Origin of the sequence: Anaerovorax odorimutans DSM 5092, from assembly GCF_000426305.1 — a bacterium.
Taxonomy (GTDB): Bacteria; Bacillota; Clostridia; order Peptostreptococcales; family Anaerovoracaceae; genus Anaerovorax; species Anaerovorax odorimutans.
This window is the reverse complement of record NZ_AUFC01000016.1, coordinates 1-57,671: the sequence shown is the minus strand read 5'-3', so window position 1 is coordinate 57,671 and position 57,671 is coordinate 1. Positions and strand designations below refer to the sequence as shown.

Sequence of the window (57,671 nt, the reverse complement as noted above, 5' to 3'; positions counted from 1 at the left end):
TTTATTCACCCCTTCTTTATTATATCGGAAAATATTTTTATTTTTTAATACTATGTTGAAGTATTTTTCATACGTATATATGTCAATACAAGATAATTTAATCTTTTTTACTAATGGCGTTTCTGTTTTTTTATGGTAAATATTATTTGAGTAGTGGCAAGGTCACTTTTTTATTGTTATAATTAATAAGAAACCGATGATACTAAAATTTAATGAAATATAAAAAATCTATTGATATTTATCAGTATTAGATTCTTAAATTTTTATTTTAAGTAACTACGCAAAGGAGAAGCTATGGAAAATATTAACTGGTACCCGGGACATATGAAAAAGACAAGAGAGTTAATACAGGAAAGTCTTAAAATGGTAGATGCGGTAATTGAAGTTATCGATGCACGTATTCCTATTTCCAGTCGTAATCCTATTATTGATGAACTTGTGAAAAATAAAAAGAGAATTATAATTTTAAATAAAAATGATCTAGCTGATATTAAAACAAATAATTTATGGATAGAGCATTTTAAAGAGTTAGGTTATTATGTACTATCTATGAATTGCATGTCCGGAAGCGGAGTACAGCAGTTACTTAAGCTTCTTACATCAATACAAAACAAAAAAAATGAAGGAAATATTCGTAAAAAGCCTCTTAGAATGATGATTGTTGGAGTACCCAATGTTGGAAAATCTTCTTTGATTAACAGACTAACAAAAAAGAAAAGTACAAAGACAGGGAATAAACCGGGAGTTACTAAAGGTAAACAGTGGATAAATTTAGGCAATGATATGCAGCTTTTAGACACACCGGGAATTTTATGGCCTAAATTTGAAGACCCTAAAGCAGGTTTAAACTTGGCTTTTTGTGGATCTATAAAAGATGAGGTTTTAGATATAGCTACTTTGGCGCTGGAGTTAATTACTGTTTTGCAAAAAGAATATCCTAATCTTTTAATGGAAAGATATAAACTGGAAGAATTAGGAGAACTTCCTTTAGATACTATGGAAAAAATAGCAAAAAAACGTGGCTTTATTCAATCAGGCAATAAAATTGATTATGAGAGAACAGGGAGAACAGTAATGGATGAATTCAGAGCCGGTATGATAGGTAGCATTTCCTTGGAAAGACCTAAGGTAAAAGAATGACAAAAGAAGAAAAATTATATAAGAAATTGGTAGATATGAAAGTCTTTGAAGAAGAATTATATTCAAAAGGAATTAATTATATTGCTGGGGTTGATGAAGTGGGAAGAGGACCGTTAGCAGGCCCTGTTGTGGCAGCGGCAGTTATTTTACCTAAAGATTTTCATGTATTGGGTATTGATGATTCAAAAAAGCTTTCAGAAAAAAAGAGAGAGTTGTTATATGACCAAATAATAGATAATTCTATTTGTTATGGCATTGGAATTATTGATAATTTGATAATAGATGAAATTAATATACTTGAAGCAACAAAAATAGCAATGAAAGACGCTATAGAGCAGGTAAACTCAAAAATAAATAAAATATATACTTTAAGTATAGAACATATTTTAATAGATGCGCTTACTTTAAAAGATATGAGTATTGCTCAGACGGGTATTATAAAAGGAGATACAAAGAGTGTTTCAATTGCAGCTGCCTCAATTCTAGCTAAAGTGACAAGGGATAGAATGATGCAGGAATATCATAAAGAATTTCCTTATTATGCCTTTGATAAAAACAAAGGTTATGGAACAAAAGCCCATTATAAAGGATTAGATGAATTTGGCATATGCAAGTTACATAGAATGACATTTTTAAAAAAATACTTAAGAAAATCATTATAGTTTAAGGATAAGAAGTATGGACAAACTAAAAAAATTAGAAGAGATAATAAAAAAATATAAGAAGTTTGCAATAGCTTTTTCAGGTGGTGTAGACAGTACCTTTTTACTTTATTTTGCCCATGAAATACTAAAAGATAATGTAACAGCCATAACAGTAAATTCCCCGGCTTTTTCAAAGGAAGAGATAAAAGAGGCAGATGAATTTTGTAAAAAACAAGGTATTTATCATATAAAGGTTGACATATCATTGGAAGAACTTGATGGATTTAGTGAAAATACAGTAAATCGGTGCTATAATTGTAAAAAGAGTATATTTACAATACTGCAAAAGACTGCTTGTAGGAATGGCATAAGTATTGTAGCCGACGGAACTAATGCAGATGATACATATGATTACAGACCCGGAATAAAGGCTTTGGAAGAAATGGGCATTGTAAGTCCATTAAGAGAAGCTTACTTAACAAAGGAAGAAATCAGAAAAGCATTGAAGGACAGGGGCCTCTCAGTCTGGAATAAACCTGCATACGCTTGTCTTGCAACAAGGATACCTTATGGAGAAGAAATTACTTTAGAAAGATTAGAAAGAATAGGAATTATAGAAGAAGAACTTCATAGATTAGGGTTTTTACAAGTAAGAGTAAGGGATCACGGGAATGTTGCCAGAATTGAGGTTTTACCTGAGGATAGAGAGAAATTTTTTAGTATTGATTTAATGAATAAAGTTAATAAAATTGCTTTGGATAACGGTTTTAAATACGCAGCATTAGATTTAGCTGGATATAAAATGGGAAATTTGAATATAGATATAAAAAATTATAATATTGTTACACATAGATAAAATTAATGGAGATTAAAGATGGACAATGCTTATTTAGAGAAAATTTTGAATCAAGTAGCGACAGGAGAAACATTACCGAAAGAGGCCATGGAAAAATTAAAAGATTTACCCTTTCAGGATTTAGAATTTGTAAAAATTGATCAGCATAGAAATTTAAGAACAGGATATCCGGAGGTTATTTTTTGTCAAGGTAAGACTAAAGAGCAAGTAACCCAAATTATAGAGAAAATGATGAGGAATAATTCAAATATTATAGCAACAAGAGCTTCAAAAGAAATCTTTGATAAAGTAAAAGAGGTAGCAGAAGATGCTTTTTATTATGAAATCCCCAAAGTGATAGTCGTAAAAAAGCAGGAAATAAAGACTAATAACAAGGTTATTGCAGTGGTAACTGCGGGAACTGCGGATATACCTGTAGCAGAAGAGGCAGCTGTTACTGCTGAAATTATAGGAAATAAAGTTGAAAGAATATATGATGTGGGCGTAGCAGGAATTCATAGACTGTTTGCTAGGATTGATAAAATCAGAAGTGCAAATGTAGTAATTGTTGTTGCAGGAATGGAAGGTGCTTTAGCCAGCGTTGTTGGAGGACTTGTGGATAAACCGGTTATTGCAGTTCCTACTAGTATAGGGTATGGAGCTTCTTTTGGTGGAATTTCTGCATTACTTACAATGCTTAACAGCTGTGCTGCAGGAGTTGGAGTTGTAAATATTGATAATGGATTCGGAGCAGGATATCTGGCATCTAATATTAATAGATTGTAATAAAAGAGGGGATAATTATGGAAAAAATTTTGTACTTTGATTGCTTTGCAGGAATAAGCGGCGATATGACTATTGCTGCATTAGTAGATTTAGGATTGGATGAAAAAAAGGTAATAGAAGAAATAAAAAAGCTGGGAGTAAGAGGATATGAGATTGAAATTAAAAAAGTAAATAGATTTTCAATTTCAGGAACAGATGTAAAAGTTGTTTTAAATGGCGACATAAATTGCGAACATTATCATCATGACCATAGTAACGATGAACAAAATAATAATCACCACCACCATCATCATAATAACAGGGAACGAAGTTTAACAGATATAAGTCATATTATAAACAGCAGTGATATTTCTGAGAATTCAAAAAAAATAGCAATTGAAATTTTTACAGAAATTGCCAAGGCAGAAGCAGTGGTTCATGGCAAAAGCTTAGGTGAAGTACATTTTCATGAAGTGGGCGCAGTTGATTCTATTGTTGATATTGTAGGGACTGCCATTTGTATTGACATGCTTGGAGTTGATGAAATAGTCTGCTCGCCTGTACATGATGGTCAGGGTTTTGTTGATTGTCAGCATGGTAGATTACCCATTCCTGTACCTGCAGTAGTTCAAATGATGAAAGACAGTGGAATAACAGTAATTACGGAAGATGTTCAGGCAGAACTTGTTACCCCTACAGGCTTTGGTATATTAAAAACATTAAAAGAGAGTTGCGGAAAAATGCCTCCAATGCAGGTGGAAAAAGTCGGATATGGTTTCGGGAAAACAGAAACAGGTAGATTAAATGCACTTAGGGTAGTTCTTGGATATGGAGATAAAGATATAATAAGTAATTACGGAGATGTTAAAGATGATAAAGTCTTAATAATGGAAACAAATATAGATGACTGTTCGTCTGAGGTTCTCGGCTATGTCTTTGATAAACTTATGGATGCAGGTGCATTAGACGTTTATTTTATACCAATTCACATGAAGAAAAATAGACCGGGAGTGATACTTAGTGTAATATGCAAAAAAGAAGATTCAGAAAAGTTATCAGCTATAATTTTTTCCGAAACGGGAACTCTAGGAATTAGGGTTAATGAAACAAACAGAATGGTATTAGACAGAGATATTAGAATAATATCAACATCCTTTGGCCCTATAAGAGCAAAAGTTTCTAAGATGAATGGCAAAGATAAATTCAAACCGGAGCTTGATGATTGTGTAAAAATTGCAAAAGAATTAGGATTACCTTTAAAAGAAGTTATTTCAATTATTAACAGTCGTTAATTAGCTTTAAGGTAAGATAATATAAATATCTGAATGTTATCTGTAAATATATTATAATTAACAGTATTATAAACCAGGTAAAACTGATATCTTAATTACTATATATTCGTTGCTCTAATTAACAGCAATGTAATATATTTTATCTTATTTCAGTTTAATCATTAATAGTACCATTTATTAGAAAGGTATTTAATATGTTTAGATCTATTCAAACAAGAACCATGTTTTTTCTTGTTGCATTAGCAGTAAGTTTACTGATAGTAATAAGCTATATACTTGTAGCAGGGGTCGAAAATGTTGGAAAAAATATGAAAGAAGCAGCACTTGAAGAGCGAACTATCTTACTTTCACAACTTATTAAATCCAACTTTGATTCTGGTGAAAAAGTATCTCCAGAAGAATGTTATGCTTATATTTCAACTAACAGTGGTTTATCTGAAGACGCATTAGATTTAACATTTTTGATTAATAAATCAGGAGATACCATAGGTTATAATGATGAAGAGAAACCCTATAATTTAAACTACAGAGGACAGAGTCAACAACAATATATATATAAAAACGGGCAAGATTATATCGTTGGATTATGTTCATTAAGCAAGATCTCCGGACTTGAGGATTGGTTTGTATGCTCAGAAGAAAACTTCCCAATGGCTTTTGGCAATATTAATAATATTAAAACTATTGTAATAACTTTAATTACTTTGTTTTTATTCATATTATGGCAGATATCAAAGAAACTTACCTATTCCATTACAAACCCTATTAAAGCTTTATCTATTGCGGCTGCACAAATTGCAGAGGGTGATATAAGTCATGAAATTGTAACTAAAAATAAAGATGAACTTTCTGATATTGCTCAGTCCTTTAATACTATGCTGAATAATTTAAAATCTACTATGCGGCAGGTTCTTGCAAAATCTGGTGAGGCAGCTTCTATGCAGGAAATTATGGAATATGTGGAACAGGCTTATGATAATTTGCCAGGTGGAATTATCAGTATTAACAATATTGGTGAGATTACCACATTTAATGAAGTGGCAGAAGAGCTAATGGGACTTAAGGCGGAGGAAGTCCTTGGTTTAGATATTAAAAACCCTATACCAAAGGAAATCAAGCCTATAATTGAGGCATTAAGAAGATGTTTGGCAAAAGGAAGCTTACAGTTAAAAACCCTTGCAGAAATTTATAATATTGAAGGAGTAAAAATTCCTATTTTATATAGCATTAATATTCAGTTTGGTTTAAAAAATGAAGTTATCGGTGCAGTATGCGTTTTTAGAAGAATTCAAGATATAGAACGTTTTGAGGAAAGTACAAATCGTGCCAAGAATCTTGAATCCTTGGGAGAAATGTCAGCAAGTCTTGCACATGAAATAAAGAATCCTCTTACCAGTATAAGAGGATATGCTCAGCTTGTAGATCTTGAATTATCTGAAAAAGGTATGGATCTTGATGAACTTGATATCATCATGCATGAAACAGATAGACTGACACTTATGTTAGATAGATTTTTAAACTTTGCAAGACCAAAAATGCCTGAACTTAAAGAGGTTGATTTAAGAGAGCTTGTAACATATGTAATTAATTTAACTAAGACAGATTTACCTAAAAATATTAGAATAAATACTACTTTTAAGGATATTCCCCATGTAATGTTAGATGCAGAATTGTTTGAACCGGTTATTTTAAATTTAATTCTTAATGCCACTCAAGCTATGCCAGATGGGGGAACTATTGATATAAGAACAGGTTACAGTTATCAGAGAAAAATGGTTTATCTTGAAATCAGAGATAATGGCATAGGAATTCCTATTGAAATGTCAGAAAAAATATTTCAGCCATTCTTTACCACAAAAGATACGGGAGTTGGAATGGGATTAGCTATTTCGTCCAGAATGGTAGAAGCTCATAAGGGTATTTTAGAGGTGGAAAGTGTTGTGGGTGAAATGACGAAATTCACCATATTGCTGCAAGCTGTTGAATCAACCCATCCAAAGGAAGCGCAGGAGGAATAATTAATGGAACAAACAAATATACTGGTTGTTGATGATGAGTTAAATGTACGACAGCTGTTAAGTAAAATCCTTTCTAAGGAAGGGTATCGCGTATATACTGCCTGTGATGGTATGGAAGGTTTAGAATTATTTCAGACAACTAACATTGACATTATTATAAGTGATATAAAAATGCCGAAAATGAATGGTATTGAATTTTTACATAAGGTTAAAGAAATTGAACCTGATGTTGGTTTTATACTCATAACAGCCTTTGCTACCACTGAAACAGCAATTGATGCCTTAAAAAGTGGTGCTCAGGATTATGTCACAAAACCCTTTGACTTTTCAGAAATCCTTACAGCTGTTAAAAAGCTTACTATTTCAGGTCATCATGGATATAATTACTTATCAAACCAAAACAATTCTCGTGAAGGATTCAAAGAAAAAAGTAAAAGTCCTAAAATGCAGAAAATTTTAAAAATGGCTAAGCAGGTTGCAGGTACCAGTGCAACAGTTCTTCTTACAGGTGAAACAGGAACGGGTAAAGAGGTTATTTCCTCTGCTATTCATCGTTGGAGTTCTCGATGTGATAATCCCCTTATAAAGGTAAATTGCGGTGCAATACCGGATAATTTATTGGAAAGTGAGCTTTTTGGATATGAAAAGGGTGCTTTTACCGGAGCAGTATCCTCAAAGCCTGGCCGATTTGAATTTGCCGATACAGGCACTATTTTTCTTGACGAAATTGGAGATATATCTCCTTCACTGCAAGTTAAATTATTAAGAGTACTTCAGGAAAAATCCTTTGAAAGGCTTGGAGGTTTAAAAAGTATTGTAACGGATGTACGCATTATAGCTGCAACAAATAAAAATCTGTTAAAAGAAGTAAAAAAGGGGAATTTTAGAGAAGATTTATATTATAGACTTAATGTTGTTCCTATTCATCTTCCTCCTTTAAGGGAACGTCATGAAGATATTGAAGATTTAATCAATTATTTTCTTGAAAGTTCAGCAAATATTTCAGGTATTAATAAACCTAAGATAATGGATAATGATGCATTGGAATGTTTAAAGAGATATAATTGGCCGGGCAATATTAGGGAATTAGAAAATATAATAGAACGCTGTGTAGTTATATCTTCAGGATCAAGGATTAATATTGATTGCTTACCTGTTGAAATACGCGAAAGTGACAAAAACTATGTTGATTTTGATGATGGGGAACCATTATTAAATACAGCAATTGATACAAAGGAGAAAGAAGTAATACAAAAAGCGCTGCAAGAATGTAACGGAAATAAAACAAAGGCAGCCTTGGCATTAGGCATAAGCAGAAGATCTCTTCACAGAAAGCTTCAAAAATATGAAATGATTGATTAATTATAAAATCTAAGGTATAACACGAAATGTATAACATTTTTAAGAGAAATAAAAAACAGTGCTAATTGAAATCAGCACTGTTTTTTGTTAGTTTGTTGAGGAGGTAATTATTTAAATTCTATACAGATTCAGCTAATTCTTTTTCGTAAGAATCATTATTGTCTTCATCCATAAGACTTGTATCTTCCATGGTCATTGCTTCAACTTCTCCAGACCAAAGGTGTCCAAAAGTTGTATCTCCCTTAAAGAAATCTTTACCATAGCAAAGAAGACAAGCAAAGATACCTACTGCAAGACCCCATGCTGAGCCTTTTGATAAAAGTACACCTGCTATAACGCCTGCTATACCTAAATCTTTAAAGCTTGTAGCTTGTTGAACTCCTATTCTTACGCTTACAAATCCTTGAACAATCATTGTTAATGCAAGAGCGACAGACAAAATCGGTGTTACTAAAGTTACAATTGGAAGCATCCAATATCCGGCAAATGTTCCGAATCTGAAAGAAGCTGCACCACCAAATAAAGATTGCATACTTTTTCTACCTTTTTTGTAACGTTCACATACAACAACCTGCATCGCAGCCCATAATGGACCGCACATTGTAACATCGGGACCTATAATACCCATGATAGTGTTTCTGATACCGAAAATAATGTGAGCACGGTTTGGATTATAGTCAATCTTTTCATCATCTCTTGTTACATCAGCATCGTGAACAAGAGCTTTACTTTGTACAACATCACCAAACAATACAATATAAATAGCAAGAACTGTTGGTATAGCTTGTAGGAACATAAGAGGTGAAGGCCAGCCTACCGCACCCCATGGTACCCAGTCAGTCCAAAGACCAACAAAATCAGGATGAGAAAAGCCAAATTCAATATTTGGAAGTCCGCTTTCTCCTACTATTGGAGCAACTATTACAGCAATAAGTACAGCAGGGAGTATACCAAGATTAGCAATTATTTCAAAAAATTTGTTTTTAGTACTTAATCTTTTAAAGCCATTAGAGAAGAGCAGATAAAATGCAACTATTAAACAAATTGCAGTAGTGTAAGGCATTACTTCAAATTTTCCGCCTTTTGTAAATATCATATAAATAGCTGATACACCGGCTCCAAGAATAATTCCTGATTTTATTGCAGGAGGAACTAAGCTGATAATCTTTCCTGCAATTCCTGTCAATCCTAAAATAATAGCGAATATTCCCAGAGTAATTTCAAATGCCACCAATCCCTGCATTCTTGCATGACCCTCTGGAAATGTTAAACAATATGCAACAAGAAGCGGTATAGCAGGAGTAATCCATCCCGGAATTACCGGATCTCCAAGGAAGGTATGCCAAGTATAAAGGAATCCATTTAGAATAACGATTGAAAGTGCAATTTCAAAAGGCATATTCAATGTATCTTGTAACAGCGGTATTGCACCAAGACAGACTGCACACATTAAAAGCCCTTGAATAAAGTCTGCTATTTCAAAACGGTAGTGAATAAATGGCAGACGAATCTTAAATGGTCCCGCTTTAAAAAAAGGGGTTTCTTCGCCATAAGGCATATACTCTTTCATAATTAATCCTTCTTTCTTTTTTCTTAATAATAAATTAAATGATTCAATTTTCACCTATATATAAAGCAATTGCCGTGCCAAATTTGTTAAAAAATAAACAAAAATGAAATATTAATAAGACGATAACGTCTTATCTTGTTGATTTTACAATGTTTAATTTTTTATATTATTCAGAAAAAATATTTAAACACTATTACAGTGACATGATAATTTCTTTAATTTAATTGATAAAAACGGGCGTTTACGTCACAACTGGGCGCTCATGGCACACAAAAGTGTGCGCATTTTACTCATAGATATAAAGTAAAATAAAATTTTCTGCATAAAAATAATAGATTAAAAATGAAATATACGGAGGAATATTACATTTATAAAAGAGAAATAATAATGGTATAAATAATTTATAAGGAGGATTAAAATATGGCAAAAGACAGTCAGCCTGATAATAAACAAGCACGTATTGAAAAAGCAAATGGTCAAACACCACTTACTCGTGAAAATCAAAACCAAAATAAAAATGCGAAGAAACATTCAATAAAGAATAATGATGTATAGGAGATAATATTATGGCAAAAGCAGGTATGAGAAGGCCGGATCCGAAAGATCCACATGGAACGGAGAGTAATCATAAAACACATATACCTAAAAACGATGAAAATCCCGTTCCTGAAATACAAGGAAAAGCTAAAAATGGACATGAAAAGGCAAAACCTATGGATAGATAATAAAATCCTTGACAAAATTACAGAATGTTGTAAAATTAATGAAGTAGGCGAAAGAATCCACTTAGAAGGATCAATTTATTTTATAGCCTAAATTTTTTTAATTAAATAGAGACAAGCGTTGACGAAGAGGAGTATCAGGACGGTCCTTAAAAGAGAATGGAATTCTTGGCTGTAAAATTCCAAAGGGTAGCATCTTGAGAATGTTGCTTATGAGCTTTTATAAAATAAGTGCTCATAATTTTAATAAAAGTTTTAAAATACTTTATAAAATTATGGGAAAAAAGGTGGTACCACGGATCAATTCCGTCCTTTTAGGATAAAACTTAATAGGGCGGTTTTTTATTACCAGGAATACCAAAAAATTAATAGAATTCAGGGCTGAATTCTTAATTTTTTCAATTTAAGTTCTTACATTATAATATAACAAAAAAATAAGAAATATATAAAATATAGATATGAAAGACAAAAGTAATATAAATAATTACATATATAATTAAAGCAGCTAAAGGGATATAGTCCATAATAATTTAGATAGGAGAAATGTAATGGAGAAGAATTTAGCAAAAACATATAATCCAAAAGAATTTGAAGATAGAATATATAAAGATTGGGAAGAAAGCGGCGCATTTAAGGCTGTTCGTGATGAAAATAAAAAACCATTTACTATTGTAATGCCGCCTCCTAATATAACTGGTCAGCTTCATATGGGACATGCACTTGATCAAACACTTCAGGATGTACTAACAAGATGGAAGAGGATGCAGGGTTACTGTGCATTATGGTTACCTGGAAGTGATCATGCTAGTATTGCAACAGAAGTAAAGGTTGCTGACAAAATAAGAGAAGAAGAAGGAAAGACAAAAGAAGAATTAGGCAGAGATGAATTCTTAAAGAGAGCCTGGGAGTGGAAAAATGTTTATGGCAGTAAAATAACTAAGCAAGTAAGAAAACTTGGAAATTCCTGTGACTGGGACAGAGAACGTTTCACTATGGACGAAGGCTGTAACAAAGCAGTTAAAGAGCTGTTTGTCAAATTATATGAAAAAGGATTAATATATAGAGGAAACAGATTAATTAATTGGTGTCCAAGCTGCGGAACTTCATTATCTGATGCAGAAGTTGAACATGAAGATAAGAATGGGCAATATTGGTATTTCAGATATCCCGGTGCTGACGGAAGTGAAGGAATAGTAGTTGCAACATCAAGACCGGAAACAATGTTTGCTGATACGGCGATTGCTGTTCATCCGGAAGATGAAAGATATAAAGATTTAGTAGGAAAGACTGTAATTTTACCGCTTGTAGGAAGAGAAATACCTGTAATAGCAGATTTATATCCTGATCCTGAAAAGGGTACTGGTGCTGTAAAAATTACTCCTGCCCATGATCCTAATGACTTTGAAGTGGGAGAAAGGCACAATTTAGAAAAGCCATCTTGTATTAATGACGATGCAACTATGAATTCTATGGCAGGAAAATATGAAGGAATGGATCGTTATCAGTGCAGAAAAGAATGGGTTAAGGATCTTGATGAAGCAGGATATCTTATTAAAACTGAAGAAAAAGTAATTCCTGTGGGAGGGTGTTATCGCTGCAATACTGTAATTGAACCGATGCTTTCAGATCAGTGGTTTGTTAAAATGGATGAGTTAGCTGCTCCTGCTATTGAAGCAGTAAAATCAGGGGATTTATCTCATGTACCAAAGAGATTTGAAAAAATCTATCTTCATTGGCTTGAAAATATTAGAGATTGGTGTATCTCCAGACAGCTTTGGTGGGGACATAGAATACCTGCATATTATTGTCAAGACTGTGGTGAAATTATTGTATCTGCTAAGGAACCTGCTAAATGTACAAAATGCGGCAGTACAAACCTTAAACAAGATGAAGATGTACTGGATACTTGGTTTAGCTCTGCGTTATGGCCTTTTTCCACACTGGGATGGCCGGAAGAAACAGAAGATTTAAAGTATTTTTATCCTACAGATGTACTTGTTACAGGATATGATATTATTTTCTTCTGGGTTGTAAGAATGGTATTTTCGGGACTTGAAGTAATGGGAGAAGTTCCGTTTAAATATGTATACGTTCATGGCCTTGTAAGAGATGCAGAAGGCCGAAAAATGAGTAAATCTTTGGGAAATGGCATAGATCCTCTTGAAGTAATAGATCAATTTGGAGCTGATGCATTAAGATTTATGTTAATGACTGGTATTACACCGGGAAATGATATGAGATTCAAAACTGATAAGTTAGAATCCAGCAGAAATTTTGCCAATAAGCTTTGGAATGCTTCAAGATTTGTTATTATGAATCTTCAAGATGAAGAAGGCAATTTCAAAAGTATGGCAAATGATGATAAAGAAATAGAAAATATCGCTTTAAAAGATGAAGATAAATGGATTATTTCCAAAGTAAATGAAGCAGTAAAATATGTAACTTCAAATATGGAAAAATTTGAACTCTCTTTAGCAGCCCAAAAGGTTTATGAACTGATCTGGAATGAGTATTGTGATTGGTATATTGAACTTGTTAAGGGACGCCTTTACGGTGATGATGAAGAAGATAAGAAAGTTGCAAGATATGTTCTTGTAAGATGTCTAAAAGACATGCTAAAATTATTGCATCCGTTTATGCCTTTTATTACAGAAGAAATATGGAGCTTTTTACCAAAGGCTAATAAAAATACTTCAGAAAATCCAAAAGGCTTTTTAATAAAAGAAAGCTGGCCTTTATATGATGAGAAGCTGGAATTTCCACTGGAAGTAAAGAAGCTGGAAATGGCAATGGAAGCAATAAGAAATATACGTAATATAAGGTCAGAAGCTGAAGCTGCTCCTTCTAAAAAATTAAGTGCAGTAATCCTTTCACAGGGAAGTGATTTAGAAAATATAAAAGCCGGCGAAAGGTACATTAAGGGACTGGCTAATATTACCGAGATTAAATTTACTTCGAATAAAAGTGAAATACCTGAAGAGGTTATGTCCGCAGTTATGGGTGGTATAGAAATATTTATTCCATTAGATGAGTTACTGGATTACAAGGCGGAATACGAAAGACTAAAGAAAGAAAAGAAAAGATTAGATGGAGAAGTAGCAAGAGTTAAAGGAAAACTTTCAAATGAAGGATTTGTTAAAAAAGCGCCTGAAAAAGTAATTGCGGAAGAAAGAGAAAAACAAGCGAAATATGAAGATATGCTTAATAAAGTTATCGACAGATTAGCTTTAGTTGAGAAAAAAATATGACATATGAACAGTTATTGGAAAAAATTCATAATATAAGCCGCTTTGGAAGCAAGCTTGGGCTTGAGAGAATGAGTAAACTTATGGAATTGCTTTCAAATCCGCAAAATGAAATGAAAGTTATTCATATAGCAGGAACAAACGGTAAAGGTTCAGTAAGCAGATTTCTATATACAGTATTATGTGAAAATGGCTATAATGTAGGATTATATACGTCTCCGTTTTTAGAAAAGTTTACAGAAAGAATTGAGTTTAATGGAAAAGAAATATCACAAGAAGATTTAGTTTCAGCAGGAGAAGAGGTTTTTAGTAAAGTAGAAGAAATGCTTTTCATGGGTTACGAATCTCCTACAGAATTTGAAATAGTTACAGCTATCGCCTTTTGCTATTTCTATAAAAAGAAGGTTGATTTCTTGGTTTTAGAAGTAGGATTAGGAGGAAGAGGGGATTCCACTAACATAATAGAAAATCCAGTTGCTACTGCTATTACATCAATATCCTTTGACCACATGGAATATTTAGGTGATACATTGGAAAAAATAGCAGCAGAAAAAGCAGGAATTCTTAAACCAGGTGTTCCTATAATAACTAATATCGAGGATAAGAGTGCCGCCTTTGTTGTAGAAAAAATGGCAAAAGAAAAAGAATGTCCATATTATAAAACATCTCGAGTAAGAATAAAAAATTTGTCTAAAAATATAGATGGATACAAATTTGATGCAGTTGTAAATATAGATGGAAATAATAAACAATATGATGGCTTGACTATTTCAATGATTGGGATGCATCAAATTGAAAATGCTTCTTGTGCATTAATGATTATAGAGGTCTTACGAAAAAGCAATATAATAGATATAGATGAGAAAATTGTTTATGATGGGATGAAAAAAGCTAGACAAGCAGGCAGATTAGAGGTAATTAACAAAAATCCCTATATAATTATTGACGGAGCTCATAATGAAGCCGGAGCCCAAGCTTTACAATCAGCAATACAAGACCATTTCAGTGGGTTGAGGATTCTAATGATTGCAGGAATTCTTAAGGATAAGGATATCAATAAAATATTAGAGCATTTTTGTAAAATTACAAATGAATTTATAGCTACAGAGCCGAATAATCCAAGAAAACTTGAAGCTGAAAAATTGTGCTCTGAAATAATAAAAAGAGGAAAAAATTGTATAGCTATTGCTAATGTCAAGGATGTATGCGATTATATAGGTAAAATTAAAAATGAATATGATTTAATAATAATTGCAGGGTCATTATATTTAATTGGAGCTGTTAGGGGGATCTTAAAATATGAAAAATAATAAGGTTTTATTGTTTTACAATCCAAATGCAGGAAATGGGTTATTTAAAAATAATTTAGACTTAATAGTTGAAAACTTTCAAAAAAAAGGTATGTTAGTTATTCCAGTTCGGGCAGACCGCATGGGAATATTAGATGAGATTTTAAAAGAAATAAATGTAGATGAATATAGAAAGATTATTGCGGCTGGTGGAGACGGAACTATAAATGTTGTAGTAAACTCAATGATAAACAATAATATAGATCTACCTCTTGCTATTTTCCCTGCGGGGACTGCAAATGATTTTGCTTATTATTTTGAAATACCGCATACTATTGAAGAAATGGTTAAAATTGCATTAGAAGAAAACTATACTTATGCTGATATTGGTAAAGTGAATGATAAACACTTTATCAATGTTGCGGCAATGGGATTTTTAGTGGATGTGAGCCAAAAGACAGATCCAAATATAAAAAACACTTTAGGTGTTATTTCATATTATCTAAAAGGAGTAACAGAAATTCCAAATTTAAGACCAATACCTATTAAAATTACGAGTGATGAATATACATCAGAGGATAGAATATTTTTTATGCTTGTCATGAATGGACGCTCGGCAGGAGGATTTAAAAAAATCGCTCCAAATGCAAAAATAAATGATGGACTATTGGATGTTATGCTATTTAAAGAAATGCCGATTTATGAATTTGCTCCTTTACTTTTCAATGTTATGCAGGGAAATCATCAAGCTAATAAAAATGTAGTGTTTTTCCAAACTTCAAAACTTTATATTGAATCTGATAATAATGTGGGAACTGATATTGATGGCGAAAAAGGTGCTGAATTTCCTTTAGATATAAAAGTCCTACCAGATAAAATAAGAATTAACACTAAAAAAGATTTTAAATAAAACATTAAGAAGATGGTGAATATATGAGTTTTGAAGAAATACAAATTACTGTAACAAATGATTATGAAAAATTAGTGGAACTTTTTATAAAAAATGATCTTGAATTTTCAGTAAATGATGAAGTTCCCACTGATTTAATAAAACTATGGAAAGCACAAAAAATTATTGAAAATAAAGACCAATGCAACAGCTATATTGCTTTTCTTATAGGTGGATGCGTTTTGGCTAAGAGACAAGGGGAATATATTATTGATGGTATTGCAGTAGAGCCAGAATACAGGAAATCTAAGCTTGGCAAATCATTATTGGAAAAAGCAATCGACGAAGTTAAAAAATTAGGTGGAAAACAATTATTCCTTGTTGCAAGAGCGCCTGAATTTTTTAGAAAACAAGGATTTGTAACAGTTGAGCGTAATGATGCCCCTAACTTTTTTGAGTGCCTTACATGCCCTCAATACGGCAAAGATTGTTTTCCTGAAGTTATGAAGTTAGAAATTAAATAAATATAAACATTTTAAATAAGAAAAAACGAGTATAAGTAATAAACTTAGCTCGTTTTTTTTATAATAAATATTCTTATTGTTTAGAGTCATAAAAAATTTTCGAATAAAAATGCACCAATAGGTACATAAATCTTGACAAAGGACATATAATAAAGTATCATTGTACTGCAAAGAGGTGATGCAATGAATCCGCATTATAACCAGAACTACACAATAGAACAAATAGATGCTATTCTTGACAAAATAAAAGATTGTGTGGCAAATAACAAATATACGATTGCGCTAAACGAAAACAGACAGGAAAACGTAGGTTTTATAAATGAATATAATATTAGAAGTGACAAACAAAAATCAATATTATTACAGCTCAGAACAGCAGATTTTTGTCATACATTGCAGAATACAAAAATTGGTTTTGAATATGAAGTTCTTTATGTTTTTGTGCCTCAGGTTCAATTATTTAATGCCGACGGAGAAGAAGAAATAGTAGATATTTACACTAAGTTTAACGTAATAGATAGGTCTAACGGAAGTCGTACAGTTATAATATCTTTTCATAAAAAAAACAAGCCGATTGATTACCTATTTAGGTAAATCGGGAATCGAAAGGAGGCATTGTTATGAGTGAAAGAAAAGTATTCTGCGAAGAATGTAGAAATGATGTTACTTTTACTATTAATGAGAAGAAAATGGAAGGTACTATTAAAGGTGAAAAGTATTCTTATATTGGAAGAGAAGGGTATTGTGCAGACTGTGGTTCTGAAATTTATGTTGCAGAAGTGAATGACTTTAATTTGAAAGCATTATATGATGCATACCGAGAGAAGAATAATATCGTATCCCTTGAGATAATTTTAAAAATACCAGAAAAATATAAAATTGGAAAACGGCCACTTTCCCTTTTGCTTGGCTGGGGAGAACAAACCTTTTCACGCTATTGCGATGGAGATATGCCAACAAAGCAGTATTCTGAAATTTTGCAAAAGCTTTATGATAATCCAACCTATTATGCAGAAATATTGGAAAACAATAAAGGGAATCTTAAAACTACGGCCTCTTATGAGAAGAGCAAAAGAGCAGTAAATGAACTTCTAGGAAGAACTCAAAACACAAAGGAAAAGATAGATTTGGCTATCGAATATTTGCTGAGTCAATGCGAAGATATCACACCATTGGCATTACAGAAAGCATTGTATTATATTCAGGGATTTTACTATGCTTTTTACAAAACATTTCTCTTTTCTGAGGAGTGTGAAGCCTGGATGCATGGCCCTGTCTATCGAGATATATACTTTAGGTATCGTGATTATCGATTTGATCCAATTGAAGGAAATGATGAATTTGATGATTCAGTATTCTCTTCATCAGAAAAAGCAATTTTGGATAGCGTGATAAAGAATATTTGTTGCTTTAGCGGAAAAGTTCTTGAGGGATTCACCCATTCAGAGACTCCGTGGCTATCAACGAGAAAAGACATTTCACCCACTACAGCATCAGGGCGAACTATTGAGAAACAATTGATCGGAACTTATTTTAGTGCTGTTAAAGAAAAATACAATATGATTAATCCAAATGATATTAAGAGTTATGCTCAGAAAATGTTCGAGCAGATGTAGAACGCTTAATTTAAATTTATACAGACTTTCTTGTAAATTTAAATTAAATAAATATGAAATTTTCAAATAAGAAAAAACGAGTATAAGTAATAAACTTAGCTCGTTTTTTTATAATAAATATTCTTATTGTTTAGGTAATATTAAAAATATTGTTGAGTTATATACCTTATGTTTTAAGTAATAACTTAAAAGTATCAGAATATAATTACGGTAAATAAGTATATAAATTATTCTTGAAAGGAGACAAGTATATATGGGGGTACATATTTGTAAAAAAGGCATGAAAAAGATTGCAACTGCTTTAGCAGGAATATTGTTATGTATATTGGTATTGAATGTTACTGTTTTTAATGATGAGTTCAGTATCGCTACTCTTACAGGAAGTGATCGTAAATTACCGATTTACTCTGTATCATGTGATGAAAAGAAAATAGCAATAAGTTTTGATGCTGCATGGGGAGATGAACATACGAAACCTATTTTGGACATTTTAGATAAATATAATGTAAAGTGTACTTTTTTCTTAGTGGAATTTTGGGTGAATAAGTTTCCTGATGATGTAAAGGAGATTTATAAAAGAGGGCATGAAATAGGAAATCATTCCTCAACACATCCTAATATGTCTAAACTTTCAACTGATGAAATTGAGAAAGAATTATGTGAAACGGAAGAAAAAATTAAAGAACTTACAGGTAAAAAACCTACAGTATTTAGGCCACCTTTTGGTGCATATAGCAATACTTTAATAGAAACTTGTGAAGAAAATGGATATAAAGTAATTCAATGGGATGTTGAAGCACTGGTTTTAAAATACAACTCCATCAAATATTGTTAAAGCACAGGTTATCGGCCCCTGTGCTTTTCCTTTTTCTTTTGCTGTCTTAACTGATACTTATGCTGTTTTTCTTCTTCAGTTCTTTTACGATTAAAAGATTTCCTTTCAACTTTATTTTGTTCATGCTGTAACTTTAAAGCTTGTTGTGCTTTAGTACCCGTACCTGTTTGCGATAATTCATTGTGAATCTCTCTTTGCAATCGCTTCGGATTGATTTTTTTAGGTTTTGTCGTAGCATTTTTTACAGTTGGGCTGAATCGAAGTCTTTTCCAATTACTTAAGAAGTAGCTGTAAATTTCATAGTCTTTTGGTTCAGGACCAAATATTACTTTTGCAGCTTCTAATTTCCCATTGGAAGTACTTTCGTAAACACCAACCCAAAAAGGATCTTCAAAAAATACAGTTAAGTTACATGTTATGTTCAGCATAATAATTCCCTCCTAATATAGTAACATTACAAAGAAGGGACAACCTTAGGAGGCAGGTTACTGACAACTTTGTGTTGCGTCTGGACTACCAACCAGAACTGTGTTTTTATCTTTGTATTTATATTTTAATTCTTTTATAAATTTTTTCAAGTTATAAGTACTATATAATTTTGGGAAATTTTGATAATTTATAAGTTTTTATCATCCAAAATGTTGGATAGTAAATAATAAAATGTTACAATATATAAAATAATTTATTTATTACATAGATTTTATACTATTTATAGTGGGTTTAAAAATAACCCTATTGTTGAGATGGAGGTATTATGGATAAAAAAAATCACTTCGTTTATAAAAATATTAGGGATATAAAAACAGGAGATATTATTCTTCATCCAATTTACAGAAGAGATGGACTTCTTTTGATTAACAGATATAAAACATTGTCCATGGACTTAATTTTAAAAATAAAGCAGCATATATCTACTGACTTTTTTTTATTGACTGTTGATTCAAAAGAAGAGTTAGATTGCTTTGTTAATAAAAAACAATTTGCAAATATTGATTATTTAAAACTTCTATTAAAGGTTGTAGCACAATATAAAGATGTCAGTACAGTGCCTATAACCATTGAATCTTTCATAGAACAAGGTATAGATATAGAGGTTAAAGATGGAGAAATAATAATAAAGGATAGTGATAATGATAAGTTTAATTATTTCGAAAAACTCATACAGCAAGTCCCTTTATTTAATAGCTTTGAGAAAAAACTTGAATCTGAAAACTCTAGAAAAAGAGCAGTAAACATTAGGAAACAACTTATTGAGATTATTTGCGAAAATAAGGAGCTATATACTTTATTTATAAAAATGAAGCTATATAAAGATATCTTTTTTATACATAGTATAAATTCTACAAGTATGGCACTTATGATAGGGCTATGCTTAGAATTAAGCGATGATGAATTGATAGATTTAGCTATAGCTACGTTATTTGCTGATGTTGGGTTTATTAATATTCCTAAGGAACAGTTTAATAAATATTTAGTAGATAAAAAAATAAATAACAATATTTTACTTGAACATATAGAACATTACATGAAAATTGCTAGAGATATACCTATATTAAGAAAAGAAAATATTATAAATGCTATATTGGATCGTCATGAAAATTATGACGGAACAGGTTTCCCTAAAGGTAAGAAAGGTAATGATATTAACCTTGCTGGACGTATTATATATATTTGTCAATCATACGATGAATATGTGGGAGGTTATGGAAAAAATGCTTTAATTCCCAGCGAAGCTATAAATAAATTATGGAATAATAAAGAAAGTGAATATGATCCAGATATATTAAAATTATTTATCTATAGGACAACTTTTTATAAAATAGGGGAATCTATAATAACAAAATGGGGCTTAAAAGGAAAAATAATTGCTTTTGAAGATTTTATCAATAAACCAAATAAACCTTCAATTGTATTAGAGAAAAAATAATTTGTGAATTAAAAATAGTATTAACTTCCACTTAAAAAATTTGAAAAATATATTTAAAGATTGTATATTTTAAATTGTATCTCAAAAAATATAGATAAATATATGAAAGGAGATTAAGATAGTGGAAGAAATAGTAAAATTTTTAGAAAACAATAAATATGGGAGCTTAGCCACTTCTGTTGACGATCAACCCTATGTAAGACCATTTGAATATGGATTTAAATCCGAAGATGGTATATTCTTTTATACTTCAAAAGATAAAGGTGTTTATTCTCAGCTTAAATCAAATCCAAAAGCAAGCTTTTGCGTAACAGGCAAAGATGATTCAACCTATGTAGAATTAACAGGCAATATTAAATTTACAAACGATGAAAAATATAAAAATATGATGCTTGAAAAAAGCAATAATGCACGTAAAATATATGGATCATCAGATAATGAAAATTTCGAAGTATTTTATATGTCTCACGGAAGAGCTTCTATGCATGAATCCAGCAGCGGATATGTAAGTGATGATCAATTTTAATTAAAATAAAACTATTAAGAAAATGGAGCTGTCATATTGATATGCTCCATTTTAATTACTATTTCATTTATAAATTTGAGATTTTTTTATTATATCAAAAGGGCTACGTTTTATTCCCTCAGATTCATTCCATACTAAATAATAATTATCATCATCTAATAGGTAAATCTTATTTATTTCTGATATGTTATCATCTGTAATTGTTATGTCTATATCACCAGGTCCAACTTTATTTCTTAACAGTGAAAATATATTTACATCTTTTATGGTAAGAATAAGAGTTTTATCTTTTATTGAATATCTATATCCTCTGAATCCTGATGCTGTTGCATCTACGACTCCATGAATATTTAATGTATGGCCTGTAATTTCAACAGTATTAAAAAATGCTGAATATGGAGACATTGTTTGTTCTTGAAACATGGTATATACCAAACATACTGCGATAATGCTTACTATAAAAATAATCAATATTTTAAAAAAATTTTTCATACTGCCTTAAAATTTATTTTTCTTATATATCTAATATCTTAAAGTTCCTCATAGTATTAATATAAGCGCAATAGAAATTATTGAAATAATAGATAACTATTCTAATATTTATTTATATTATTATTAAGACATAAACAAGCCTTTATATTCATATTGTTATAAAAAAGAATAAGGGGGAGATTTTTATATGGTAAATGAATTAAAAATATCCGGGTATATTATAAAAAATATAAGTCCGATTTATTCTGACAATAAAGATAAAGAAAAGGCAGAACAGGAGTTAATAAAAAATATTTTAAAAGAATATAACAATTTAGGTGAGGACAAAACTTTAATTTAAAAGAGGACAATAAAATGATAGCTATTTATTCTCGTCAATCTGTAGACAAAAAAGATAGTATCTCCATAGATACACAAATAAATTTTTGCATAAAAACCATAGAAGATGGTGAGGCATATAAAATTTATACAGATAAAGGATACAGTGGAGGCAATACCCACAGACCAGCATTTGAAAAGATGATAAAGGATTTTGAAAGTGGTATATATACAAAATTGGTTGTATATAAAGTAGACAGGATAAGTCGCTCAATATTGGATTTTGCAGATATTATAGGAACATTAGAAAAGTTTAAAGTTAAATTTGCATCAGCTACTGAAACATTTGATACATCAACACCTATAGGAAGAGCAATGCTACATATTATTATGGTATTTGCCCAATTGGAAAGAGAAACTATTCAAACAAGAATTACTCATAACTATTATGCAAGAGCAAAAAAGGGTTATTATATGGGGGGACCACCTCCTTACGGGTTTAAAAAAATATACGTGAGTGTTGAAGGACATAAGACAAGCATGTATTCTCCAGATGAAGTCCAACTGCCTAATTTACTTAAAATGTATGACTTATATTTATCTAATATGAGTTTAGGGGATATAGCAAAGTCATTTAATGATCAAGGTATAAAGACTGGAAAAGGCGGTAACTGGGAGTCCTCAAAAATAAGCAGGATACTTAATAATCCTTCTTATGTAAAAGCAGATGCAGAGGTATATACATATTACAACAATAAAGGTGTAAAAATAGAAAATGGTATTTCGGAATTTGTTGGGCAAAAAGGATGTTTTTTATATGGAAAACGAAAACGAAGTGAAAGGAAATACACAAGATTAGATGATCATGTACTTTCAATTGCATTGCATGATGGTGTTATTGATTCTAATTCATGGTTAAGATGTCAGGAAAAGTTAAATAGTAATGTGCAAATAGGTAATGCGGGAAAGGGAAAACACAGTTGGTTGTCTGGAATAATAAAATGTGGATATTGCGGATATAGTTTAGTAGTTGTTGTAACAAAGAAAAAATATAAAAAATTTTATTGCAGTGGTCATCGTTCTTATAATGCCTGCAATGATTTTCTTGAAGGTAAAAATGTTGAAGAGATAGAAGAAGCAGTAAGAAGTCAAATATTTGATAGAATCAATGAAATGAATAATACAAAATATAGTTTAGAAAATACGGATACTGCTTTAATAAATAATATAAAATTAAAAATTATTGCAGTGGAAAAACAGATAGAGCATATTGTAACTCAAATATGTAATGGGGGAGAGACATTAACACGTTTGCTAAATGATAAGGCTGAGAATTTGATGGAAGAAAAAGAGCTTTTAGAGAAGGAACTGCAAAAAGAGATGGTTGATGCAAGAACTGGTTATTATGATGATATAAGAAAATGTATAGATAATTGGGATAAAAGTTCAATGGAGCAAAAAAAGGCAGTAGCAAGAGATATGATTAAGCAAATTACAGTAAAAAATGAAACTATAAGCATTGAATGGAAAGTATAAAATAATCAATAACTTTATATAAAATGTAAATAGATAATTATTTATCTTATGTAAAATGATATACAAAACCTTTTAGTAGAAAGGTTAAAAAATTAATAATTAATGGAAGAAAGGCCCTTTATAAAATAAAAACAAAGTATAAAAGACTAAATTAAAAATTAAAAAATAAAGATGAATAATATAAAGAATACTTTAACATTATAAATAAAATATGTTATAGTATTCTTATTATTTTTATTAGAAATAAAAATATCAACATATGATTTTAAAGATAGAGAAAATAAAAATATTAAAGAAGGAAAGTACATTTAAATATTTAAAGGTATAAAGATTAATAATATTATTAAACTACAATATCATTAAATATAAATAAAATGATAAGACTTGATAAAGTTGTATTTCAAATCTAATATTGATAGTTTGGATTGGAAAGATATAAGTACAGAGCAAATTGTAGAAAGAGTTACTAGAAATGTTAAACCCGGTTCAATTGTATTATTTCATAATAATGCAAATCATGTAGAAGAATATTTACCTTTGATTTTAGAAAAGCTACAAAGTGAAGGGTATAAGATTGTACCTGTTGGCAAACTTATTATGAAAAAAAATTATCATATGGACAGTACAGGAAAACAAGTTGAAGATTAAGCTATAAATCTATTTTAAAACAGCAAAAAATACTTTGTTATATAGATAGGAATTGTAAAAAAGATTAAGATTATTAATTCTAAAACCCTAAACTTGTAAGATTTTTCAATTCTCAATTGCACTTTTAAAGATTACAAAAGGAGAAATAAAGTAATGAATATAGTTATAACAGCAGGAGGAACAACCGAAAAGATAGATGACGTCAGAGTAATTTCAAATAACTCCACAGGAAGACTTGCTAAGGAAATTGCCAATGGCTTTTTAGAAGCAGATGAAAATGATATTGAAAATATTTATTACCTTTGTGGAAAGAGTGCTGAAAGAATTAATTCAGATAAAGTGGAAAATATATCAATAGAAGGCGTTGATAATTTACTTTCTCAGCTTAATTTCTTGCTTTCAACTAAAAAAATAGATGCAGTAATACATGCTATGGCAGTAAGTGATTACACAGTAAACTATATTTTAGCATGTGATGAGACAGGTGAACATAAGGTGGATGCAGATAAAAAAATCAGTTCTGAAATAGAAGAAATAAAAATTGTATTGAAAAAGACACCTAAAGTAATTGGTCAAATTAAGAAGATAAAAGAAGATGTGGTTCTCGTAGGGTTTAAGCTATTAAGTAAAGTGCCTCACGAAGAGTTAATAGACGTTGGATTTGGACTGCTGAATAAAAATAGATGTGATTTTGTAATGGCCAATGATTTATCGGAAATTACTGAAAGCGGTCATGTAGGATATTTGATATCACCAGATAAGAGTTATGTAAAGATGAATACTAAAAAGGAAATTGCTGAAATCATAGTAAAGAATGTAGTGGAATCAGTAAAAAATAAGGAGAAGTGCAAATGAAGAATGTTTTATTAGGTGTAACAGGCAGTATTGCAGCTTATAAAGCCGCAGAAATTGCTAGCCTTTTAGTAAAAAAAGACATAAATGTGGACGTTATTATGACTAAAAGTGCACAGGAATTTATCAAACCACTGACTTTTCAATCTCTTACAAAAAACAGAGTTTATACAGATACATTTGAAGAATTTACACCATCGGAAATTAAACATATTTCCCTAGCAAAGAAAATAGATCTATGTATTATAGCACCGGCTTCTGCAAATATTATAGGTAAGATTGCAAATGGTATAGCAGATGATATGCTTTCTACTGTAGTTATGGCAATAAGGGATAAGCCAATATATATTGCGCCGGCTATGAATACAGGAATGTATGAAAACCCAATAGTTCAAGATAATATTAAAAAACTTGCAGGCTATGGTTATAAGTTTATTGAGCCAAAAGAAAGTCTCCTTGCCTGTGGTGATTTAGGTAAAGGTGCATTGCAGGATGTAAATATTATTGCGAATATATTGCTTGAGAATCTGAATTAACCTATATAATATTTTAACTTTCCTTTTGTTTATGTAATAAAAAATGAGATAAAGAATAAAATGAACTGTAGATACAGTTCATTTTTTAATGCAAAAATAACCTGTAAATATTTAATATAACGGGTCTAAATTAAAAACAAGGGGGAGGAATTAGAGAATGGAAACAAATAAAGCGGAACTTACAGGGGAAGTCTTATCATCGCCGGTTTTTAGTCATAAATCCTATGGAGAAGTATTTTATTCATTTTTAATGGGAATAAATCGGAAAAGTGGATATAGAGACTGCATTCAAATCGTTGTTTCTGAAAGACTTATATGGAATATTACCTTTGATGTGGGAAGTAATATAAAAATAGAAGGTCAAATCAGGACATATAATGAGGTCGAGGAGGGAAAGAATAAACTTAATATAATAGTTTTTGTAAGAGAGTTCTCGCTTATAGAAGAAAGTGAATTTACTCATGTGAATAAAATTTGTTTAGAAGGCTTTATTTGTAAAAAGCCAATAAACAGGATGTCCCCATTAGGAAGAGAAATATGTGATATTATGCTTGCTGTAAACAGAATGTACAATAAATCAGACTACATACCATGTATTGCATGGGGAAGAAATGCCGGTTATGCTGCAGGGCTTGAAGTTGGAACAAAAATCACTGTAGAGGGAAGAATTCAAAGCAGAGAATACAGGAAAAAAGATGAAGATGAAAATGTAATAATAAAAACTGCTTACGAAGTATCAATATTAAAAATTGAGGAGTAAAAGTTTTCTTTTATTTGTGAAAAATTGCAATTTAAATCTTTATATGATATAGTTTAATTTGTATAAGTGTCAAATTTTACTATGTAGAATTAATTAGAAAGTTTTAAAATTATATAAAAGTTGGCATTAAATTTGACTTGGATTTGAACACTATTTTAAATAGTTAGTAGGATTACGTAAAACAAAATCAATTTTGAGTTGATGAAGTTACTTAAGAATAGATAGAACAGGAGAGACATATGAAAATTGTGCTAGATGGAATGGGAGGAGACAATGCACCAGCAGAGATTGTTAAAGGTGCTGTCGAAGCATCAAAACAAATAACTGATGAAATTATTTTAGTTGGAAATGAAAAAAAATTACAAGCGGAATTAAAGAAATATAATTATAATAAAGCAAATATAAGTATAGTTCATGCAAGTGATGTAATCACTAACGATGATGCACCGGTTAAAGCTGTAAGAACAAAGCAGGAATCTTCCCTGGTAAAAGGTATCAACATGATAAAAAAAGGTGAAGGAGATCTATTTATTTCTGCGGGAAATACAGGTGCAATAATGGCAGGAGGATTATTTATATTAGGAAGAATTCAAGGAATTGACAGACCTGCTATAGCCAGCACTTATCCCATTTTGGGAAAGGGAGTTTCTCTTTTGGTAGACTCAGGTGCAAACTCAGAATGTAAACCAAATAATTTGTTGGAATTTGCAACCATGGGCAGCATTTATATGGAAAAAGTATTAAATTACAAAGATCCTACAGTAGGTCTTGTAAATATGGGAACGGAAGAAACCAAGGGAACTACTGTATTAAAAGCTGCTCATGAAATGCTTTTGAAAAGTGAATCTATAAAATTTATAGGAAATATAGAAGCAAGAGATGTACCAAAAGGTATTTGTGATGTAATAGTCTGCGATGGATTCATCGGCAACGTAATTTTGAAACTAACAGAAGGACTGGCTTGGAATATTTTAAAACTTTTGAAAAATAAATTTACAGAGGGAACCATTTCAAAACTCGGAGCTTTATTACTTTCCGGGAAATTGAAAGAATTAAAACGTGAATTTGATTATTCCGAATATGGCGGTGCACCGATTTTAGGTGTAAAAGGGCCTCTTGTAAAAATGCATGGATCATCAAATGCAAATGCAGTAAAAAATACTATTATTAAAGGAATTCCATACGCAAAAAATAATGTAGTACAAACGATACAAAATTCAGTACTGGAAATGGAGGAAATTGTAATAAGTGAATGAAGTTAAATTTCAAAAGGCAATAAAATATAAGTTTAATGATATACAGCTTTTAAAAACGGCTTTAACTCATAGTTCCTATGTAAATGAATTTAAAAACGATCGTGCCCACCATAATAAAGATGAGCAAAATAATGAGAGACTAGAGTTTTTAGGGGATGCTATTTTTGATGCAGTTATAAGTGATGAATTATATAAAAAATTATGGGATGTGGAAGAAGGTGTTCTGACGAAGCTTAGAGCGTCTATCGTATGTGAACGATCATTAGCTCGTTGTGCAAAGTCTTTGTCTTTGGGAAAACTGATTTCTTTAGGAAAAGGTGAAGAAAACAGTGGGGGCAGAAGCAGAAATTCTATATTAGCTGATGCTATGGAAGCAGTTATAGGAGCTGTTTATTTAGATGGGGGATTTGAAGCAGCTAAAAGTTTTGTACTTTCTATATTCGGTTCAATTATAGAAGATGCATTAAATGGAAAACTGTATAAAGACTATAAGACGGATATTCAGGAAATTCTTCAAGCAAGAGGTGAAGCAGACATTAGATATATTATAGAAAAAGAAGAAGGACCTGATCATAATAAAACTTTTTATGTGAATTTACTGTTTAATGGTAAGGTTATAGGAAACGGATGCGGCAGAACAAAAAAAGAAGCAGAGCAGAATGCAGCAAAAGAGGGCATAGAGAGGGGAGAGGTTCTTGTATTTTAAACGAATAGATATGCATGGATTTAAATCCTTTGCAGAACCTGTAAGTATAGAATTTCAAGGCGGAATTACCTGTATTGTAGGTCCTAACGGGAGCGGAAAGAGCAATATTTCTGATGCCATTAGGTGGGTTTTGGGAGAACAGAGTCCTAAGATGCTGCGAGGCGGAAAGATGGAAGAAGTTATTTTTGCAGGTACAGCCAGCAGAAAATCTAGAGGTATGGCAGAAGTAACCCTTGTTATAGATAATACAAAAGGTATGCTTTCCATAGATTTTTCCGAGATAGCAATCACAAGAAGAATGTACAGATCCGGAGAAAGTGAGTATTTTATTAATAACAATCAATGCAGGCTGAAAGATATAAGAGAATTGATAATGGATACCGGCATTGGTGTAGATGGATATTCTATAATCGGTCAGGGGAAGATTGCAGATATTGTAAGCAGTAAGCCTGAAACTCGCAGACAAATATTTGAAGAAGCTGCAGGTATTGTAAAATACAGAACAAAAAAAGCTGAGTCAGCAAAAAAATTAGAGACAGCAAGTGGTAACTTAGATAGAGTTAATGACATTATAAATGAAATAGAGTCAAGAATTGACGGCTTAAAAAATGACAGTATAAAAGCCACAGAATATCTGAATTTAAGAGATAGATATAGGGATTTAGATATTAATATTACTTTGAAAACAATTGAAAATATAGAGGAGAAAAATAAAGATATAAAAGCTGAACTCGTAGAGTCTGAAAATCAAATAACAAGATATAAAAAAGAAAAAAATTCTATAGATGATAATCTTGAATTATATCAAACCCGCAATGAAGAGCTAGAAAAAGCTTTAAATGAAATTAGGGACAAGCTTTTCTCAAACGTTGAAGAAATCAATAACATCGTTAATGACGGTCAGTTGACAAAGCAAAAATTATTTACCATAGAAAAAGATAATATAAGACTGCATGAAGAAATCAGCTTGATAAATGAAAAAATTTCCAAGGAACAAAATAGTGCACAAGATTTAATTGTTAACAAACAAAAAATTGATGAAAACTTAAAAGAACTAAAAGAGCAATTAGAATTAAAAAATGATGATTATACTAAGAGAAATTATATTTTAAATACAGAGTCTAAAGGAATAAATGACAAGAAAAATAAAATATATGATTTACATAAGATTATAAATGTTAAAAACAGTGAAATAAACAGTCTCCTAAGCCTTAAAGGTACATTAGATAAAAGAAAAGAACAAATATTATCGGAAAAAACTACATCTGACAGTATAAATCTGGAGATTTCCGGTAAATATGAAGAAGCAAAGGCTGCAAAGGATATTATTTCTCAAAATATCTTAACTGTTGAAAATGAGATTAAAGTTGAAAGAGACATTTATAATAAATTAGTTTTAAAAGAAAAAGAATTAAGCAAAGAATATGAAGAGCAGCGCATCTCACTAGGAGAAATTATTACAAGAAAAAAAACCATTGAAGAAATGGAAAGTAACTATGAGGGGTATAATAATGCTGTAAAATATGTTATGAAATCCAGAATACCTGGTATAAACGGAGTAGTTGCCGAATTGATTAAAGTACCAAGTGGATTTGAAATTGCAATAGAAACTGCACTTGGCGGTGCAATGCAGAATATTGTTTGCGAAGATGATAAAAGCGCTCAGACAGCAATAGCTAAATTAAAAGCTAATAAGGCAGGCAGGTTGACTTTTTTACCAATTAAAAATATTAAAGCTTCCAGTGCCAATTATGATAATTTATTAAAAAATGCAGAAGGATTTAAGGGTATAGCTGTACAATGTGTAAGTTTTGATTCAAAGTACAGCAGTGTAATGAGTTACCTTCTTGGTAGAGTAATTATCGTGGACAAGCTTGAAAATGCAGTAAAACTTTCAAAGAAAGTTACTTCAGGATTGCGTTTTGTAACATTGGAAGGTGAAGTAATAAATTCAGGAGGAGCAATTACCGGAGGAGTATTACGCAATAATTCGGCAAATCTTTTAGTTCGTAAGGCTGAAATAAAAAAGATGGCTTATAAGATAGAAATTATGCAAAAATCACAAGCTGATATTACAAAGGAAATTGAAAAACTTCGGATTGATATAAGTTCTAAATTAGAAAAACTTCAAAAAAGAGATATTCTTCATAGAGAAAAAGAAAAGGAATTACTTGTTAAAGAAAACGAAATCAATTTAATTTCTGCTCAAATTACTGAACTGCGATTTAGTGAAGAAAAATGGGGAAAAGAGCTGGATAGCATTACTGAAGAAGAAAATTCCTCTAAATTAATGATTGATGAGATTAATTTAGCTATTGAAAAAACGCAGTCAGAACTTAATGACATAACCAAACAAATAGAAACAGATACTACAGATTATGAAACAGAAAAAGTTAATTTAGAAAAAATCAATAATGAGATTACAAAGCTGACAATTGATGTTGCGGCTGAAGAAAGCAAAAAGCGTAATATAGAGGATATTATTAAGAGAATAGAAAATTATAAAGGTGAGCTTAAAAGTGAAATCGAGACAAAAGAATTATTTTTAAAGGAGCTTCAAATACAAAAAAATAATCTTAATGATAACAGTACAAATTTAGATAATGTTTTAAAAACCAAAGAAGATGAGAAAATACAATTAGAAAAAACTCTAAATGATTTTCAAGAAGAGAAAACCGAAATTATAAAAAAGATAAATGAAACTGAATATAATAAGAAAACTATTGACGAAAAGTTAAATAAATTTCAAAATCAAAAGTATGATTTTGAAATTAAACAGGTTAAAAATGAAACTCAAATAGACAATTATAAAAATAAACTGTGGGATGAGTTCGAAATTTCATATTTGCAGGCTATAGAATTTAAGAAAAAAGATTTTAATATGAGCGAAGCTTTAAAAGACAGCAAGGATATTAAAAACAAAATAAAACAATTAGGTGAAGTTAATATCGGAGCTATTAAAGAATATGAATCAGTGAAAGAAAGATATGATTTTTTAACAGCACAAAGAAATGATTTATTAAAAGCAATGGATACTCTTAAAGATATCATCAATGATATGGACAGAACAATAAGGAGTAATTTTAAAGATAGCTTTAATAAAATTGCCATAAATTTTAAAGAATCTTTTTATAATTTATTTGGTGGAGGAACTGCAGAATTAAAACTGGATGACGAAACAAAGCCATTGGATTCAAACATTGAAATTATTGCACAGCCGCCGGGCAAGAAGTTACAAAATATTAATCTTATGTCAGGTGGAGAAAAAACCATGACTGCCATTTCATTAATGTTTGCTGTTTTAAAAACAAAACCAACTCCATTTTGCATTTTGGATGAAGTTGAAGCAGCACTTGATGACGCAAATATTGATAGATTTGCAAAATATTTAACTAATTTTAAAGAAATACAATTTACGTTAGTAACACATCAAAAAGCTACAATGGAATATGCAGATGTACTTTATGGTGTTACCATGCCGGAACAGGGAATATCAAAGATTATTTCTTTAAAACTGGGTGATAATTTTGAGTTATAATAAAATGGAGGTTAATTAATGCAGGATATAAAAACTTTAAACCGTAAATGGTTGCAAATAGCGGCGATTTTATTTATAATTGCTATTGTTTTTTTAATACTTGGATTTTATAATACTGTATTTACATTTTTAGGTATTAGTACAATTATTATTTTTTTTATAATTGCAAGTAAATATATTAGATGTCCAAACTGTGGCAGAAGTAGAGGTGTAAGGATATACTTGTTTAATCTGCTTTTCAGCGATAAAGAAATTAACTGCCCTTATTGCGGTGAAAAATTAGAATGTAATGATTTAAATATAAAGAAAGGATTATGATTTATGGCTTTTGGTATTAAAAAGTCCCTTTTCGGACGATTACAAGAAAAAATAGATAAGGTAATTTTCGCAAAGGGTGAAGTGGATGAAGAAATGCTTGATGAATTGGAGGAAGCTCTTATTACATCAGATATAGGCATGGATACAACTATGAAAATTACTCAAAAACTCAGAGATGATATTGAAAATATGGGACTTAAAGATCCTAATGTGGTAAAGAATCAAATTAAAACAATTATAAAGAATACAATAGATAAAGGAGATGCACATAAGCTTTGCAGAGAAACTCCCCTTATTATTTTAATGATAGGTGTAAACGGGGGAGGCAAAACTACTTCAATTGCAAAGATTGCAAAGAAATGCAAAGATGAGGGAAAAACAGTATTGCTTGCAGCGGCAGATACGTTCAGAGCAGCAGCAAGTGAGCAGCTTGAAATCTGGGGAGAAAGAGTTGGCGTTAACGTTATCAGACATCAAGAAGGAGCAGACCCCTCAGCAGTTATTTTTGATGCTGTGCAGTCTGCAAAATCAAAGGATATAGATGTACTTATATGTGATACAGCAGGAAGACTGCAAACAAAGAAAAACCTTATGACTGAGCTTGAGAAAATGAATAAAGTCATATCAAGAGAGTGGCCTGAAGGTCATAGAGAGACTCTTTTGGTTTTAGATGCGGCAACAGGTAAAAACGCTATTTCACAGGCAAAGGAATTTGGAGAAATAACGGAGATCACAGGTATTGTGTTAACAAAACTGGATGGCACCGCAAAAGGCGGAATTGTTATTACCATATCAGATGAATTTGAAATGCCTGTTAAATTTATAGGTGTTGGCGAAGGAATGGATGATTTAAAGGAATTTGATCCTAAAGAATTCGCAGAAGCAATCTTTGAATAATAAGTTTTATTATGTAAGAAATATTAAAAAAAGCACATTAATAATCGGCAGAATTCAGATTATTAAACTGCCAATATGTGCAAATAGAAATCTTTAATTTCGTATTTACACTTTTTTATAAGATCTATTTTAATAATCTAAAGGAGAAAAATGAATGTCGAAACCAATTGTAGCTGTAGTTGGAAGACCCAACGTAGGCAAATCAACATTTTTTAATAAAGTAGTAGGAAGGAGAGTTTCCATTGTTGAAGATACTCCTGGTGTAACAAGAGACAGAATTTATGCAGAAGCAGAATGGAACAATATTTCTTTTGCCCTGATAGATACAGGAGGAATTGAGCCTGACAGTGAAGATATAATTTTGTCACAGATGAGAATGCAGGCAGAAATTGCTATGGATATGGCAGATGTAATTCTGTTTATGGTAGATGGAAGAGCAGGAGTAACTGCATCTGACAGAGAAGTTGCAAACATGCTTATGAGAACCGGTAAAGATGTAATACTGGTTGCAAATAAAATTGATACTCCAAAGCTTCCCGAAGATTTTTATGATTTTTATGAACTGGGGCTTGGAGAACCTATTGCCATTTCTGCATCAAATATGTTAAATCTTGGAGATGTGCTTGATCTAATAGTTGAGAAATTTCCAAAGGATCAGGATGATGAAGATGATGATACAATAAAGATAGCAGTTATCGGTAAACCTAATGTGGGAAAATCTTCTTTAATAAATACATTGCTGGGAGAAGAGAGGGTTATAGTCTCCAATATTGCAGGAACGACTAGAGACTCAATAGATACACCTTTTACAAGAGGTGATGATAAATTTATTTTAATTGATACAGCAGGAATAAGAAGAAAGAGTAAAGTAACAGGAGATATAGAAAGGTACAGTGTAATCAGAGCTATTGCAGCAATAGAACGCTGTGATGTATGTCTTTTAATGATAGATGCTGTAGAAGGAGTCACTGATCAAGATAAGAAAATTGCAGGAGTGGCACATGAGGCAGGTAAGGGAATTATAGTTGTTGTAAATAAGTGGGATTTAATTGAAAAAGATACTAAGACAATGAATAAATTTCAAAAAGATATAGATATGCAGCTTACTTTTATGTCTTATGCTCCGTCAGTATTTATTTCTGTATTAAATAGGCAGAGACTTAATAATGTAATAGATATGGCAAAATATGTGGCTGAAAAGCGGGCACTTAGAGTTCCTACAGGGCAGTTAAACAGTCTTATTGCTGATGCAACTATGATGAATCAGCCTCCTTCCGATAAAGGGAAGAGATTGAAAATTTATTATTGTACACAAGTGGGAGTAAAACCGCCGCTTTTCTCTTTTAAAGTAAATAGCAGAGAGCTTATGCATTTTTCATATGCCAGATACCTTGAAAATAAAATAAGAGAAGGATTTGGATTTGAAGGAACTTCTATAAAGTTTGTTTTCAGAGAAAAGGGGGAAGAGACTTATGTCTAATGTAATCATACCGATTATATCAGTTATCGTCTCTTACTTTCTAGGTAATATTTCTCCTGCAATACTAATAGGCAAATTATACGGTATTGATATAAGAAAGCAAGGCAGTGGAAATGCAGGGACTACAAATGTGCTTAGAACTCTTGGTAAAAAAGCTGCGGCAGCGACCCTTTTCATCGATATTTTCAAAGGTGTTTTAGCAGTAATAATTGGTAGATTATTAGGTGGAGAACAACTTGCAGTAATATGTGGATTAGCTGCATTTATTGGGCATATTTGGCCTATGGCATTTAGTTTTCGAGGAGGTAAAGGTGTTGCTACGGGAATAGGCATCATACTTACTGTAAATTATATTTTAGGAATTATTGTAGCAATTATTGCATTAGCTGTTATGGCAATAACAAAGAGAGTATCGGCAGGATCAGTAATAGGAGCAGTTTCATTACCTATAGTATCATATTTTATTTGTCCTCAATATCTTCTTTGGCTTTGTATAATGGCTGTTATTGTAATTATAAAGCATCGTGAAAATATAAAAAGATTATTAAAAGGTGAGGAACCTAAGTTTAGTTTCAAAAAATAAATGGGTTAAAAGGAGATTGAAATGTTTAAAAAAATTGCTGTAATCGGAGCAGGGAGTTGGGGAACAGCACTTGCAATCAGTTTAAGTAATAAAGGTCATAATGTAAAAATTTGGGATATAAATGAAGAACATATTAAAGAATTAGAAGAAAACAGGGAAAATAAAAGATATCTTCCCGGAATAAAATTTTGTGATAATTTGAGGACAGCAGAAAATATACAAGAAGCAATAAAAGACGTTGATATTGTATTGTTTTCAGCACCTGCGCAGCATTTCAGAAATGCTTTTGAAAATGCTTTGCCATATTTAAAGCCAGAAATGGTCTTAATTAATGTGGCTAAAGGAATTGAGCAAAAAACTCTCATGAGGCTTTCTGAAATTGCATTTGAGAAACTACCTGATGCAAAATATGTTGTATTGTCTGGACCATCGCATGCTGAAGAGGTGGGACTTGCAATGCCTACAACTGTTGTTTCTGCGTCTAATGATTTAAAATTGGCAGAATATATACAGGATGTTTTTATGACAGAGAGACTGAGAGTTTATACTAATTTAGATGTTATTGGAGTTGAATTAGGAGGTGCCTTAAAAAATATAATAGCCCTCGGTGCAGGTATTTCAGATGGAATGGGTTTTGGAGACAATGCAAAAGCCGCTATGATGACAAGAGGCATCACAGAAATATCCAGACTGGGAGTAAAGCTAGGTGCTAAGATAGAAACTTTTTCAGGTCTTTCAGGTTTGGGAGATTTAATAGTTACATGTACAAGTATGCATAGCAGAAATAGACGATGTGGCATTATGATTGGAGAAGGAAAAAAACCAAAAGATGCAATAAAAGAAGTAGGAATGGTAGTAGAAGGCATGTTTACAACAGAAGCTGCTTATGAATTAGCTAAAAAAGCAGGTGTAGAAATGCCTATTACAGAATGTATCTATAATGTGATAAATGAGAAAATAGATGCAAAAGAAGCAGTAAATAACCTTATGACAAGACAAAAGAAGCATGAGACAGAAATCTTTTTTTAAATAAGAGTTTTATTAATTTTATAATTTAATGTAAAATATTTATATGAAAAAATTATGTGAATGTAAAACTGTATTAAAAAGTGCCAGCAAGTTGCTAGCACTTTTACCATTGATTAACAAAAGACTTATTTTATAGTAATGTATCATAAAAGGAAATCTAAGCAATACGCTTGTACTTTTATAGTTAATAGATTCTACAGGTTATTATTTGTTTTGAAATATTTTAAATTTTTAATCCCTATTTTATCAATTAATATACGCGGTGTATTGTGAAACCGTTATCTTCAAGGGATTCAAATATTTGTTTAATATGATCGTGACCATTTGTTTCAACTGTTACTTCTAAAACAACCTTATTGGAATATCTGTCAATAGCTTTAAATTGATTATGTTCAAGCTCTATTACATTAGCGCCGTTTTCAGCAAGCAGTTTAGCTACTTTAACTAACTGCCCTGGTTTATCAGGAAGTTCTACTCCAAAGCACATAATTCTGCCTCGGCTTGTCAAACCTTCATTTATTATTGAGGATATAGTTACAACATCAATATTACCGCCGCTGACAAGACAAACTATATTTTTATCAGGCTTTGCTCTTTTTTTAAGTGCTGCAAGAGGAACAACTCCTGCTGTTTCTGCTATCATTTTATGCTTTTCCAAAAGAAGAAGAACATTTTCCATAATATCTTTTTCTGTAACTGTGATTATTTCGTCTACATATTCTTTTACAAATTCAAAGGTTAAATTTCCCGGTTGTTTTACAGCTACACCTTCCGCACTGGTTTTTACATCATCTAGTCTTGTTATTTTACCTTCGTCTATGGATATTTTCATAGACATGGCACCAACAGGAACTACGCCTATAACTTTAACTTTAGGTCTTATAGCTTTTACCGCTGCTGCAATACCGCTGATTAAACCGCCACCGCCGATTGGTACAAGAATTTCATCTACATTATCAAGTTCTTCAAGAATCTCAAGGCCTATTGTTCCTTGACCGCATAGAACATCATAGTCGTCAAAAGGGTGAACAAAGGTATAATTATTTTCTTCTGCAAGCTGCATTGCTTTGCCATAAGCCTCATCATAAACATCACCGTAGATTAATACATCTGCTCCATAAGCTTTTGTAGCGTTAACTTTTAATAATGGGGTTACATTTGGCATAACAATTGTGGCTTTTATATCTCTTTGCTGAGCTGAAAAAGCTACCCCCTGAGCATGATTTCCCGCAGAAGAAGCAATAATACCATTTTTTGATTCTTCTTCTGTCAGATTTGAAATTTTATTATATGCACCTCTGATTTTAAAAGAACCTGTTACTTGAAAATTTTCAGGTTTAATGTAAACATTACAGTTATATTCCTTACTGAAAAAATCACTTAAAATAAGAGGTGTAGGTTTGATAACACCTTTTAAATTTTCTTTTGCTTTTAAAATACTTTCTTTATGATTTAATGCGAGGTAGTGAGTTATTTGTTCTGTATTCATGAAAAACCTCCGTATATTTTAAATTTATAATTATATTACAGTTTAAATCTTTATTTAATTTTGGTCAATAAATAAATTATATATTATTTTAAAAATTATATATAATTTTTAAAATAATGTCACAAAACCTCTTCTGTTTCGGTTATTAATATATAGAAACAAAAGAGGTTTTATTTTATAAAAAAATAGAAAGGAGTAATTATTATGAATAAAAAGATTTTTAGAAATATGCAAATTTTGCATAAGAAGAACTTGAGAGTAAATTGGTTAGCATCAAGTTTAATAAAGTGAATTTTGTTATAAATCATTTATAATGTAAGTTTAAAGAAAGAGAGAATTTTCTATGAAAAAAAATATATTTAATTTTATATTATACGTAGTAGTAGCTTTTTTATTAGGAGAAGTATTATTATTTATTCAAATAAAATTTAAAGATGAACAAATGGGAATATTTAATTTTAAAGAAAGTATTTTAATGTTTATATTATCAAGTATTTTAGCAGGTATTTTTTTTGTAGTTATAATTATGTTGAATAATAAAATAAAAAATTCGTTTAAACATGGGAAAATTTTAGGCTTAATTGGTGTATCTGTAATTCCTTTAATTTGGATAATATTAATAATCTTATCTTTAACTGGTATAAGTAAAGAAGGTTACTCTAATTTTATATTATCTAATTTAATTTTTCTTTTTTCTGATGAAAAGATATTATCTTATTATTTAATATTATTAACTATTATAACTTTTAATAATTTTATAAACCATGCGCATGGAATATTTTGTGAAAGGGGGTCTATAGAAGATAATCTTCAAAACGCTATTGATAAATAACTAAAAAGAAAGAAAGGGTTAAAAATTATGAGAAAAACAATTAGTTTAATATTAATGCTTTTAATGGTTCTGGGTTCTATAAATATAGTGTTTGCAAGTGAAACTACTATAAATGAAAATTTATCAAATGAACAACTTTCAAAAGATAAGCAACTCATTAAATCAGCAAGTGATGTTCAATTTACAAATAATTATTTAAGCAAAATGGCTTTCTATGATACATTGGATTTATCGTAGAAAGTCATTTTCTTTATCTTAAATTTAAAGAGTTTTTATAATAAAATTTGAGATTTTATGCATTAATCTTTAATTATATGAGGTTGAAATGCCACGACTCTGCATTTTATATGAAGAGTTTAAATAATTAATAAATTTACTGTTTTTAAAATTATTTATATATGGTAAAATTGTATACATAATACATAATTTCTTAACAGTATGCAACAAATTCCTTTAGAAGCCTTGAAAGTAATGAAAATTTCATATATATTAAAACAGTAGAACAAATAGAAATGAGGATTTATATATATATGGAAGACAATCGTGAAAAATTCTATTCTATAGTTACATTAGGGTGCCAAATGAACGAACACGATTCAGAGATCTTAGCAGGAATGTTGGAAAAGATGGGCTATGCAGAGAATAAAGGCAAAAATGATAAAGATATAGATATTGCAATTATTAATACTTGCAGCGTAAGAGAAAATGCGGACAAGCGTTTTTTTGGAATGCTTGGACAGTTAAAAAAATCTAAAGAAAATAATACAAATATGGTTGTTGCAGTCTGCGGATGTATGATGCAGCAGCAACATATAGTTGATACTGTGAAATCAAAATATCCTTGGGTTGATTTGGTATTTGGTACACATAATATACATGAGTTTCCTAAGTTGCTTACGAATATTTTAAGTGAAAGAAAAAAAATAATAGATGTATGGGAAGACGGATGTGAAATTATAGAGGGGTTGCCGTCTAAGCGGCTTTATCCTTTTAAAGCATTGGTTGATGTTATGACAGGATGTAATAATTTTTGTACTTATTGCATTGTTCCTTATACAAGAGGAAGAGAAAAAAGCAGAAATATGGAAGAAATTCTGAAGGAAGTAAGAAATCTGGCAGCAGATGGAGTAAAAGAAGTTATGCTGCTTGGACAAAATGTTAACTCCTATCAGGGAACAACGATTGATGATTCTGGAAACCATATTAAAACGGATTTCGCAGATTTAATATATAAGATAAATGATATAGAAGGTATAGAACGTATACGTTTTATGACTTCTCATCCAAAGGACTTATCTGACAAACTAATTCAGGCATACGGAGACTGTGATAAACTTTGTAATCATATTCATCTGCCTGTACAGTCAGGAAGCGGTAATATTTTAAAGAGAATGAATCGAAAATATACAAAAGATGATTATTTGCTTTTAGTTAAAAAACTAAAAAAGACAGTACCTGAAATAGCCATCACAACAGATATCATAGTAGGTTTTCCAGGTGAAACCGAAGAAGACTTTAATGAAACTTTGGACTTAGTAGGAAAAGTGCGATATGATTCGGCTTTTACATTCCTCTATTCCATAAGAAAAGGTACACCGGCAGAATCTTTTAAAGATCAGGTTCCTGAACATGTCAAACATGATAGGTTTAATCGTTTGGTTGATTTATTAAACGGTATAACTTTAGAAAAGAATAAAGCCTATGAGGGTAAATTGGAAAAAGTTCTTGTTGAGGGATCAAGTAAGACTAACAATAAAACATTTACAGGAAGGACAGAATCTTCTAAGATTGTTAATTTTCAAGGAAATAAAGATATGGTAGGTAAAATAATAAATGTAAGAGTTAAAGAAGGAAAGACATTCAGTTTGTTTGGGGAAATTGAGTAATATTAAAAAACTTGAGCAGTAATTATGTCTTATATTTGAAATAAAGATATGGGGAAGCATATGGACGTACAGTATGATGAGAGTTTTTTTATTGAAAATATAGCTAAATATCATGAATCAATTTATCGATTTATTTATTCCATTGTATATGATAATCATTTAGCTGAGGATTTGACACAAGATACAATGGAAAAAGCTTGGGAAAAAATGCAGCAGCTTAAAGATCCTAAAAAAGCCAAGGGATGGCTCTTTACCATAGCAAGAAGAGAAGTTGCCATGTATTACAGAAAGCATAGATTAAAGAGAGAATATAAAGAGAATCGTGAATTACTTATAGACGATGTAGAGGATATTGAAGTTAATATAATAAACGTACTAGAAGAATTAGAACAAAATAAGATGGTTTTAAGAATATTGGAGTTATTAGATGAAAAATATAGAAGAATCATAAAAATGCATTACTTAGATGAATTGAGTTTAAAAGAGATAGGTGAAATTTTAAATATAAATTATAACACGGTAAGGACTAACTGTAGCAGAGGCTTAATAAAAATCAGAGAATTATATGATCGACAACAGAAGAAAAGATTATACTAAGTATAAAAATAAATAAAAAGATTGATTTTGGAAAATGCTTTTTTAAAATATTAAGCATTTTTTTTATATTTTTGAAACATTTTGTCATAATCTGCATCCTATTTTATAGGGTTAATTATAATTATGTGTGCGTTATAGAAATAGAGGGAAAAAATTGTTAAATATTTTAATTATTGAAGATAATTCGGAGGAGATAAATTACTGCTGTCATATAATTAAGAACATATTGGAAAATTGTGTTATACTTAAAGCATATAATGCAGAAGGTGCACTTTATTTAATGAATCAACATAAAATAGATATATTTTTTATTGATGTGGAGCTTCCGGGCATTAATGGTTTTCAACTGGCGGAAAAAATCAGAAAAAATCCACAATACATATTATCATATATTGTGTTTGTAACAGGATGCAGTGTTAATCAAATAGATATTCATAGAAAATATCATCATTACGATTATATAGACAAACCGTATACTTTAGAGACCTTTAAAAACAGGATCGAACCTTTACTTATGGAATTAAGTTTTCAAAAAAGCAAAAATTTTGGCAGAAATATAAGAAAAAGTACTAATGCTCCTATAAAAGATAAGATGGTCTTAGTTGAAACAAAAGAGGAAACTTGTTTTATAATTTTTAATGATATATTATATGCAGAAACCAAAGGAAGAAGATTAACATTACATACAAAGCATACTATTTTCACAGATTTAAAAGCCAATATGGAAACTTTTATAAAAGATGTAAATAGTGATGCTTTTTTGCGTTGTCATAAATCATATGCTGTGAATGTAAATAATATTTCCATAATAAAAAATATGGGCAGAAGATTATGGCATGCATATTTTAGCCGAAATCTAAATTGTTATTGTCCTATTAGTGAAACTTATTATGATGAATTTCGCAGTCAATATTTAAAAATAATGGAATTTTAGTTTATACTTATTATTAGGATTAATATGCAACTTGTTCAATGATTGCAAGTCGTATCATATGTAGGGGGTAAAAAATATGCCAATTTATATTTGTTTTTGTGCCAGTGCAATTGAAAGTTTTACATTATATTTTATTCGCAGACTGTTAGATAAAGAAAATTCTATGCCATATTATAAGATCGCGATTTATGTTATTGTTGCTGCTTTAGCGACAACAATAGCAGACAGAATCCATATGCCATTTCAATTTATGTTTTCTGTGATCATGGATATAGTATTATTATCTTTTTTGACAAAAAGGAAAATTAATATTTTGTTATTAGATATTATAAATTCATGTAGTATAAATATATTTGTGGAGTTTATAGCTACTATTATAATCGGACACTTTTATGGTAATATTTTAGGTAATTATTATTTATTGTTTTTTATGCTATTCTTATATTCTGCTATATTTTATTTTGCTGGGAAAAATGAAATAATATCGAAAAAGGTACAAAAATTTTATTTAAAATACAGAGAAATTATCGTATGGATCTCTTTGAATGTATTCTTTTCTATATTTATTTTACTTCACCTATGGGATGATTTGGATGAAGTGTTCTGGGGTCAGCAATGGAATCTTTTTTTTCTTGTAATAATAATTTATGTATCCAATGTAATATTACTAATTAGTATCTGTGTCAGAAAAAAGCAAGAAGAAAAAATAAGTGCATATCAGGAATATGGCGAATATTTAGAAGAGATGATGCAGAGACTTTCCAGTAGGCAGCATGAATTTGCAAATCAGATAAATGTAATGATGGGTTTTGCTCAGATAAAAAAGGGAGAAAATTTATCCAAGTCTATTTTAGAATACGGTGAAAGAATACTAGATGAGAAAAAACAGAAAGAGAATAATGCTATTATTTGTGATGACAGTATGATAGCGGCAATGCTATATCGCAAAAAGACACAAGCAGAAAAAGAACAGATTGATTTTGAAACTATGATTGAAAAACCTTTTCCCGATTACCCGGTATCCCCTTATGATTTAGTGGAACTTATTGTGAATTTAATAAATAATGCTTTTGAAGCAGTGGCTGGTCTTGATACTAATGAAAGAAAAGTTTTTTTGAAAATGAATAAAGGCATTATAGAAGTGATAAACACTATACCTGAAAATTTTGAAGATTCCTCTATTGTAAAACTCAGCAAGTTGGGGTATTCCACAAAGGGAAATCAAAGAGGGTATGGGCTTTCTAATATAAAAACTATAATTGGTAAGTATAATGGTAATTTGGATATATGCAGGCAGGATAATATGATTATCTTCACCGTGCTATTTCCATAATTCCTCTGGGCATTCCGGCTCATACCACATGTGGAAAGTAGCAGTAGTAGTTATCATATCAGCAGCTGCTGTAAGCATCAGTGCCAGAGAACAAAATATAAAATGAGTAAATTTAAATTTTTTCATATGAAAGACCCCTTTCTTTTTTTTGTTTTATATAGGCAACCATAAGCTGGAGTGCCTGTAAAGCGAAAACCCATACTCCGCATTGAAAGTAAGTTGAATGTTTTATCAGTAATAATAAGAAGATGGCTATTACTGTGCTGCCTAATATAGCAAGCATTTTACACCTTTTGTATTTTTCTTTTGATACAATAGGACGTTTTCTCGTTGCTATTGGAGAAAAAATCCAAATTATTACTACAGATAAAACGAGCAGTACTATATATGTCATTAAGGAAATTTTCAGTTTAGGCAATAATACTATGGCTAATAAAAAAAACATAAAGCTGAAAATGAAACAAGTTATGTTTGTCTTCATATGTAAGCCACCGGAATTAACACGTACAGGAAGAAGAATAAGGAGACAAAATATATATAACTTGGCTTGTCCTAAAAAATAATAAAATATGAATAAGATTATCATTTTTATTAATTCATTAAATATAGCTTCTAAAGCATAGTTTACCTTTAAAGTATCTATATGACTTAGATTAGTTTCTTTTTTAATTTTTTCTGTAATTGTATCCGATATTTTTCCCATATTCTCACCTTGTAAAATTTTCTATTTATTTTACATATATAATAACAGAATTAATTGAATTTTTAAACACTTTTTGCACAAGTTGCCATATACGTGCACAAGTTGCCATAATTTTTATACATAAATTACATATATAGCTATATTTTATATAAAATTACATAAGAATACAATAAAAATTAACTAATTTGCTGTTAAATTTTTTTCATTGTTTGAATTTGCCTTTATGAATTATAAATGATTTCAGTATTACTACTAAATAGTAATATGAGAAATATTAGGAGCTTTATTTGTTTGAATGTGACTGAATCATTCATTAACAATAGTTCTTAATAACTGGCATATTTAACTTAAATATAACCGGATATAATTCAATATGAGTTAAAAACCCATTATAAGACTGTTTCTGTATAGGTAAAATATATAGAGACAGTTTTTTAGTATTTAAGTATGTATGCATGATATTGACGAAATATTAAAAAATACACTGATAAGATAGTAAATTATTAAACTTTAATAGTAGTAAACATAAATTTATGGAGATTATAATAATAGATTCGTAGATATATAAGTAGACATAGCTTAATTGAGGTAACAATCTGTATAGTTTTATTATTAATTAGGTTAAAAAATAGAAATTAGAACCCTATTAGGAAAAATATATAGTTCATTTTTATAAAAATAAGAAAATTAAATTTTTATTTTAATAGATATATTGACATTCATCTATATGAGTGTTATTATATAGAAAATCATCTATATAACATATATAAAGGAGTTAATAAAATGCAGATGATAGAAAATATTTTTGGGTGGTTCAATTCTCAAATATTAGTGATGGAATGGTTAAAAGATTTAGTAAAAATTTTGGTAGAAGATGTATTTGGATTGTCTACTTCTGAGAGGCTTGGAGGAAGTATTCATTTCTTCATTTATGATTCTATTAAAATTTTTATTTTGCTTATGGTTTTAATATATGGAATATCCTATATTCAAAGTTATTTCCCACCGGAGCGTGCAAGAAAAATATTAGGAAGTATGAAAGGAATCAAGGGAAATATAGTAGGGGCTCTTTTAGGAACGGTTACACCATTTTGTTCGTGTTCCAGTATTCCACTTTTTATTGGATTCACAGGTGCAGGACTTCCAATTGGGGTTACATTTTCGTTTTTGATTTCATCTCCATTGGTGGATTTGGCATCGGTGCTGCTTTTGGCTAGTATTTTCAATTGGAAGATTGCCATTGCATATGTTGTCGTTGGAATTATATTAGCAGTTATAGGAGGAACGATTATAACAAAACTTTCCTTAGAAAAATATGTGGAATCTTTTGTTTACGGGGCAGGACAAATTGAAAGTGAAGAAGAAACTCTAACGAAGAAAGAGAGAAGAGATTTCAGCAAAAACCAAGTAAAAGATATTGTAAAAAGAGTATGGCTTTATATTTTCATTGGAGTAGGAATTGGAGCAATTATTCATAATTGGATACCTCAAGATATAATAGAGATGATTTTGGGGCAAGATAAATGGTATGCTGTACCGTTAGCAGTCTTTGTGGGGATACCAATGTATGCAGATATTTTTGGAACCCTTCCTATAGCAGAAGCATTGGTGATGAAGGGTGTTGGTCTTGGAACCGTATTATCCTTTATGATGGCAGTAACAGCATTATCCCTTCCTTCTTTAATTCTTTTAAAGCAAGTTGTAAAAATGAAACTGCTTGTTATATTTGTATGCATTGTTTCCATAGGAATACTAATTATAGGTTTTTCATTTAATTATTTGGGTATTTTATTAGTATAGAATTTTAAGATAGGAGAGAATACATTTGAATAAATATAAAGTTGCATTTATTTGTGTGCATAATTCATGCAGATCACAAATAGCAGAAGCTTTGGCAAGGGAGTATGCAAAAGATGTTATTTTAGCATTTTCAGCAGGAACAGAAATTAAATCTGAGATAAATCAAGATGCAGTAAGGATGATGAAAAAATTATTTAACATTGATATGAATAAATTCCAATATTCTAAAAAGATAGAAGATATTCCTAATCCTGATATTGTAATAACAATGGGATGTAATGTCAGTTGTCCTGCAATTCCTTGCAGTTACTCAGAAGACTGGGGACTAGATGATCCAACAGGACAAAGTGATGAAGTTTTTACTGAAGTGATAATGGAAATTATGGAAAAAGTTGAATCTTTGAGAGAGAGACTGTTAAGGAAAAGCTTGTAAAGAGGGAAATTATATCAAAAATATTTATTGCATAATAAAACTTACTTTCGACCATGTAAATATTTTATTTTATAAAGTTATATTTTAATTAAACTTAAAGCTTAGGAGGAGTAGAAAGATGGATATTAAGGTTTTAGGAAGTGGATGTAAAAAATGCCAACAGACAGAAGAATTGGTGAAAAAGGTAATAAGCGATCTGTCTATAGATGGCAATGTTGAAAAAGTAACAGACATAAAAGAAATTGCAAAATATGGAGTTATGTTAACACCTGCAGTTGTTGTGGATGGTAAACCTGCCATTGTAGGAAAAGTACCATCAGAGAAAGAGTTAATACAATTATTGAATAAATAATAAGGAGTCAGTTATGAGGATGTTAGAAGAATTTTTTCCGGAATTTACTCAAAAACTAGATGAAATAGATAAATTGTATGAAGAAAAAAGAAAGATTGATGAAAAAACTTATCAATTTATATGTTTTGCACTTTCAATAAAAGGAAGATCAAAACCATGCGTGTTAAAGCATTTTAAAGGAGCATTAGAAGCAGGAGCCACAGTAGAGGAACTTTCATATATATTTGCACTTACAATGAGAGAAGCAGCAGGAGCAGATGATTGCTGGACACATGATGTGTTAGGCGACTGGCAAGACATTATTGCCGGCAATATAGATTGCAGCTGTTCAAAGTGATTAAAAAGTAAATCATGTAAGATTCTTTATAAGTAAGCGTAAGATATATTTTTAAATTATAAATATATTTTACAGTATAAATAAAAGATGATATATTAATGTATATCATCTTTTATTTATGGGGGAGTAAATGAATTATTTTAAAGGTATGATTAAATGTTCTTGCTGTGGTAAGAATTATAATTTTAAAAATAATAATAACCAATACGAATATATCTGTCAGACTCGCAAAAATTACGGAAAGTCAAAATGCAATTCACAAATAGTGAAAGAAGAATTTCTTGTAAACATAATATCACAACATTGTAATATTTTAGATAAAGACTTTACAATGGGTAAATTAAAATTATTTGTAAGGTTCATTGAAGTAGATGATAATGATATTTTAATCTATTATAAAGATGGGACTGTATCAAAAGTAACTCCAAATAAAATTGTCTTTTAAGAAAATTAAAATAGAGCATCAGATTATATATGTAAAAAGTTATAGTTTGTTTAAATAAAGATAAAAGTTTATAAATAATATAAAATAATAAATTTTTAATTTTAGGTCTAAAATTTTAGCAAATAAGTACTTAAAATGATGGGGAAGGGGGTAATAATTATTAAATTATATTGAAATTTCAACGTTTTTTAGCATTTTGAATATAAAAAAGCAAAAAATATAGTTTTTTATTGAAATTTCAACGATTTCATTAGTTTCTAGGTCTAAAATATTTAATAAAAAGAGGTAGTTTACACATTGAGTTTTTATTGCTTTGCTGCTTTTTTTAACATCTCTTTGCAAATAGTATCAATATAACTATTACCACCAATATTACTATATATATTGTGTTGTTTTATTAAATTCTCACGTTCATAGATTGGAATACTATCTGATTCTAAATATTTATAATATACTTTTGTTATATTATTCCTTAATATGCCTAGTAAAGCTTGATTTTGTAATTCATTTATAATCTTTAATTCTTTACGAGTCTTTTCATCTTGTTTGATATGTTCTACTAATGAATTATGTATTTCTAAAATCATTTTTTCTTGTTCAGTTTCCTTTATTTTATGCCTTATAAATTCTAAAAACCATTTTCTAAAAGGTTTTATAAATATTAATATACATCCAAAAATGCCTGATATATATCCTGCGAAAGTAGCAATATTTTCTAATATTCCCATTATATTTTATCCTTTGATTATATTATTTTATTAGATCATATAATCTTTTAAATAATATTGCCGCTTGTTCTCTTGTCACGAAACTTCTGTAATGTTTCCAACCGTTTTCATCACCAGTAATTAATCCATTATTTTCAGCCCAGATTCTCTGCTCTTTACTCCAACTAGAAGGCTGTTGTGAAGCTAATTCATCTAAATAGTTATTCATCATTTCATTAAATTTATCTTGAGTCATTTCATCCTCCTTTAGACGTTCTTTAAAATTTATCCATTGACTTTCATCTGCAACAAAAGGCTCAGGGCATATTTTGCCTGTTATATCGTAATGCCTGAACACATTACTGATAGGTATACCATACTTATTCATTAATATTTTACCTAATTCTATGGCATTAGCTTGTGTAGACTCTGTAATTACATATTGCCCATTTACTTTATCTGAACACATTTCAATACCAATACTATTGTAATTAGTCACAATATTTTTCATTGAAGCACCGCCATTTGTATACTTCTGGTTATCGCCACAATGCCAGGCTGTATCTGAATCATTTACCACCTGTACAACATTATTTTTATCTACAAAATAATGTGCTGAAGCACTGCGATATGTTGACTTAAAATAATTCGCATTTCCTGCTGCTGTATCTCCATTATTGGCCGTGTAATGAAATACTAAATACTTAATATTGTTTCTGCTACGTCCGGAAGAATAATTAATTGTAGTTAAATTTGTTGTTAAATTCACCACTACGCCTCCTTAATTTGTTCTGTAGATTCAACAATTGCTTTAGCTTTTGTATTGCTTTCTAAATATACTTTCATTTCTAAAACTGCTGTTTCAATTAAATTATTAATAACAGAAGCACTCAAAAGTAATTTTGCTGTATTAGGCAGTTTTTCATATAACCATGATGATACTGCTGAATATTTTAAATCTCCTGTTCCGCTGCCAAATTTTTGCTCTGCTAAGGTAACTAAATATAATAATATTTTACTTGCTTGAGATTTATATTTATTTTCTAAAAGTAAAATACAACATACTATAGCTATTAAAATAGTTAATATAATTATAAAGTTATCATATTGTATAAAATTCATGTATTTACCTCCTAACAGTCTCTTTCAGTAATGGGCTTTGTCCCTAGTGATGGTTTATCCGGCCAATTGTTATTTTTACTTAAATTTTCAAATAAAGCTTTTGTTCCAGCTACTATAAAAACAGCTATAATATCTGTTACAACTATCTTTGATAATGACTCAGCAATTTCAGTTTTTCCAGCCCATGCAAGAGCATAAGATTGATCAATCCAGCCAGTTGATTTATATAATAAGCCAACTACAATTATATTTGTAAAGGTAAATTGCTTAGAGAACCAACAATATACTCTTTTTATATAATCTTTCACTTGTATTCCCATATAATCACCTCTTTTTTATAAATAAAAGTAGTGGCATAATGTGTATACGCCACTACTAAAAATTGAAAATCAAAGATTTAGGTTTGTTAAACACTAATTTATATTTATCATATTACTAAAAAACAGCCCTTATTGGCTGCTTTGGACTAAATTAATATTTAATTCTAATATAATATTATTAATGTGAATTTTAAGAATTTTATCTACTGCACTAGATAAAAATTGATAACTCAATAAATATGTAGTCCCCTATGAACTATTACAGGCTGCTGGAAAAATCTATGTAACAAAAAATAGTAAGAATCCACTTTGTACTATTACAACATACTTATATAATCTTGAGTAATTTTAAACTTTCCTTTATATAGACAGTTACTATGCTTTTTACTTCTAATTAATTTTTGCAGATATATTATTTATTATTTCATTTCGTGTGTTTCCATCATCATCAATTTCATGTTGACTACTATAATTATTAAATATATTAAATGCAATTACAATTTTATTACAAACGGATAAATATATTCCTGTTTTACTTGCCGAAAAATTATTATTTATAATATGAGTGTTGTCACATTCAATTAAGTTTAAGTCGTTCCTACCATTTATAAATGTACAGTTACTTACAAGTATTGATTCGACCTGATAAAAAATTATACCGGTATGACATTTATAAAAACTACAATGAGTTATTTCACATTTGTAAGCTCTTACAAATATTTCTGCTTTATCGCCTATATTATCACCATCATTAGCATTACCATATATATATACATTTTTTAATTGGAAAGAATCGCAACTACTTGAAACATCTATTAAAGGAGCTGTGCTACTTCCTGTTCTATTTAAGATAGTTGAATCACCATTGCCTTCAATATTTATATTTGGTTTGTTTATAGCAATTTTTGAAGAAATATTATATGTTCCGTCAAGAATCACAATTTTACCACCATTTGCAGGTAAAGCTTGAATTGCATTATTTATTTCTACTTGGTCGTCTACTCCATAACATAAATAATCGCAATCATTAGAAGTCCATCCTGCCGTTGATGTTCCTATTACAAATCTTGAAGTTTTAACAGGTTTTAAAGGATTACCACCTATTGTTATACCTTTAGCAACATCTAATACACCTTCCCAAGTACAAGTAAGTGCATTACTTCTTGCTGTATCACTACTACCATTACCAATTACAAAAGCATTATCTGTATCTACTTTTGAAGTTGCTGCACCTTGTGCTATATTATACTCGCCAATTACGGTTTGAGATTTACCTTGTGCAATGGTCCAAGTATTTTGAGCATGAGAATCTTGTCCACTTGCAACGGTTTCAAAACCTTCAGCATGTGAAGCATATCCATTTGCTTCTGTAAAAGCTCCTTCCGCATGAGAAGCTATTCCATTTGCTTTTGTTTGATTTGCTTCAGCATGAGAATTATCACCTATTGCTTTTGCAAAAAGACCTTCAGCATGTGAACATTCTCCACTTGCCATAGCACCATCTCCCATAGCATAAGAGAAATGACCACTTGCTGTAGAACCATTTCCTCCTGCATGAGATTTCATTCCACTTGCTATAGTATAATTTCCTTCAGCGTGTGAAGATTCTCCACTTGCTTTAGTAAAGGTACCTTCTGCATGTGAATCACTTCCACTTGCTATAGCACCATCTCCTTCAGCATGAGAATTCGTTCCACTTGCTATAGTATAATTTCCTTCAGCATGTGAAGATTCTCCACTTGCTATAGTATTTATACCTTCTGAGTGAACTGGATATTGTGTTGTTGATGGTTTAATTGCATATCTCCAACTTGAACTTATAGAGTCAGTTGTTTCCAAAGTTACAATTAAACCATTTATTGCTGTAATTTTAATGTTTTCTATTGCATATGCATTTGATCTTTTTATATTTAATAAATCATTAACATATAATCCATTTACTTTATTAAGTGTTATAGTTTTTGTTGAATCGTCACGAGAGATAATTTCATAAGTTCTTCCGTGACATCCTAAGTTATACTCACCTTCAACATGTGAATTATTTGTAGATGCAACATTTTTTTCTCCTTCAGCATGAGAACCATCACCACTTGCTATAGTATCTATACCTTCAGCATGAGAAGCTATTCCATTTGCTACTGAATAAGAACCTTCAGCGTGTGAAGTCTGTCCATTAGCTTTAGTATTTTCTCCTTCTGCGTGAGAATTATTACCACTTGCAATAGCACTTTCTCCTTCTGCATGAGAAGATTCTCCACTTGCTGTAGTTGTTACTCCTTCTGCGTTGGCATAGTTTCCTGTTTGTATACAAGATATTGATTGTTTATGTAGAAATACATTTTCAACATGATTATCAATTTTAACTTTATCTTCACTACTCATTAATCCACTTGCACTTGCACTTGCATTAGCAGTAGTTGTAAACAAATTACTTTGTTTTGTTCCTGTTGTAGAAGCATTCGTACCATAAAGATTAATAGCTTCATAACTTAATGCTTCACTTCCACTGCCAGATGAACCTACAGTAAGTGCAACAGAAGTTACTGATAAATTTTTTACATTTATAACACCATGTGAAAGATTTTGATAATTAATATTTAAAGTTCTGTTTGTCGTATAAATATCACTTGCAATTAATAAATCTTCATAAAATGTTAAAATTTCATTACTATCTACTGGTGAAGTTATAGTTATTGTGTAATTACCAAATACTTTAAGATTAACTGGTGTTAAAAATCTATTATGCTTACAAGCATTAATTGAAATATTGCTGTTAATAGTAATAGTAGCAGTGCAATAAATATTTTTTATACCAACAGTTCCATCTTCTAAAACATTTACAAGTTCATCAAGTGTTGAAACTTCAAATATGGTTTCATTAATACCAAGTGCTTTTATATCATCTTTTGTAGCTAAATTTATAGTTTCTCCATCACCTTTTAATATTCCAGTTAATGTTGTTTGTGTTGAATCATTTATTTTATTACCACCATTGTCTTGACCATATAATTTACTCCAAACAGAATTATTATAAATAAGCCAATCCTTAATATTGTAAGTAACATCATTAATAATTCCCGCATTGGAAATGATCCAATAATTACCTTCTTTAGGGTTAGCAGGGGTTGTGCCTCCACTAGCATCCCATGTGCTTATATATTTTAATGAGCCTAAAATACTTGAAGGTATTTGAGTATTTGAGAGTTTCCCATCTGAATCTAAACTTGCAACTCCATTTGCAATACCTTTTTGATTAATATTTATTCTATTATCTGCCACACTTTTTAAAGCCTTTGGTGTAATTGCTTTAGTTTCATCTGTACTGTCTGTATCATTACTCAATTGAACTATACCAGCTTGTGTTGTACTGGCACTTTGAACTAAGGCGCTAGCCAATACAAATACATTAGAAGTTAAATCATAATATACTAATGTAGGCTGCTTTGCTTTTAATTCTCCAACAGCAATATCTGAATATGTATTATTAGTTACTTCTTTAATTGGCACAGATAGAAAATTATTAATTTGTAAAGTAGCTATATCAGTGTTATCTTTATTAGGTATTAAGAGCAAAACCATTTTATCAAACATTTCTGTTATAGCACTGTTTTCAACTCTGTAGTTATTCGCAGCAGGCATAGTTGTATTAGCTACAAACAATCCATGCTTAAGTAATTTATATAACTCAGTATCAAGCTTCTGTATGTTTGAATCATTTCTTGTCCCTAGATCCAAATCACGCCAATCTACGAATAATACATCACTTTGATCACGAGCGATTGTATTAAATTTGAAACGTAGTGTTTCTGTTATATTATTATTTGCCATAAATTCTCCTTCCTTATATGACTACTACCCCATCTAAATCAGATAATTTTTTTGTATCCATCTTACTTATAGTTAAATTATCGTAATCGTTTAATTTACTTAGTTGATATAAATAAATATTTAGAGGGCTAATATCAGTTTTTTTTCCTGTGAACTTTATAATATTTACTATGCCACTCCACATTTGCCCACTTTCTATTAACTTATTTTTCTTAAATATGATTGTACCTGGAGTATAACTAATTAATTCTAAATCAGTACCATTTATATAACCATGTGTAATTTCGTTTTGATTTGTAAATGCACTAAAATCTTTTAATATTAAATTTTCAGAGTTATATTCTACTATAAAGGTAGAATTATCAAAATCCATCATATTATTAACTTTTAAAGAAACATTTACATCTAACCCTTGTTCTGTCGAAAGTAAAAGGATATTATTTTGTCCATCATCTGATCCTATCTCTTCAAGATATTTTACCTTTAATTCATTATTTATATTTCTATAAACAATTTGTTTTCCTCCACCTGTAACTAGGTATTTATCTAAGGCAGCATCAGATGGTGTAATATTATCTATTTTTTCTGTTTTTATATAATATAAATTTTTACCATCTTGGCTAACATTTACTTTAAAATCACTTATTTTATTTTTGATTTCTTCAATAGTTACAGTACTTAATGAAGATGAATTTGCAGTATTTTCAGTTTGAACAGCCTCTAAAGTGATATTTTCTTTACTTTCAAAAGATAAAATATCACTATCTGTATAAATAGACTTTGATAATGCGAATAAATTTTTAAACATAATACATTTCTCCTTCCTTTAAATAAAAGATAATTATCTATCATTTTTGACCTTTGCTATTTGAAATCTTTAAAGTACATGAAGCACCATAATAATTACTGCTTGTTATATCTAAATCATTAATATTAGTTATTACACATTTACCTATTCCCATATCTTTTTTATTGTCAAAAATAGTTTTAATTGTATCAATTATAAAATCATATCTAATGCCATAATCTGTTTTCAATAAATCTTTAGGGCATATGGCATTAAAAAGAATATAACCTGTATAGAAATTATTACTATTATCTGAATAGAAATTAGAAAATATAGATAAAACTGAATTTGTTTCTACAAAGAAATTTTCTGCTATTTTATAAGGATAAATATATGTATATAATGTATCTTCTGTATCTTCTGGTCCTATATTAATATTATTAACATGAAAGTCAGATTCGTTATTGATTAATGCTTTAAGTAATAACTCATCCCCTATAAGCTTTGATGTAATAATACTTTTATAATCAGTAATTGTTTTACCAGCCATTAAATACACCTCCTATATCTCATAGTTCTAAATAAAAAATATTTTCTCAAGTATATTCTTGTTGAATACGTAGTTTATATAATATAATAATTTGCAGTAAAATTTTATAGATAAATATTCTAACTAGTCTAATTATAATAATCACCTCCTTTATATAATGAATTTTTTAATTTGATTATATAATTAAAATGCAATATTCCCCTAATTAATATCTTATAATTAAAATTCTATATAAGATATTCTGTTAATGATTTATTGGGAGTAACATATGACATTAGAACTATGATCCTTTCATATTAGAAAAATTATTAATATGACTATAAAACTTTAATTCTTAAGGTTTTCATAAGTTTTTGAAACTTGGACAGCATCAAATATAAGAAAATAAATGTAAATTGTAATCTTGATTATTTAAATACTTTCCTAAAATAAATTTTCATTTTAAATTAAAAACCAGCAACTTTAATGTGCTGGTAATACATATTTATATCTTTCATATTAGATAGTTTGCTAATATATTAGTAAATATTTAAAATTCAATAACTGGATTGTCGACAGTAAACTAGACAACTTTATTTAATCTATTATAGTATGTACTTTTCTTTATCCCATTTAGCCTACACCAAGCACTTATACTCATACCACTTTCTTGTTGCTCTTTAATTTACATTGCCCAATTTTGTAATTGAACCTGCTTTTTAACACTTTTTAAGTTACCTGAATTCATAATTAATAACCTTTCAATAAAAATTTTCATTGAACTTAATTAGATTTAGTTGAAGTTGATTGAATTTTTCTAATCAACTCTAATTAACTTCAATCTACTCAAAAAGTAACAGCAATTGCTATAGTTTTTGCTACTTTTATTATCTATATATTTTTATTTATTGGTAGGTACCCTTAGATTTGACGCTTACTTAAAAAACAGCCCTTGTAGGCTGCCTTGAACTAATTTAATATTTAATCTGTTTTGAATAAGTCACTATTGGTTTTGGGATTAATTCTATCCCTGACCGTTGGTTCTGGAGTGATATAGGTATGTATTGTTTTAAAATTATTCACACTTTTCTCCTATATGTAAAGACCTTCAATTGTGAAGGAAGTAATTCTAGTGTTAATATTTGAATGTACGGTACCTACTAACCATAAATAAACATAATATTCATCATGTGTGAGGAAAGCAGCATTATAATAATCATTAGATACATATAAATAGTTATTATATATAGTCATATTATTTACAGATAGTTCTACAATATTAAAATGAATATAATGTTCTAAAATACTACCATAATCACATGCAGGCTCTTCGCCTGTTCCGTACCATAGATCAAACTCATCATATGATCTAAAACTTTGACAGATACAACCTAAATCAGGATTTAGATGAATTTCGCCGAACATTGACACATCTACAGTTTTGATTGCTGATTTGACTACAGTTTGAGGGTTAATTTGTAAAGTACCGTTAATTTTTATACCATTAGAATAAGCTGTTTTCCCATCTAATATATCTGTAGCTGTTGCTGTTGCGTCTTTCGTAGCGTCTTCTAAAGAAAGTGAAGGTGTAAATGTACCAATATTACCTATTCCGTTAAGATTAGTAAATGTTTTTCCGCTTACCACGTCTTGAGGTAATGCGTCCCCTAATGAGGAACATGGTATTGATATTTGTAATTCATTCTCTAATGATGTGCATGGTACTGTTATTTTTAATTTTGATGTTGTCATTTTATTTTCTCCTTTTTAATCTATTAAAATTTTAGTTTCTCTACCCGTAACATTGGGTATTGATATAGAATCTAATTTATGAATTTGTTCTGTTCCATCTATATTGGGAAATCCAATTATATTTTTATCAATGAAAGCATAGAAATTAAAACCATTTTGAGTTGCAGATGGAAATACTTACATAGGAAGAGTTTAGTGTATTTTTTCTTAACCCCATAATAACTACTCCTTTAATTATGACCTGAAAATATTGCTCTATATTTTCCGTCTCCAGTTACAAAAATGTCTTCTCCACTTCCATCTGTAAAAATAGGAATATTATTAATTATCTCTTATGGTTTTAATGTTATCTCTTCTGTACAGAATGTAAATATCATATCGGAATTGCTATCATTAGAGAAAAAATTTAATAATGAAAATTTATAATTTAAAGAGTCTAAAGCAATTCTTACACTGGTTGCTGTGCCAGTATAAACCTTAGAAAAATTAATGTCTTTTTCTAATAGAAAATTAACACTGAATTTAAAAAGGGTTTCTTGTTTTTAAGCTATAATAAAGATTTCCATCAGGATATAAGATTTCAATTTTTATTTTTGAAAATAAAATTGATATATTTGCCTTTTCTAAGAATAAAAAATTGGACTGAAAAAATACTTTATATTCATAGTTATACTTTAGCTTCGTTTGTTTTATTGTTATCTCTATAATAATCTTCTTCTAGATTATTGAGAAAAGCATGTAGATTGTTCTTTTATTAAATATATTCCAAAAACTGTACTTAATAAATAGAAATATATTAAAAAATAAACTGTATCTAATAGCCAATATCCTGTTATTATCTCTAATATTAAAGGAATAAAAATGTTTACAACTGTAACGAAAACAAAAGTTTTCATAATACATAATACAAAACTTTTTAAATTATTATTTAAAATATAATTTAAAGATACAAAAAAAGCAACAAAAAAAATTGTGAAAGGTAATAATAAGTAAAAGTATTTTGGATTGATATATTTTTTCATGAGTGTATGAAAAAAAGTCTGTAAATTAACTTTCTATGATAAGATTTTAAATGTGGTCGGCTCATTTGAGCTGACCTTAACTGTTTTCAATATATTAAATTTTTCTAAGCATGTCAAGAACATCTTTAATAAAGATGTAATTTATTACCATATTTTGCTGCTTTTAAAATTGGAATCTTTCCTCGTACATAATTGAAAATTCACCATATACCTTACCCCAGTTTTTAAGTGGCTGGCTCCATTTTTTTGTGGCTTGAAGTGTAGCAAGATAAAGGGACTTTAAAAGTGCCTTATCATTTGGAAATACACTTCTTT

The 57,671-nt window shown here is 30.0% G+C and carries 58 protein-coding genes, 1 pseudogene and 1 other annotated feature; of the genes and pseudogenes, 43 read left to right on the top strand and 16 right to left on the bottom strand.

Annotated features, from left to right (window positions below; translation table 11 throughout):
* The first annotated feature begins 294 nt into the window (after nt 1-294).
* The 7 genes from ylqF to K292_RS0107200 all read left to right on the top strand — a co-directional run bounded on the left by ylqF (nt 295) and on the right by K292_RS0107200 (nt 8,056).
* A complete protein-coding gene (gene ylqF, locus K292_RS16355) occupies nt 295-1,140 on the top strand; it encodes a ribosome biogenesis GTPase YlqF (RefSeq protein ID WP_037372763.1) in 846 nt (281 codons plus the stop codon).
* Entirely contained in the window at nt 1,137-1,802 is a 666-nt protein-coding gene (locus tag K292_RS16350) for a ribonuclease HII (protein WP_051280479.1), read from the top strand. The genes ylqF and K292_RS16350 overlap by 4 nt, the downstream gene beginning before the upstream one ends.
* A gap of 16 nt (nt 1,803-1,818) precedes the next feature.
* On the top strand, nt 1,819-2,640 hold the full coding sequence (gene larE, locus K292_RS0107220; RefSeq protein ID WP_027399275.1) for an ATP-dependent sacrificial sulfur transferase LarE: 822 nt from the start codon (nt 1,819-1,821) through the stop codon (nt 2,638-2,640).
* Between the two features lie 18 nt (nt 2,641-2,658).
* Complete coding sequence (gene larB / locus K292_RS0107215) at nt 2,659-3,405, top strand: nickel pincer cofactor biosynthesis protein LarB (protein WP_027399274.1); 747 nt, start codon at nt 2,659-2,661, stop codon at nt 3,403-3,405.
* Between the two features lie 17 nt (nt 3,406-3,422).
* Entirely contained in the window at nt 3,423-4,676 is a 1,254-nt protein-coding gene (larC, locus tag K292_RS0107210) for a nickel pincer cofactor biosynthesis protein LarC (RefSeq protein ID WP_027399273.1), read from the top strand.
* 194 nt (nt 4,677-4,870) lie between these two features.
* A complete protein-coding gene (locus tag K292_RS0107205; RefSeq protein ID WP_027399272.1) occupies nt 4,871-6,694 on the top strand; it encodes a sensor histidine kinase in 1,824 nt (607 codons plus the stop codon).
* A gap of 3 nt (nt 6,695-6,697) precedes the next feature.
* Nucleotides 6,698-8,056, top strand: coding sequence for a sigma-54-dependent transcriptional regulator (locus K292_RS0107200; RefSeq protein ID WP_037372761.1), 1,359 nt, complete (start codon nt 6,698-6,700; stop codon nt 8,054-8,056).
* Nucleotides 8,057-8,174: 118 nt separating this feature from the next.
* Here the strand turns inward: K292_RS0107200 and K292_RS16345 are convergent, their stop codons facing one another.
* Complete coding sequence (locus K292_RS16345) at nt 8,175-9,626, bottom strand: solute carrier family 23 protein (protein ID WP_051280476.1); 1,452 nt, start codon at nt 9,624-9,626, stop codon at nt 8,175-8,177.
* Between the two features lie 420 nt (nt 9,627-10,046).
* On the opposite strand from K292_RS16345, the gene K292_RS19270 reads away from it, so the two are divergent.
* The 9 genes from K292_RS19270 (at nt 10,047) to K292_RS16340 (ending at nt 18,746) form a co-directional block, all read left to right on the top strand.
* Nucleotides 10,047-10,181: a hypothetical protein gene (locus tag K292_RS19270; RefSeq protein WP_281168537.1), complete on the top strand. Its 135-nt coding sequence runs from the start codon at nt 10,047-10,049 to the stop codon at nt 10,179-10,181.
* An 11-nt stretch (nt 10,182-10,192) separates the two neighbouring features.
* The gene (locus K292_RS18820; RefSeq protein WP_169515443.1) at nt 10,193-10,351 is read left to right on the top strand and encodes a hypothetical protein; all 159 of its coding nucleotides are present in this window, start codon (nt 10,193-10,195) and stop codon (nt 10,349-10,351) included.
* A gap of 109 nt (nt 10,352-10,460) precedes the next feature.
* Nucleotides 10,461-10,665 (top strand) — a binding site (T-box leader).
* A 231-nt stretch (nt 10,666-10,896) separates the two neighbouring features.
* Nucleotides 10,897-13,596, top strand: a complete 2,700-nt coding sequence (locus K292_RS0107180; RefSeq protein ID WP_027399270.1) for a valine--tRNA ligase — start codon at nt 10,897-10,899, stop codon at nt 13,594-13,596.
* A complete protein-coding gene (locus K292_RS0107175) occupies nt 13,593-14,903 on the top strand; it encodes a bifunctional folylpolyglutamate synthase/dihydrofolate synthase (protein ID WP_027399269.1) in 1,311 nt (436 codons plus the stop codon). Before K292_RS0107180 ends, K292_RS0107175 begins: the two co-directional genes overlap by 4 nt.
* Nucleotides 14,893-15,792 carry a YegS/Rv2252/BmrU family lipid kinase gene (locus K292_RS0107170; protein ID WP_027399268.1) on the top strand — a complete coding sequence of 300 codons (900 nt, stop codon included), beginning with the start codon at nt 14,893-14,895 and terminating at the stop codon, nt 15,790-15,792. Before K292_RS0107175 ends, K292_RS0107170 begins: the two co-directional genes overlap by 11 nt.
* A gap of 23 nt (nt 15,793-15,815) precedes the next feature.
* Entirely contained in the window at nt 15,816-16,295 is a 480-nt protein-coding gene (locus K292_RS0107165) for a GNAT family N-acetyltransferase (RefSeq protein ID WP_027399267.1), read from the top strand.
* Between the two features lie 183 nt (nt 16,296-16,478).
* A complete protein-coding gene (locus K292_RS0107160) occupies nt 16,479-16,889 on the top strand; it encodes a hypothetical protein (protein ID WP_027399266.1) in 411 nt (136 codons plus the stop codon).
* A 26-nt stretch (nt 16,890-16,915) separates the two neighbouring features.
* On the top strand, nt 16,916-17,911 hold the full coding sequence (locus K292_RS0107155) for a type II TA system antitoxin MqsA family protein (protein WP_027399265.1): 996 nt from the start codon (nt 16,916-16,918) through the stop codon (nt 17,909-17,911).
* A gap of 253 nt (nt 17,912-18,164) precedes the next feature.
* Nucleotides 18,165-18,746 (top strand): polysaccharide deacetylase family protein, encoded by a 582-nt coding sequence (locus K292_RS16340; protein WP_051280474.1) that lies wholly within the window; start codon nt 18,165-18,167, stop codon nt 18,744-18,746.
* Between the two features lie 8 nt (nt 18,747-18,754).
* Here the strand turns inward: K292_RS16340 and K292_RS0107145 are convergent, their stop codons facing one another.
* On the bottom strand, nt 18,755-19,174 hold the full coding sequence (locus K292_RS0107145; protein WP_027399264.1) for a YjdF family protein: 420 nt from the start codon (nt 19,172-19,174) through the stop codon (nt 18,755-18,757).
* A 326-nt stretch (nt 19,175-19,500) separates the two neighbouring features.
* On the opposite strand from K292_RS0107145, the gene K292_RS0107140 reads away from it, so the two are divergent.
* A complete protein-coding gene (locus K292_RS0107140; RefSeq protein ID WP_027399263.1) occupies nt 19,501-20,673 on the top strand; it encodes an HD-GYP domain-containing protein in 1,173 nt (390 codons plus the stop codon).
* A 121-nt stretch (nt 20,674-20,794) separates the two neighbouring features.
* Nucleotides 20,795-21,199, top strand: coding sequence for a pyridoxamine 5'-phosphate oxidase family protein (locus tag K292_RS16335; RefSeq protein WP_051280472.1), 405 nt, complete (start codon nt 20,795-20,797; stop codon nt 21,197-21,199).
* Nucleotides 21,200-21,262: 63 nt separating this feature from the next.
* Here K292_RS16335 and K292_RS0107130 read toward each other — a convergent pair whose 3' ends face one another.
* Nucleotides 21,263-21,691, bottom strand: coding sequence for a hypothetical protein (locus tag K292_RS0107130; RefSeq protein WP_027399262.1), 429 nt, complete (start codon nt 21,689-21,691; stop codon nt 21,263-21,265).
* Between the two features lie 187 nt (nt 21,692-21,878).
* Here K292_RS0107130 and K292_RS18570 point away from each other — a divergent pair, with 187 nt between their 5' ends.
* From K292_RS18570 to K292_RS0107060, 14 genes are all read left to right on the top strand, one after another.
* Nucleotides 21,879-22,031: a hypothetical protein gene (locus K292_RS18570; RefSeq protein ID WP_156900495.1), complete on the top strand. Its 153-nt coding sequence runs from the start codon at nt 21,879-21,881 to the stop codon at nt 22,029-22,031.
* Between the two features lie 14 nt (nt 22,032-22,045).
* Nucleotides 22,046-23,545, top strand: coding sequence for a recombinase family protein (locus K292_RS0107120; RefSeq protein WP_027399261.1), 1,500 nt, complete (start codon nt 22,046-22,048; stop codon nt 23,543-23,545).
* A gap of 384 nt (nt 23,546-23,929) precedes the next feature.
* Nucleotides 23,930-24,193, top strand: coding sequence for a polysaccharide deacetylase family protein (locus tag K292_RS0107115; RefSeq protein WP_156900494.1), 264 nt, complete (start codon nt 23,930-23,932; stop codon nt 24,191-24,193).
* A gap of 153 nt (nt 24,194-24,346) precedes the next feature.
* Nucleotides 24,347-25,048 (top strand): phosphopantothenoylcysteine decarboxylase domain-containing protein, encoded by a 702-nt coding sequence (locus tag K292_RS0107110; RefSeq protein WP_027399259.1) that lies wholly within the window; start codon nt 24,347-24,349, stop codon nt 25,046-25,048.
* The gene (locus K292_RS0107105) at nt 25,045-25,581 is read left to right on the top strand and encodes a flavoprotein (protein WP_027399258.1); all 537 of its coding nucleotides are present in this window, start codon (nt 25,045-25,047) and stop codon (nt 25,579-25,581) included. The genes K292_RS0107110 and K292_RS0107105 overlap by 4 nt, the downstream gene beginning before the upstream one ends.
* A gap of 157 nt (nt 25,582-25,738) precedes the next feature.
* Nucleotides 25,739-26,341 carry a single-stranded DNA-binding protein gene (locus K292_RS0107100; RefSeq protein WP_027399257.1) on the top strand — a complete coding sequence of 201 codons (603 nt, stop codon included), beginning with the start codon at nt 25,739-25,741 and terminating at the stop codon, nt 26,339-26,341.
* 239 nt (nt 26,342-26,580) lie between these two features.
* Nucleotides 26,581-27,597 carry a phosphate acyltransferase PlsX gene (gene plsX / locus K292_RS0107095; RefSeq protein WP_027399256.1) on the top strand — a complete coding sequence of 339 codons (1,017 nt, stop codon included), beginning with the start codon at nt 26,581-26,583 and terminating at the stop codon, nt 27,595-27,597.
* Complete coding sequence (rnc, locus tag K292_RS0107090; protein ID WP_027399255.1) at nt 27,590-28,303, top strand: ribonuclease III; 714 nt, start codon at nt 27,590-27,592, stop codon at nt 28,301-28,303. Before plsX ends, rnc begins: the two co-directional genes overlap by 8 nt.
* Nucleotides 28,293-31,841, top strand: coding sequence for a chromosome segregation protein SMC (gene smc, locus K292_RS0107085; protein ID WP_027399254.1), 3,549 nt, complete (start codon nt 28,293-28,295; stop codon nt 31,839-31,841). The genes rnc and smc overlap by 11 nt, the downstream gene beginning before the upstream one ends.
* An 18-nt stretch (nt 31,842-31,859) precedes the next feature.
* Nucleotides 31,860-32,159, top strand: a complete 300-nt coding sequence (locus K292_RS0107080; RefSeq protein WP_027399253.1) for a hypothetical protein — start codon at nt 31,860-31,862, stop codon at nt 32,157-32,159.
* Between the two features lie 3 nt (nt 32,160-32,162).
* A complete protein-coding gene (gene ftsY, locus K292_RS0107075; RefSeq protein WP_027399252.1) occupies nt 32,163-33,056 on the top strand; it encodes a signal recognition particle-docking protein FtsY in 894 nt (297 codons plus the stop codon).
* A gap of 154 nt (nt 33,057-33,210) precedes the next feature.
* The gene (der, locus tag K292_RS0107070; protein ID WP_027399251.1) at nt 33,211-34,536 is read left to right on the top strand and encodes a ribosome biogenesis GTPase Der; all 1,326 of its coding nucleotides are present in this window, start codon (nt 33,211-33,213) and stop codon (nt 34,534-34,536) included.
* Complete coding sequence (gene plsY / locus K292_RS0107065) at nt 34,529-35,119, top strand: glycerol-3-phosphate 1-O-acyltransferase PlsY (RefSeq protein WP_037372758.1); 591 nt, start codon at nt 34,529-34,531, stop codon at nt 35,117-35,119. The genes der and plsY overlap by 8 nt, the downstream gene beginning before the upstream one ends.
* 21 nt (nt 35,120-35,140) lie before the next feature.
* The gene (locus tag K292_RS0107060; protein WP_027399249.1) at nt 35,141-36,148 is read left to right on the top strand and encodes an NAD(P)H-dependent glycerol-3-phosphate dehydrogenase; all 1,008 of its coding nucleotides are present in this window, start codon (nt 35,141-35,143) and stop codon (nt 36,146-36,148) included.
* Between the two features lie 250 nt (nt 36,149-36,398).
* Here K292_RS0107060 and ilvA read toward each other — a convergent pair whose 3' ends face one another.
* A complete protein-coding gene (gene ilvA / locus K292_RS0107055; RefSeq protein ID WP_027399248.1) occupies nt 36,399-37,637 on the bottom strand; it encodes a threonine ammonia-lyase in 1,239 nt (412 codons plus the stop codon).
* Between the two features lie 343 nt (nt 37,638-37,980).
* Between ilvA and K292_RS0107050 the strand changes: the two genes are divergently transcribed.
* The 6 genes from K292_RS0107050 to K292_RS0107025 all read left to right on the top strand — a co-directional run bounded on the left by K292_RS0107050 (nt 37,981) and on the right by K292_RS0107025 (nt 43,219).
* Nucleotides 37,981-38,469 (top strand): hypothetical protein, encoded by a 489-nt coding sequence (locus tag K292_RS0107050; RefSeq protein WP_027399247.1) that lies wholly within the window; start codon nt 37,981-37,983, stop codon nt 38,467-38,469.
* A gap of 27 nt (nt 38,470-38,496) precedes the next feature.
* On the top strand, nt 38,497-38,706 hold the full coding sequence (locus K292_RS0107045; RefSeq protein WP_027399246.1) for a hypothetical protein: 210 nt from the start codon (nt 38,497-38,499) through the stop codon (nt 38,704-38,706).
* A gap of 293 nt (nt 38,707-38,999) precedes the next feature.
* Entirely contained in the window at nt 39,000-40,355 is a 1,356-nt protein-coding gene (gene miaB / locus K292_RS0107040) for a tRNA (N6-isopentenyl adenosine(37)-C2)-methylthiotransferase MiaB (RefSeq protein ID WP_027399245.1), read from the top strand.
* 60 nt (nt 40,356-40,415) lie between these two features.
* Nucleotides 40,416-40,952: an RNA polymerase sigma factor gene (locus tag K292_RS0107035; RefSeq protein ID WP_027399244.1), complete on the top strand. Its 537-nt coding sequence runs from the start codon at nt 40,416-40,418 to the stop codon at nt 40,950-40,952.
* 154 nt (nt 40,953-41,106) lie between these two features.
* Nucleotides 41,107-41,886, top strand: a complete 780-nt coding sequence (locus tag K292_RS0107030) for a LytR/AlgR family response regulator transcription factor (protein ID WP_027399243.1) — start codon at nt 41,107-41,109, stop codon at nt 41,884-41,886.
* A gap of 76 nt (nt 41,887-41,962) precedes the next feature.
* Nucleotides 41,963-43,219: a sensor histidine kinase gene (locus K292_RS0107025; RefSeq protein WP_027399242.1), complete on the top strand. Its 1,257-nt coding sequence runs from the start codon at nt 41,963-41,965 to the stop codon at nt 43,217-43,219.
* On the opposite strand, the gene K292_RS18240 is transcribed toward K292_RS0107025, so the two are convergent.
* Both K292_RS18240 and K292_RS16330 read right to left on the bottom strand, forming a co-directional pair.
* Complete coding sequence (locus K292_RS18240) at nt 43,208-43,345, bottom strand: AgrD family cyclic lactone autoinducer peptide (protein WP_084145925.1); 138 nt, start codon at nt 43,343-43,345, stop codon at nt 43,208-43,210. The two genes, K292_RS0107025 and K292_RS18240, sit on opposite strands and share 12 nt — an antisense overlap.
* The gene (locus tag K292_RS16330; RefSeq protein ID WP_051280470.1) at nt 43,332-43,922 is read right to left on the bottom strand and encodes an accessory gene regulator ArgB-like protein; all 591 of its coding nucleotides are present in this window, start codon (nt 43,920-43,922) and stop codon (nt 43,332-43,334) included. Before K292_RS16330 ends, K292_RS18240 begins: the two co-directional genes overlap by 14 nt.
* A 783-nt stretch (nt 43,923-44,705) precedes the next feature.
* Between K292_RS16330 and K292_RS0107010 the strand changes: the two genes are divergently transcribed.
* The 5 genes from K292_RS0107010 to K292_RS0106990 all read left to right on the top strand — a co-directional run bounded on the left by K292_RS0107010 (nt 44,706) and on the right by K292_RS0106990 (nt 47,289).
* Nucleotides 44,706-45,722 (top strand): permease, encoded by a 1,017-nt coding sequence (locus K292_RS0107010; protein ID WP_245570838.1) that lies wholly within the window; start codon nt 44,706-44,708, stop codon nt 45,720-45,722.
* Nucleotides 45,723-45,747: 25 nt separating this feature from the next.
* On the top strand, nt 45,748-46,155 hold the full coding sequence (locus K292_RS0107005) for an arsenate reductase ArsC (RefSeq protein WP_027399240.1): 408 nt from the start codon (nt 45,748-45,750) through the stop codon (nt 46,153-46,155).
* Between the two features lie 118 nt (nt 46,156-46,273).
* Nucleotides 46,274-46,507, top strand: coding sequence for a thioredoxin family protein (locus K292_RS0107000; protein WP_027399239.1), 234 nt, complete (start codon nt 46,274-46,276; stop codon nt 46,505-46,507).
* 13 nt (nt 46,508-46,520) lie between these two features.
* Entirely contained in the window at nt 46,521-46,844 is a 324-nt protein-coding gene (locus tag K292_RS0106995) for a carboxymuconolactone decarboxylase family protein (protein ID WP_027399238.1), read from the top strand.
* 130 nt (nt 46,845-46,974) lie between these two features.
* Nucleotides 46,975-47,289 (top strand): zinc ribbon domain-containing protein, encoded by a 315-nt coding sequence (locus tag K292_RS0106990; protein ID WP_027399237.1) that lies wholly within the window; start codon nt 46,975-46,977, stop codon nt 47,287-47,289.
* A 305-nt stretch (nt 47,290-47,594) separates the two neighbouring features.
* On the opposite strand, the gene K292_RS0106985 is transcribed toward K292_RS0106990, so the two are convergent.
* From K292_RS0106985 to K292_RS19625, 10 genes and pseudogenes are all read right to left on the bottom strand, one after another.
* Nucleotides 47,595-48,017: a hypothetical protein gene (locus K292_RS0106985; protein ID WP_027399236.1), complete on the bottom strand. Its 423-nt coding sequence runs from the start codon at nt 48,015-48,017 to the stop codon at nt 47,595-47,597.
* 22 nt (nt 48,018-48,039) lie between these two features.
* Nucleotides 48,040-48,765 carry a peptidoglycan recognition protein family protein gene (locus K292_RS16325; protein ID WP_051280468.1) on the bottom strand — a complete coding sequence of 242 codons (726 nt, stop codon included), beginning with the start codon at nt 48,763-48,765 and terminating at the stop codon, nt 48,040-48,042.
* Between the two features lie 2 nt (nt 48,766-48,767).
* Nucleotides 48,768-49,118 carry a hypothetical protein gene (locus K292_RS0106975; RefSeq protein ID WP_027399235.1) on the bottom strand — a complete coding sequence of 117 codons (351 nt, stop codon included), beginning with the start codon at nt 49,116-49,118 and terminating at the stop codon, nt 48,768-48,770.
* An 11-nt stretch (nt 49,119-49,129) separates the two neighbouring features.
* A complete protein-coding gene (locus K292_RS0106970; protein ID WP_027399234.1) occupies nt 49,130-49,438 on the bottom strand; it encodes a hypothetical protein in 309 nt (102 codons plus the stop codon).
* 390 nt (nt 49,439-49,828) lie between these two features.
* Nucleotides 49,829-53,266 (bottom strand): tail fiber protein, encoded by a 3,438-nt coding sequence (locus K292_RS17815; protein WP_051280466.1) that lies wholly within the window; start codon nt 53,264-53,266, stop codon nt 49,829-49,831.
* 13 nt (nt 53,267-53,279) lie between these two features.
* A complete protein-coding gene (locus tag K292_RS0106960) occupies nt 53,280-54,074 on the bottom strand; it encodes a hypothetical protein (protein ID WP_027399233.1) in 795 nt (264 codons plus the stop codon).
* 40 nt (nt 54,075-54,114) lie between these two features.
* Nucleotides 54,115-54,603 carry a hypothetical protein gene (locus K292_RS0106955; RefSeq protein ID WP_027399232.1) on the bottom strand — a complete coding sequence of 163 codons (489 nt, stop codon included), beginning with the start codon at nt 54,601-54,603 and terminating at the stop codon, nt 54,115-54,117.
* Nucleotides 54,604-55,165: 562 nt separating this feature from the next.
* Nucleotides 55,166-55,267: an IS66 family insertion sequence element accessory protein TnpA gene (tnpA, locus tag K292_RS19545; RefSeq protein ID WP_408605247.1), complete on the bottom strand. Its 102-nt coding sequence runs from the start codon at nt 55,265-55,267 to the stop codon at nt 55,166-55,168.
* 407 nt (nt 55,268-55,674) lie between these two features.
* Complete coding sequence (locus K292_RS0106950; RefSeq protein ID WP_027399231.1) at nt 55,675-56,334, bottom strand: hypothetical protein; 660 nt, start codon at nt 56,332-56,334, stop codon at nt 55,675-55,677.
* A 1,185-nt stretch (nt 56,335-57,519) separates the two neighbouring features.
* Nucleotides 57,520-57,671 (bottom strand): annotated as a pseudogene (locus K292_RS19625) (IS256 family transposase); the annotation flags it as partial.

What these genes read in the sequence shown, in the direction of transcription:
- ylqF (WP_037372763.1), top strand. Translation starts at nt 295, where the DNA reads ATGGAAAATATTAACTGGTACCCGGGACATATGAAAAAGACAAGAGAG.
- K292_RS16350 (WP_051280479.1), top strand. Translation starts at nt 1,137, where the DNA reads ATGACAAAAGAAGAAAAATTATATAAGAAATTGGTAGATATGAAAGTC.
- larE (WP_027399275.1), top strand. Translation starts at nt 1,819, where the DNA reads ATGGACAAACTAAAAAAATTAGAAGAGATAATAAAAAAATATAAGAAG.
- larB (WP_027399274.1), top strand. Translation starts at nt 2,659, where the DNA reads ATGGACAATGCTTATTTAGAGAAAATTTTGAATCAAGTAGCGACAGGA.
- larC (WP_027399273.1), top strand. Translation starts at nt 3,423, where the DNA reads ATGGAAAAAATTTTGTACTTTGATTGCTTTGCAGGAATAAGCGGCGAT.
- K292_RS0107205 (WP_027399272.1), top strand. Translation starts at nt 4,871, where the DNA reads ATGTTTAGATCTATTCAAACAAGAACCATGTTTTTTCTTGTTGCATTA.
- K292_RS0107200 (WP_037372761.1), top strand. Translation starts at nt 6,698, where the DNA reads ATGGAACAAACAAATATACTGGTTGTTGATGATGAGTTAAATGTACGA.
- K292_RS16345 (WP_051280476.1), bottom strand. Translation starts at nt 9,626, where the DNA reads ATGAAAGAGTATATGCCTTATGGCGAAGAAACCCCTTTTTTTAAAGCG.
- K292_RS19270 (WP_281168537.1), top strand. Translation starts at nt 10,047, where the DNA reads ATGGCAAAAGACAGTCAGCCTGATAATAAACAAGCACGTATTGAAAAA.
- K292_RS18820 (WP_169515443.1), top strand. Translation starts at nt 10,193, where the DNA reads ATGGCAAAAGCAGGTATGAGAAGGCCGGATCCGAAAGATCCACATGGA.
- K292_RS0107180 (WP_027399270.1), top strand. Translation starts at nt 10,897, where the DNA reads ATGGAGAAGAATTTAGCAAAAACATATAATCCAAAAGAATTTGAAGAT.
- K292_RS0107175 (WP_027399269.1), top strand. Translation starts at nt 13,593, where the DNA reads ATGACATATGAACAGTTATTGGAAAAAATTCATAATATAAGCCGCTTT.
- K292_RS0107170 (WP_027399268.1), top strand. Translation starts at nt 14,893, where the DNA reads ATGAAAAATAATAAGGTTTTATTGTTTTACAATCCAAATGCAGGAAAT.
- K292_RS0107165 (WP_027399267.1), top strand. Translation starts at nt 15,816, where the DNA reads ATGAGTTTTGAAGAAATACAAATTACTGTAACAAATGATTATGAAAAA.
- K292_RS0107160 (WP_027399266.1), top strand. Translation starts at nt 16,479, where the DNA reads ATGAATCCGCATTATAACCAGAACTACACAATAGAACAAATAGATGCT.
- K292_RS0107155 (WP_027399265.1), top strand. Translation starts at nt 16,916, where the DNA reads ATGAGTGAAAGAAAAGTATTCTGCGAAGAATGTAGAAATGATGTTACT.
- K292_RS16340 (WP_051280474.1), top strand. Translation starts at nt 18,165, where the DNA reads ATGGGGGTACATATTTGTAAAAAAGGCATGAAAAAGATTGCAACTGCT.
- K292_RS0107145 (WP_027399264.1), bottom strand. Translation starts at nt 19,174, where the DNA reads ATGCTGAACATAACATGTAACTTAACTGTATTTTTTGAAGATCCTTTT.
- K292_RS0107140 (WP_027399263.1), top strand. Translation starts at nt 19,501, where the DNA reads ATGGATAAAAAAAATCACTTCGTTTATAAAAATATTAGGGATATAAAA.
- K292_RS0107130 (WP_027399262.1), bottom strand. Translation starts at nt 21,691, where the DNA reads ATGAAAAATTTTTTTAAAATATTGATTATTTTTATAGTAAGCATTATC.
- K292_RS18570 (WP_156900495.1), top strand. Translation starts at nt 21,879, where the DNA reads ATGGTAAATGAATTAAAAATATCCGGGTATATTATAAAAAATATAAGT.
- K292_RS0107120 (WP_027399261.1), top strand. Translation starts at nt 22,046, where the DNA reads ATGATAGCTATTTATTCTCGTCAATCTGTAGACAAAAAAGATAGTATC.
- K292_RS0107110 (WP_027399259.1), top strand. Translation starts at nt 24,347, where the DNA reads ATGAATATAGTTATAACAGCAGGAGGAACAACCGAAAAGATAGATGAC.
- K292_RS0107105 (WP_027399258.1), top strand. Translation starts at nt 25,045, where the DNA reads ATGAAGAATGTTTTATTAGGTGTAACAGGCAGTATTGCAGCTTATAAA.
- K292_RS0107100 (WP_027399257.1), top strand. Translation starts at nt 25,739, where the DNA reads ATGGAAACAAATAAAGCGGAACTTACAGGGGAAGTCTTATCATCGCCG.
- plsX (WP_027399256.1), top strand. Translation starts at nt 26,581, where the DNA reads ATGAAAATTGTGCTAGATGGAATGGGAGGAGACAATGCACCAGCAGAG.
- K292_RS0107080 (WP_027399253.1), top strand. Translation starts at nt 31,860, where the DNA reads ATGCAGGATATAAAAACTTTAAACCGTAAATGGTTGCAAATAGCGGCG.
- ftsY (WP_027399252.1), top strand. Translation starts at nt 32,163, where the DNA reads ATGGCTTTTGGTATTAAAAAGTCCCTTTTCGGACGATTACAAGAAAAA.
- der (WP_027399251.1), top strand. Translation starts at nt 33,211, where the DNA reads ATGTCGAAACCAATTGTAGCTGTAGTTGGAAGACCCAACGTAGGCAAA.
- plsY (WP_037372758.1), top strand. Translation starts at nt 34,529, where the DNA reads ATGTCTAATGTAATCATACCGATTATATCAGTTATCGTCTCTTACTTT.
- K292_RS0107060 (WP_027399249.1), top strand. Translation starts at nt 35,141, where the DNA reads ATGTTTAAAAAAATTGCTGTAATCGGAGCAGGGAGTTGGGGAACAGCA.
- ilvA (WP_027399248.1), bottom strand. Translation starts at nt 37,637, where the DNA reads ATGAATACAGAACAAATAACTCACTACCTCGCATTAAATCATAAAGAA.
- K292_RS0107050 (WP_027399247.1), top strand. Translation starts at nt 37,981, where the DNA reads ATGAAAAAAAATATATTTAATTTTATATTATACGTAGTAGTAGCTTTT.
- K292_RS0107045 (WP_027399246.1), top strand. Translation starts at nt 38,497, where the DNA reads ATGAGAAAAACAATTAGTTTAATATTAATGCTTTTAATGGTTCTGGGT.
- miaB (WP_027399245.1), top strand. Translation starts at nt 39,000, where the DNA reads ATGGAAGACAATCGTGAAAAATTCTATTCTATAGTTACATTAGGGTGC.
- K292_RS0107035 (WP_027399244.1), top strand. Translation starts at nt 40,416, where the DNA reads ATGGACGTACAGTATGATGAGAGTTTTTTTATTGAAAATATAGCTAAA.
- K292_RS0107025 (WP_027399242.1), top strand. Translation starts at nt 41,963, where the DNA reads ATGCCAATTTATATTTGTTTTTGTGCCAGTGCAATTGAAAGTTTTACA.
- K292_RS18240 (WP_084145925.1), bottom strand. Translation starts at nt 43,345, where the DNA reads ATGAAAAAATTTAAATTTACTCATTTTATATTTTGTTCTCTGGCACTG.
- K292_RS16330 (WP_051280470.1), bottom strand. Translation starts at nt 43,922, where the DNA reads ATGGGAAAAATATCGGATACAATTACAGAAAAAATTAAAAAAGAAACT.
- K292_RS0107010 (WP_245570838.1), top strand. Translation starts at nt 44,706, where the DNA reads ATGCAGATGATAGAAAATATTTTTGGGTGGTTCAATTCTCAAATATTA.
- K292_RS0107000 (WP_027399239.1), top strand. Translation starts at nt 46,274, where the DNA reads ATGGATATTAAGGTTTTAGGAAGTGGATGTAAAAAATGCCAACAGACA.
- K292_RS0106995 (WP_027399238.1), top strand. Translation starts at nt 46,521, where the DNA reads ATGAGGATGTTAGAAGAATTTTTTCCGGAATTTACTCAAAAACTAGAT.
- K292_RS0106990 (WP_027399237.1), top strand. Translation starts at nt 46,975, where the DNA reads ATGAATTATTTTAAAGGTATGATTAAATGTTCTTGCTGTGGTAAGAAT.
- K292_RS0106985 (WP_027399236.1), bottom strand. Translation starts at nt 48,017, where the DNA reads ATGGGAATATTAGAAAATATTGCTACTTTCGCAGGATATATATCAGGC.
- K292_RS0106975 (WP_027399235.1), bottom strand. Translation starts at nt 49,118, where the DNA reads ATGAATTTTATACAATATGATAACTTTATAATTATATTAACTATTTTA.
- K292_RS0106970 (WP_027399234.1), bottom strand. Translation starts at nt 49,438, where the DNA reads ATGGGAATACAAGTGAAAGATTATATAAAAAGAGTATATTGTTGGTTC.
- K292_RS17815 (WP_051280466.1), bottom strand. Translation starts at nt 53,266, where the DNA reads ATGGCAAATAATAATATAACAGAAACACTACGTTTCAAATTTAATACA.
- K292_RS0106960 (WP_027399233.1), bottom strand. Translation starts at nt 54,074, where the DNA reads ATGTTTAAAAATTTATTCGCATTATCAAAGTCTATTTATACAGATAGT.
- K292_RS0106955 (WP_027399232.1), bottom strand. Translation starts at nt 54,603, where the DNA reads ATGGCTGGTAAAACAATTACTGATTATAAAAGTATTATTACATCAAAG.
- K292_RS0106950 (WP_027399231.1), bottom strand. Translation starts at nt 56,334, where the DNA reads ATGACAACATCAAAATTAAAAATAACAGTACCATGCACATCATTAGAG.